The organism is Flavobacterium hauense, from assembly GCF_054457175.1.
In genome coordinates, this window is the sequence record NZ_JBTKVX010000022.1 from 1 (window position 1) to 57,671 (window position 57,671).

At 38.8% G+C, this 57,671-nt stretch carries 45 protein-coding genes (1 of these 45 running past the window's edge); 20 read left to right on the top strand and 25 right to left on the bottom strand.

Going from position 1 to position 57,671, the window contains the following annotated elements:
- On the top strand, positions 1-129 hold a 129-nt coding region (locus ACX0HA_RS14680), incomplete at its 5' end, for a T9SS type B sorting domain-containing protein (RefSeq protein WP_458846111.1).
- Positions 130-313: 184 nt separating this feature from the next.
- Here ACX0HA_RS14680 and ACX0HA_RS14685 read toward each other — a convergent pair.
- Both ACX0HA_RS14685 and ACX0HA_RS14690 read right to left on the bottom strand, forming a co-directional pair.
- Positions 314-1,021 carry a hypothetical protein gene (locus ACX0HA_RS14685; RefSeq protein WP_458846054.1) on the bottom strand — a complete coding sequence of 236 codons (708 nt, stop codon included), beginning with the start codon at positions 1,019-1,021 and terminating at the stop codon, positions 314-316.
- Between the two features lie 7 nt (positions 1,022-1,028).
- On the bottom strand, positions 1,029-1,493 hold the full coding sequence (locus ACX0HA_RS14690) for a T9SS type A sorting domain-containing protein (protein WP_458846055.1): 465 nt from the start codon (positions 1,491-1,493) through the stop codon (positions 1,029-1,031).
- 357 nt (positions 1,494-1,850) lie between these two features.
- Here ACX0HA_RS14690 and ACX0HA_RS14695 point away from each other — a divergent pair, with 357 nt between their 5' ends.
- From ACX0HA_RS14695 to ACX0HA_RS14715, 5 genes are all read left to right on the top strand, one after another.
- The gene (locus tag ACX0HA_RS14695; protein WP_458846056.1) at positions 1,851-2,807 is read left to right on the top strand and encodes an IS1595 family transposase; all 957 of its coding nucleotides are present in this window, start codon (positions 1,851-1,853) and stop codon (positions 2,805-2,807) included.
- A 476-nt stretch (positions 2,808-3,283) separates the two neighbouring features.
- Entirely contained in the window at positions 3,284-3,673 is a 390-nt protein-coding gene (locus ACX0HA_RS14700; protein WP_458846057.1) for a hypothetical protein, read from the top strand.
- 142 nt (positions 3,674-3,815) lie between these two features.
- Positions 3,816-5,081, top strand: coding sequence for a TolC family protein (locus ACX0HA_RS14705; protein WP_458846058.1), 1,266 nt, complete (start codon positions 3,816-3,818; stop codon positions 5,079-5,081).
- Positions 5,082-5,083: 2 nt separating this feature from the next.
- Positions 5,084-6,175 carry an efflux RND transporter periplasmic adaptor subunit gene (locus ACX0HA_RS14710; RefSeq protein ID WP_458846059.1) on the top strand — a complete coding sequence of 364 codons (1,092 nt, stop codon included), beginning with the start codon at positions 5,084-5,086 and terminating at the stop codon, positions 6,173-6,175.
- A gap of 10 nt (positions 6,176-6,185) precedes the next feature.
- The gene (locus ACX0HA_RS14715) at positions 6,186-9,287 is read left to right on the top strand and encodes an efflux RND transporter permease subunit (protein WP_458846060.1); all 3,102 of its coding nucleotides are present in this window, start codon (positions 6,186-6,188) and stop codon (positions 9,285-9,287) included.
- 61 nt (positions 9,288-9,348) lie between these two features.
- On the opposite strand, the gene ACX0HA_RS14720 is transcribed toward ACX0HA_RS14715, so the two are convergent.
- The 3 genes from ACX0HA_RS14720 to ACX0HA_RS14730 all read right to left on the bottom strand — a co-directional run bounded on the left by ACX0HA_RS14720 (position 9,349) and on the right by ACX0HA_RS14730 (position 14,404).
- A complete protein-coding gene (locus ACX0HA_RS14720; protein WP_458846061.1) occupies positions 9,349-9,852 on the bottom strand; it encodes a hypothetical protein in 504 nt (167 codons plus the stop codon).
- 71 nt (positions 9,853-9,923) lie between these two features.
- Positions 9,924-13,514, bottom strand: a complete 3,591-nt coding sequence (locus tag ACX0HA_RS14725) for an ABC transporter permease/M1 family aminopeptidase (RefSeq protein ID WP_458846062.1) — start codon at positions 13,512-13,514, stop codon at positions 9,924-9,926.
- Between the two features lie 17 nt (positions 13,515-13,531).
- Positions 13,532-14,404, bottom strand: coding sequence for an ABC transporter ATP-binding protein (locus ACX0HA_RS14730; protein WP_458846063.1), 873 nt, complete (start codon positions 14,402-14,404; stop codon positions 13,532-13,534).
- Between the two features lie 291 nt (positions 14,405-14,695).
- Here ACX0HA_RS14730 and ACX0HA_RS14735 point away from each other — a divergent pair, with 291 nt between their 5' ends.
- On the top strand, positions 14,696-15,109 hold the full coding sequence (locus ACX0HA_RS14735) for a DUF1842 domain-containing protein (protein ID WP_458846064.1): 414 nt from the start codon (positions 14,696-14,698) through the stop codon (positions 15,107-15,109).
- Between the two features lie 79 nt (positions 15,110-15,188).
- On the opposite strand, the gene ACX0HA_RS14740 is transcribed toward ACX0HA_RS14735, so the two are convergent.
- Positions 15,189-15,878 (bottom strand): Crp/Fnr family transcriptional regulator, encoded by a 690-nt coding sequence (locus tag ACX0HA_RS14740; protein WP_458846065.1) that lies wholly within the window; start codon positions 15,876-15,878, stop codon positions 15,189-15,191.
- A gap of 110 nt (positions 15,879-15,988) precedes the next feature.
- On the opposite strand from ACX0HA_RS14740, the gene ACX0HA_RS14745 reads away from it, so the two are divergent.
- The 8 genes from ACX0HA_RS14745 (at position 15,989) to ACX0HA_RS14780 (ending at position 24,531) form a co-directional block, all read left to right on the top strand.
- The gene (locus ACX0HA_RS14745) at positions 15,989-18,367 is read left to right on the top strand and encodes a heavy metal translocating P-type ATPase (RefSeq protein WP_458846066.1); all 2,379 of its coding nucleotides are present in this window, start codon (positions 15,989-15,991) and stop codon (positions 18,365-18,367) included.
- An 82-nt stretch (positions 18,368-18,449) separates the two neighbouring features.
- The gene (ccoS, locus tag ACX0HA_RS14750; protein ID WP_458846067.1) at positions 18,450-18,626 is read left to right on the top strand and encodes a cbb3-type cytochrome oxidase assembly protein CcoS; all 177 of its coding nucleotides are present in this window, start codon (positions 18,450-18,452) and stop codon (positions 18,624-18,626) included.
- Between the two features lie 3 nt (positions 18,627-18,629).
- Positions 18,630-20,828: a cytochrome-c oxidase, cbb3-type subunit I gene (ccoN, locus tag ACX0HA_RS14755; RefSeq protein ID WP_458846068.1), complete on the top strand. Its 2,199-nt coding sequence runs from the start codon at positions 18,630-18,632 to the stop codon at positions 20,826-20,828.
- Positions 20,829-20,833: 5 nt separating this feature from the next.
- On the top strand, positions 20,834-21,025 hold the full coding sequence (locus ACX0HA_RS14760) for a CcoQ/FixQ family Cbb3-type cytochrome c oxidase assembly chaperone (RefSeq protein ID WP_458846069.1): 192 nt from the start codon (positions 20,834-20,836) through the stop codon (positions 21,023-21,025).
- A gap of 5 nt (positions 21,026-21,030) precedes the next feature.
- Entirely contained in the window at positions 21,031-21,927 is an 897-nt protein-coding gene (locus ACX0HA_RS14765) for a cbb3-type cytochrome c oxidase N-terminal domain-containing protein (RefSeq protein ID WP_458846070.1), read from the top strand.
- 12 nt (positions 21,928-21,939) lie between these two features.
- On the top strand, positions 21,940-23,358 hold the full coding sequence (ccoG, locus tag ACX0HA_RS14770) for a cytochrome c oxidase accessory protein CcoG (RefSeq protein ID WP_458846071.1): 1,419 nt from the start codon (positions 21,940-21,942) through the stop codon (positions 23,356-23,358).
- Between the two features lie 12 nt (positions 23,359-23,370).
- Positions 23,371-23,820 (top strand): FixH family protein, encoded by a 450-nt coding sequence (locus ACX0HA_RS14775; protein ID WP_458846072.1) that lies wholly within the window; start codon positions 23,371-23,373, stop codon positions 23,818-23,820.
- Between the two features lie 9 nt (positions 23,821-23,829).
- A complete protein-coding gene (locus ACX0HA_RS14780) occupies positions 23,830-24,531 on the top strand; it encodes a sulfite exporter TauE/SafE family protein (RefSeq protein WP_458846073.1) in 702 nt (233 codons plus the stop codon).
- Between the two features lie 29 nt (positions 24,532-24,560).
- Here ACX0HA_RS14780 and hemN read toward each other — a convergent pair whose 3' ends face one another.
- From hemN to ACX0HA_RS14795, 3 genes are all read right to left on the bottom strand, one after another.
- Entirely contained in the window at positions 24,561-25,925 is a 1,365-nt protein-coding gene (gene hemN / locus ACX0HA_RS14785; RefSeq protein WP_458846074.1) for an oxygen-independent coproporphyrinogen III oxidase, read from the bottom strand.
- Positions 25,926-26,024: 99 nt separating this feature from the next.
- The gene (locus tag ACX0HA_RS14790; protein WP_458846075.1) at positions 26,025-27,350 is read right to left on the bottom strand and encodes a sensor histidine kinase; all 1,326 of its coding nucleotides are present in this window, start codon (positions 27,348-27,350) and stop codon (positions 26,025-26,027) included.
- Positions 27,351-27,353: 3 nt separating this feature from the next.
- Positions 27,354-28,700, bottom strand: a complete 1,347-nt coding sequence (locus ACX0HA_RS14795) for a sigma-54-dependent transcriptional regulator (protein WP_458846076.1) — start codon at positions 28,698-28,700, stop codon at positions 27,354-27,356.
- 143 nt (positions 28,701-28,843) lie between these two features.
- Between ACX0HA_RS14795 and ACX0HA_RS14800 the strand changes: the two genes are divergently transcribed.
- The 5 genes from ACX0HA_RS14800 to ACX0HA_RS14820 all read left to right on the top strand — a co-directional run bounded on the left by ACX0HA_RS14800 (position 28,844) and on the right by ACX0HA_RS14820 (position 37,170).
- Positions 28,844-30,085 (top strand): efflux RND transporter periplasmic adaptor subunit, encoded by a 1,242-nt coding sequence (locus tag ACX0HA_RS14800; RefSeq protein ID WP_458846077.1) that lies wholly within the window; start codon positions 28,844-28,846, stop codon positions 30,083-30,085.
- Between the two features lie 89 nt (positions 30,086-30,174).
- Positions 30,175-30,879: an ABC transporter ATP-binding protein gene (locus tag ACX0HA_RS14805; RefSeq protein ID WP_458846078.1), complete on the top strand. Its 705-nt coding sequence runs from the start codon at positions 30,175-30,177 to the stop codon at positions 30,877-30,879.
- Positions 30,880-30,930: 51 nt separating this feature from the next.
- On the top strand, positions 30,931-33,345 hold the full coding sequence (locus ACX0HA_RS14810; RefSeq protein WP_458846079.1) for an ABC transporter permease: 2,415 nt from the start codon (positions 30,931-30,933) through the stop codon (positions 33,343-33,345).
- 2 nt (positions 33,346-33,347) lie between these two features.
- Complete coding sequence (locus tag ACX0HA_RS14815; protein ID WP_458846080.1) at positions 33,348-35,774, top strand: ABC transporter permease; 2,427 nt, start codon at positions 33,348-33,350, stop codon at positions 35,772-35,774.
- A 73-nt stretch (positions 35,775-35,847) separates the two neighbouring features.
- Positions 35,848-37,170, top strand: a complete 1,323-nt coding sequence (locus ACX0HA_RS14820; RefSeq protein WP_458846081.1) for a TolC family protein — start codon at positions 35,848-35,850, stop codon at positions 37,168-37,170.
- Positions 37,171-37,222: 52 nt separating this feature from the next.
- Here ACX0HA_RS14820 and ACX0HA_RS14825 read toward each other — a convergent pair whose 3' ends face one another.
- The 16 genes from ACX0HA_RS14825 to ACX0HA_RS14900 all read right to left on the bottom strand — a co-directional run.
- A complete protein-coding gene (locus tag ACX0HA_RS14825) occupies positions 37,223-38,941 on the bottom strand; it encodes a HAMP domain-containing sensor histidine kinase (protein ID WP_458846082.1) in 1,719 nt (572 codons plus the stop codon).
- 2 nt (positions 38,942-38,943) lie between these two features.
- A complete protein-coding gene (locus ACX0HA_RS14830) occupies positions 38,944-40,071 on the bottom strand; it encodes a sensor protein KdpD (protein ID WP_458846083.1) in 1,128 nt (375 codons plus the stop codon).
- Positions 40,072-40,073: 2 nt separating this feature from the next.
- Positions 40,074-41,462 (bottom strand): outer membrane beta-barrel protein, encoded by a 1,389-nt coding sequence (locus ACX0HA_RS14835; RefSeq protein ID WP_458846084.1) that lies wholly within the window; start codon positions 41,460-41,462, stop codon positions 40,074-40,076.
- A 142-nt stretch (positions 41,463-41,604) separates the two neighbouring features.
- Positions 41,605-42,171, bottom strand: coding sequence for a K(+)-transporting ATPase subunit C (locus ACX0HA_RS14840; protein WP_458846085.1), 567 nt, complete (start codon positions 42,169-42,171; stop codon positions 41,605-41,607).
- Positions 42,172-42,183: 12 nt separating this feature from the next.
- Positions 42,184-44,220 (bottom strand): potassium-transporting ATPase subunit KdpB, encoded by a 2,037-nt coding sequence (gene kdpB / locus ACX0HA_RS14845; RefSeq protein WP_458846086.1) that lies wholly within the window; start codon positions 44,218-44,220, stop codon positions 42,184-42,186.
- Positions 44,221-44,232: 12 nt separating this feature from the next.
- A complete protein-coding gene (gene kdpA / locus ACX0HA_RS14850) occupies positions 44,233-45,918 on the bottom strand; it encodes a potassium-transporting ATPase subunit KdpA (protein ID WP_458846087.1) in 1,686 nt (561 codons plus the stop codon).
- 37 nt (positions 45,919-45,955) lie between these two features.
- The gene (locus tag ACX0HA_RS14855; RefSeq protein WP_458846112.1) at positions 45,956-46,033 is read right to left on the bottom strand and encodes a potassium-transporting ATPase subunit F; all 78 of its coding nucleotides are present in this window, start codon (positions 46,031-46,033) and stop codon (positions 45,956-45,958) included.
- A gap of 90 nt (positions 46,034-46,123) precedes the next feature.
- Positions 46,124-46,405 (bottom strand): DUF7674 family protein, encoded by a 282-nt coding sequence (locus tag ACX0HA_RS14860; RefSeq protein ID WP_458846088.1) that lies wholly within the window; start codon positions 46,403-46,405, stop codon positions 46,124-46,126.
- A 167-nt stretch (positions 46,406-46,572) separates the two neighbouring features.
- Positions 46,573-47,922 (bottom strand): sigma-54-dependent transcriptional regulator, encoded by a 1,350-nt coding sequence (locus ACX0HA_RS14865; protein WP_458846089.1) that lies wholly within the window; start codon positions 47,920-47,922, stop codon positions 46,573-46,575.
- 99 nt (positions 47,923-48,021) lie between these two features.
- Positions 48,022-49,785, bottom strand: a complete 1,764-nt coding sequence (locus tag ACX0HA_RS14870; RefSeq protein WP_458846090.1) for a hypothetical protein — start codon at positions 49,783-49,785, stop codon at positions 48,022-48,024.
- Between the two features lie 191 nt (positions 49,786-49,976).
- The gene (locus ACX0HA_RS14875) at positions 49,977-51,584 is read right to left on the bottom strand and encodes a class I SAM-dependent methyltransferase (protein ID WP_458846091.1); all 1,608 of its coding nucleotides are present in this window, start codon (positions 51,582-51,584) and stop codon (positions 49,977-49,979) included.
- A 191-nt stretch (positions 51,585-51,775) separates the two neighbouring features.
- Positions 51,776-52,195, bottom strand: coding sequence for a hypothetical protein (locus ACX0HA_RS14880; protein ID WP_458846092.1), 420 nt, complete (start codon positions 52,193-52,195; stop codon positions 51,776-51,778).
- Positions 52,196-52,206: 11 nt separating this feature from the next.
- Positions 52,207-52,971, bottom strand: coding sequence for a phosphatase PAP2 family protein (locus ACX0HA_RS14885; RefSeq protein ID WP_458846093.1), 765 nt, complete (start codon positions 52,969-52,971; stop codon positions 52,207-52,209).
- A 113-nt stretch (positions 52,972-53,084) separates the two neighbouring features.
- Complete coding sequence (locus ACX0HA_RS14890) at positions 53,085-53,963, bottom strand: diacylglycerol/lipid kinase family protein (RefSeq protein ID WP_458846094.1); 879 nt, start codon at positions 53,961-53,963, stop codon at positions 53,085-53,087.
- A complete protein-coding gene (locus ACX0HA_RS14895; RefSeq protein WP_458846095.1) occupies positions 53,963-55,921 on the bottom strand; it encodes an LTA synthase family protein in 1,959 nt (652 codons plus the stop codon). Before ACX0HA_RS14895 ends, ACX0HA_RS14890 begins: the two co-directional genes overlap by 1 nt.
- A gap of 74 nt (positions 55,922-55,995) precedes the next feature.
- Positions 55,996-57,671: the 3' portion of a TonB-dependent receptor domain-containing protein gene (locus ACX0HA_RS14900; RefSeq protein ID WP_458846096.1), read on the bottom strand. It continues 751 nt past the right edge of the window; 1,676 of the gene's 2,427 nt are visible here — the last part of the coding sequence; its start codon lies beyond the right edge, outside the window; it ends in the stop codon at positions 55,996-55,998.

Here is a 57,671-nt window from a genome sequence, read left to right on the forward strand (position 1 = left end):
TGGGACGGAACCTTCAATAGCCGTGCGGTACCTGCCGATGACTACTGGTTCACCGTTACCTACCCTGAATTCGACGGCACAACCACCGTAACACGTGAGTTTAAATCGCATTTTGCCATTAAGAGATAAGAGAGACCACACACACAAAGATAGTTTTTAGTTAAGGCCCTGTTAATTCTGAAAAGGATGACAGGGCTTTTCGTTTTATTAAGAAAAAATTATGGCACTCACGTATAATTCTACACCAAGTAATTTAAAAATAAAAACGCCACATTGTCTAACAATGTGGCGTTGGTAGTTAAGTTCGGTTTAGCTATTGTGTAACGACAGAGCGTTGTTGAGAGTAAACGTAAGTTCCATCAACTTTCCTGATCCAAGCTCTAACATACAACGCTGTTCCAGCAGGTAATTCCGTATCTATTTCAAAAAATAAATCAGATTGAAACTTAAATTCGTCTGGAGACTCAGAAGTATAGATAGCTGTTTGTTGTGTAGGATTTGCAGTCAAACCTACAAAGTAACCTGAAGCAGTATAATCCTCCTGATAAGAAGGGACCAAATAATCTGCAGTAATAGTTTGTCCAATATATATTAATTTTGAAAGTAATATCGTATTTGCAGAGGTACTTCCAGAAGTGGCGGCATATAGAGCATAAGGAACCGATAGCAATTGCGTAGTTCCCATAGTCACGAAGCCTTGACCGATGTTAACCTCTATTCCAAGAAAGTAATTACCAAGAGCCCAGTTAATTTGTTGGAAGGTTCCTGATGTAGATATTCCTTGACCAACAACCAGATTAACTGTCCCAAAGTCGTCAGTAGTAGCTGTGTGTTGTTCGATGTAAGTAGCCGTATTTGTTGCCTGCCCCTGTATGATGTTAAACTTCAAAGAGACCTCCTGATTGGCAACAACTGCTCCCGTGGAGTTCCTTATTACGGCTTGATAGTTGAACCCTTGTGGCGTCTGTGCCATTGCTACTGTCGCTATGAATAGTGATACTATTGTGAAGAAATTTTTCATGTTTGGTTTATTGTTTTACGAGTTTGTAATTGTTGGTTTTGTTTTCTGATGATACGCTAACAATGTATGTCCCAGTTGTGAGATCAGATACATTAATAAAGTTGTTTGAAGGAGTTAGCTGTTCGGTCTTAATTTCTCGACCGTTCAAGTCAGTTATCGTGACACTGACGTTTGTGGTGATAGTTAGCCTTAACTCGTTTTGTGCTGGGTTGGGGTACATTGTGATTCGTGAAACCATGTTTGGATGCTCGACCGATAATATTTCAAGTTCCTGTTGAACATAGTATCCGTTGCTCAGTTGGACACCATTTGATGTCATAATCCCGTTTATAAGGCTGCCCATGTTCCACTTGAGTTGTATGCCCTGTACTTGGACAATGTTGCCGGACGAGCCGATTGCTTCCCCAGATTGGGAGAATGCATGAATTGGTACCAGCGCCAGTGTTGACGCCAGAATAATAAGTTTTTTCATTGGTGGTTGTTACTTCTCAGACCCGAAGAAGCGTTACTTAGATAAAAGGAAGCGTGGGTACTGCTAACAGATTTTATCTGACGGGCTCTGGTAAGACCTTAGAGTAAAATAAGCAACAGCCCACGCTATAATATGATAGCGCAGGGCAGTTTACTTATCCTCCTCTTAAAATTTACCAGATTTCGTCAGAGAGAAATAAGTTAAACACTTTCCTGTGTTTAATTTTCGATATTGTTGGCAGGACATTATTATGCCCTGGCGTTGAGGACAAAATTAGTAAAGTTTTTCTCTCGTGGAAATAGAATTTTGCTAAAATTTTCGGGATCAGCCCCTTTCTTCTTATAATCTCGGGTTATTATGGATATAAGTCTTCTAATAAGAGAAGACATGGATATTTTTGATGATTTTAAGTTTGGCTCTATAAAGGAGCTTATATTGGCATTGCCTGACGAACAGGCGTGTATAAATTTCTTGGAGAGAATTTTTTGGAACGGAGAGCCTATCTCTCCCTTTGACCAGGGTTCAAAAGTTTACAAGTGCAAGAACAACAGATACAAGTGTCGCAACACTGGCAAGTACTTTAATGTGAGGAACATTGGCATCTTCAAGAACTCCAACGTAAAGCTCCAAGATTGGATCATATCGATATGGTTGTTCACGAGCCACAAGGGAGGCGTGTCTTCCATGCAGCTACAAAGAGAATTAAACTTGACACAGAAGACAACTTGGTTCATACTGAAGAGACTGAGGAAATGCTCAGGGTTCGAGAATAGACATTTCCTGTCAAATGAAGTAGAGATTGACGAAACATACATAGGAGGAAAGAACAGGAATCGTCACGCAAACAAGAAAGTCAGGAACGCACAAGGGAGAAGCTCCAAGGACAAAGTTCCAGTGCTTGGGATGATTGAGCGTAAGGGAAGAGTTGTCGCAAGGGTTGTTAAGTCTACAACCAAGGAAGATCTAATGCCGATAATAACGAGGACAATAAACTGTTTCGACACAGTGTATACTGACGAATGGAAGTCGTACAGCGGACTAAAACTCTATTATGACCATCACATTGTTAATCACGGAAAGAAGCAGTACGTCAATGGCAAGGCCCATACGAATACTATAGAAAATTTCTGGGGCAATTTGAAGCGTGGAATCATTGGTGTTTACAGGGTCGTGTCAAAGAAACATCTGCATTATTACATAGACGAGTTCGTTTTCAGACACAACACACGAAAGCTTACTCCAAGACAAAGGTTCATACACTTGATCACAAACGTAAAGGATCACAGTTTAAGCTATATTCAATTGACATCATAATTCAATCTATGGATGTATTTGATATTGGATATATAAATAGTCTTATAAATGCAAAACCGCCTGCTTCTACAGGCGGTTTAGTATTGTTATCTTTCGATAAACAACATGATGATATCCCAAATTGCTTTAGCAACGAATAACAACCATGCGTTATTGAACCCTGATTTCTTAGAAACTTTAGGTTCGGTTTTGTTATTTAACAACATATAATATAGTGTTGAGAAATGAATCAATATTATCTAAGGTATTTGGAGTATAGAGAGTTATCGATTGATAACAAGTATGATGCTCTTGTTTGGGAAGAGCTATAAAGATTATACAAATGTAAGACAATTGAAAAGACCGTCAAAATTTTGACGGTCTTTTCTAAATTTATATAGGTGTAGAATTATACGTGAGTGCCAAAATTATTATTAATATTTTTTTGGCAAGATTTGTGATAGGTAAAAATTTATGTAATATGTTTGCATACTGAAATGAGGTTAAATAAAGTACATATCGGTTACAGGGTATTGTGGGTGCTAATGGCATTACACATACTTAACTTTAGTATTGATAACCCTCACACACTTTTTGATAACAGTAAGGTAGATTCTGACTTTAACGAGGTTGATAGTGTTGTGGAGCTTGTACTTGAAGATGTTTTGAGTATTGATGATGCAATACCTGAACATCATACCAAAACGCCAATTTCAAATAAATTCAACGTAAAAAAAATGGTTTGGCTGTTTGAACAACAGCTTTCCTTGGAATTTGATGAGCCAATGGCCATAAATTTCAGGATTGTCCAGCCGGATATCCATTATGCAAACCCTATATATAATTCACCTTTGGTGAATATATTTTCCCCGCCTCCACAGGTTTAAATACTATTTATTTCCCGGCTTAGCATGCTATACGTATTTGCTAAGGTTTTTGCCTACTCTTTTTTGAGGCAATCCGGTATGTTATTGTTTTGCACAAGTTGCATAACTATTCCCATATAATAGTATTTAAATAAAATTTATCATGGAATTTAAAAATAAATTCTTTGTCTGGATAGCTGTATTGTTTATCCAGGCAACAGGCATGGCGCAAACTCCTGAGCCGGTCACGCTTACTATAAAGCAAGCAGAAGAATTATTCTTCAAAAACAACTTTATGCTGTTAGCTCAGCAATATGATATTGACAGGGCAGGTGCTGCCATTATTCAGTCTAAAGTATATCCAAATCCACAGATAACAGCAGATATGGTTGCTTATCAGGGACAGGAAAATTTATATTTTCCGAGCTGGAACCATGGCAATTTTGCAGCGGGTCTTGAGCAGGTTATACTTATGGGAGGTAAGCGTCGCAAGCAGATAGAGATTGCAAAAATGGATAAGAAGATAGCGGAAGCAGAGCTTACTGACCTTACGAGAAATCTTCAGCTTCAGATATGGCAATCTTTTTATACGCTCCATCATCAGCAGAAGCTTATTGAAAAATATAATAATCTGTTAAGCAGGCTTCAGTCACTAATTACAAGTTATGAAGCCCAGGTTGCAAAAAATAATATCGCCCTGAAGGATCTGGTAAGGCTAAAATCTGTCTATGTGAAAATAAACAATGATAAGTCTGAAGAGTCTGAAACACTTATTGAAGAACAATCTAAACTAAATATACTTTTAGGTACCAGTACCAGCATCCAAACGGTATATACTGTAGATGATGCAAAGTCATTTGCCGGTAAACCACTCCTGTATGATCAAATATTTAATGAGTCGTTAGAAAACAGACCCGACCTTAATCAGGCGAAGCTTGAAATAGAATCGGCAAAACTTAATGTTTCTCTTCAAAAAAAACAAAACATTCCTGATGTAACATTAAGGGCAGGTTATAACCAACAGGGAGATGCTTTTAACAATCAGTACAATGTTGGTATAGGAATCCCGCTGCCCATATTTGACAGAAATAGAGGGAATATACAAGCTGCCAGGATTAGGCAGGAACAACAAACGAAAAATGTTTCATATAAAGAGCTTGAGATACAAAATCAGGCACTTGCTGCTTATCAGAATTTTACCCGAAGCGTAGATGAATACAAGAATGTAAATGCTCTGGTTAATGATGATTTTGATGCCGTGTTTAATGGTATCAATACAAATTTTCAGAAAGGTAATGTTTCAATGATCGAGTTTACCGATTTTTTTGAAGCATACAATGAGGCCCAGACAGAAATTGAAAGAGTAAAGAAACAGCTGGCTATTGCAGCAGCACAGATTAATTATGTAACAGGTACTAATAACTTTTAAAAATGAAAACATTTAAATATATATTCCTTACGGCATTGTTTACCGTAGTATTAATAAGCTGCTCTAAAAAAGAAGAGGCGCATACTGACGAGAAGAAGAAATTCGTGATGAGTGATACCATGTTTGATACCAGCACTTTTGAGGATGTGAAAATGGAAGATGCTCAAAACGAAATAAGATTATTTGGTAAAGTGACCGCTGAAAACAACAACATGGCCCAGGTTTTTCCTGCCGTTGGTGGAAGTGTAATAAGCATTAAGGTTGAACTTGGAGACTATGTAAAACAGGGGCAATTGTTGGCAAGCATCCAGAGTAGTGAGGTAGCCGGGTTTCAGAGTCAGACCAGTGATGCCGATGCCGATGTTAGCATTGCTGAACGTAACCTGCAAAGCGTTAAAGACCTTTATGATGGAAAACTTGCTTCTGAAAAAGAACTTGTAATGGCTAAAAAGGAACTTGATAAGGCACGTGCCGAAAAAGAAAGAATGACGGAGGTAAACAAGATCTATCGTCTAAAAAGCGGATCGGTTTATAATATGTATGCACCTATAAACGGCTATGTTGTATCAAAAGATATCAGTCCTAATGAGATGCTTAGCAACAACAGAGATGAAGCAGTGTTCACTATTGCAAAGCTTGATAATGTATGGGTTTTGGCGAACGTTAATGAAAGCGACTTAGGCAGGATAAAACAAGGACAAGATGTAAGCATTCAGACCATCGCTTATCCGGATAGAAAGATAACAGGTAAAATAGATAAGATATTTAATGTTATAGATCCTCAGACAAGGGCTGCAAAAGCACTTATTAAGGTGCCTAACACGGATGGTTCCCTTAAGCCAGAAATGAATGCCACTGTAACAGTCCATTATTCCGATAATGAAAAATACCTCGCCGTACCATCTGCAGCTGTGGTTTTTGATAAGAACAAAAACTTTGTAATGGTCTATAAAGCCAAAGACGATGTAGAAACACGTGAGGTAACGGTATACAGGGCTCTTGATGATAAGACGTATGTAAAAGGCGGACTGAAAGAAGGAGAGAAGGTAATTGTAAAAGGCAATTTACTGATTTATGACGCTATAAACGATTAAATTAAACAGCATGAACAAGTTAATTAAAGGCATAATAGGGTTTTCCCTACGCAATAAGCTGTTTACCTTTTTCTGGATTGGTATAGTTGTTATTGCAGGTATTATAAGTTATAAGAATATTCCGGTAGAGGCATTTCCGGATGTTACAAACACCCAGATAATAATCGTAACACAGTGGCCGGGACGAAGTGCAGAAGAGGTTGAGCGTTTTGTTACATCTCCTGTTGAGATAGCGATGAACTCGGTGCAGAAAAAAGAAAATGTACGTAGTGTTACCATGTTTGGACTTTCGGTAATAAAGATAATTTTTGATGATGATGTAGATGACTTCTTTGCGCGCCAACAGGTAAATAACCAGCTTAAAAACGTACAGTTACCGGATGATGTGGATCCCGAAGTACAGCCACCTTATGGCCCAACGGGAGAGATTTTCAGGTATACACTAAACAGTGATGAGAAAGACACGAGAGAACTGCTTACTATTCAAAACTGGGTTATTGACAGACAGTTGAGAGCTGTACCGGGTATTGCCGATGTCGTGGCTTTTGGCGGACGCGAAAAAACATACGAAGTAGAGATCGACCCAATTTTATTGCAAAAATATGAATTGACCTCGCCCGAGGTTTATGAAGCGATAAGTAAAGCTAATGTAAATGTAGGTGGCGATATTATTGAAAAGAACGGTCAGGCCTATGTGGTGCGTGGCGTGGGTTTGCTGGATTCGCGTGCTGATATTGAAAATACTATCGTGGCGCAGTCTGATGGTAACCCGATACTTATAAAGAATATTGCCAGGGTTACAGAATCGAATATCCCAAGGGTAGGGCAGGCCGGACTTAACGGCAATGATGACGTGGTTGAGGGAATCGTAGTAATGCGTAAAAACGAGAACCCGTCTGAAGTGCTTGCACGACTGAAAGAGAAAATTGAGTATGTACAGGAAAATGTATTGCCTAAAGATGTAAAAATGGAAACATTTTATGATCGTGACAGGCTTATGGAATACTGTACGCATACTGTAACCCATAATCTTGTTGAAGGTATAATTCTGGTTACTGTCATAGTGTTCTTATTTATGGCCGACTGGCGTACTACGGTTATTGTTTCGATCATCATTCCGCTGGCATTATTATTTGCATTTCTTTGCCTTAAGCTGAAGGGGATGAGTGCTAACTTACTGTCGTTGGGAGCTGTGGACTTTGGTATTATCATTGATGGTGCCGTCGTCATGGTCGAGGGGCTCTTTGTGACCTTAGACCAACTTCAACATAAAATAGGACCCGAAAGGTATAATAAGCTTTCTAAATTGGGATTGATAAGAAAAGCAGGAACCAAATTAGGAATAGCCATATTTTTTAGTAAACTGATCATTATTTCGGCATTACTGCCCATATTCTCATTTGAGAAAGTTGAAGGAAAAATGTTCTCTCCATTGGCATGGACATTAGGTTTCGCATTGCTTGGAGCATTGTTATTTACACTGACTCTTGTTCCTGTACTATGTTCTATATTACTGAACAAAAATGTAAAAGAGAAGCACAATGTATTTGTTGAGTTCTTCAATAAAATAGTTGCTAAAGGGCTTAATGTTACTTTTAAGCACAAAAAAGTCTCTATAATCATTTCATTGGTAGTCTTGGGGCTAACTTTGTTTTCAACTCGTTTTTTAGGCTCGGAATTCCTGCCACCCCTTAATGAAGGTGCCCTTTGGGTTACGGCAGAGCTGCCTATAAGTAATTCACTTACCGAAAGTGTAAAGATGGCAAAGATTATACGGAAAGAACTAAAGGAATTCCCTGAAGTTGATGATGTACTATCACAGACAGGCCGTAGTAATGACGGTACTGATCCCAACGGATTTGGTTTCCTTCAATTTCAGGTTGACCTAAAACCAAAAGATGAATGGAAAAGAGGCATATCCCAGGATGAGCTTATAGAGGAGATGAATCATAAGTTAAGCCGTTACCAGGGTATTACATGGAATTATTCGCAGCCGGTTGTAGACAACGTAGCCGAAGCTGTTGCAGGTTTTAAGGCATCAAATGCTGTTAAGATCTATGGTGATGATCTCGAAGTGCTTGATAAACTTGCGAATGAGGTAATGGAGAAGATAAAACATGTAGACGGTGTAAAAGATGTAGGAGTACTTCGAAATCTTGGACAGCCGGGGATAAGCGTAAAGTTTGATGAAGAGAAAATGGCACTCTATGGTGTGCAGAAACAGGATGCACAGAGTATTATAGAAATGGCCATTGGCGGTAAAACGGCTACCCAGAAATATGAAGGAGAAAAGAAATTTGACATCAGGCTGCGTTACCAAAAAGACTACCGTAAAGATGAGCAGGATATCATGAACCTTATGGTGCCTACACTTCGTGGTACTAAAGTGCCGCTAAAAGAGATTGCACAACTTACCACAGAAACCGGCCCCGCACTTATTTACAGGGATAATACAAAACGTTTTATAGGTGTAAAATTCTCTGTTCGGGATCGTGATCTTGGCAGCACTATTGCCGATGCACAGGCAAAGGTAAAAGCCGTAAAAATTCCGGAAGGCTATTCTATAGGATGGACCGGTGAATATGAAAACCAGATAAGGGCAAGTGCTAAGCTGGCTCAGGTTGTGCCTATATCGTTAGTATTGATATTTGTGCTACTGTTCATTATGTTCGCTAATATTAAAGACTCATTACTCGTTTTGGTCAATGTGCCATTTGCTGTAATAGGTGGTATACTCGCGTTGCATATAACAGGTATTAATTTTGGTATATCGGCAGGTGTAGGGTTTATTGCTTTGCTCGGAATTTGTATTCAGAATGGGGTAATACTCGTCTCGGAATTTCATACAAACCTCAAACAAAAGATGTCCCTGACGGACTCTATTGTACAGGGTGTGAAGTCAAGAACGAGGCCGGTTGTAATGACTGCACTAATGGCAGCTATAGGACTAATGCCGGCTGCGCTATCTACAGGTATCGGTTCTGAATCACAAAAACCGCTGGCAGTATCCATCATTGGTGGATTGGTGACAGCTACAGTATTTACATTATTGGTATTCCCTAATTTCTTTTATTGGGCAATGCGTAAGAAACATCAGAACTTGATGGAATAATTTTGTTTAGGTTGATTAGTTGGTTGAATCGTCCGGGGCTTTTGCTTCGGGCGATTCTTTTTTAAGGGCGTATCCAGTTCTGCATGACAGGAAAAGCCGGCAATCCTTCTGATAGCTGGTCATCAGAGTGGCTCATGCCATACCACTGTAAAAGCGGAAGGCCTATAAAATTACCCTTAGTGAAAGTATCTATATACCAGGATGAATGATTTTTATATCCATCGGGATGAAAGACAAATTCAATGGGCAGTTCTAAATGTCTAAGAGCAGCATAGGACCAAAGTATCGCCGCAATCTCATCTCCTTGTGTAGGCCATGAGTCAGGCATTGCTGTTGTTCCTGTTAGTTCCCGTTCCTTTTGTGAAGAAACAGCAATATGTCCTGCTTCATGCAGTATGTCTCCCGGATATTTTAACTTATCATAATCAACATATATGGTATGGGCTCCAAGCATCAGCCCCGGAAGGAAAGTTGACTCATCAAGTGCTTTTTCTGTAACCTTAATGCCTATACTTTCAATGAAGTCAATGCATTTTTGCAGATATGGATGTTCTTCAGGTTTCATAATAGTTCAGTTGTGAATAGTAAAAATAACAAAAAAGCCCCGCTGGTTGCGGGGCTAAACTTTAAAATTTATTAATCTGCGATTTTCAGATTATCATCAGGTATTCTGTCTATAAGGTAGTTATATGGGTCTATGCCTGCCTGATAAGGTTTTTCCTTAGTGGTAAAAGTATAGGTATTATTCTTTTTATTCACTTTTACCCTTTTGTAGGCAAGTACCTTACCGGCTGTATAATCGTTTTCCGGTTCAGCAAATACACCAATATCTATATAATCGTCGATAGGTATTGCAGTTTCTCTTCCCAAGCCGTCTGATCTGAATTTCTCAGATGTTGTAGTGAGAGTCACTTCATAGCCATTGCCGGATTTCTTATAGGTAGTTTTCAGGGCACGATTAGAAAATATGGTAATCGTCTCAAACATGTCTTTAATAAGATACTGCATATCCGGAGGCGTAACCTTCTTAAACTCATTTACTGCCGCAATAGAGGTGGGGTAAGGAGGGTTTGTATAGGCGTACTCTTTCAGTAGATTTTGTAATGCTTCATTTACTTTAGCCTCGCCTATCATCTCTTTAAGATAATACATAACCACACTCGCTTTATTGTAATGAATATACTGCTGCCCCTGCGTTTTCATAAGTGGCTCTTCTTCTTCAGTTTCTCCGCTTCTGCCATTTAGGTATTCATCCATTTCATATTCAAGGAATTTTTTCATTTTATCCTTGCCATATTCTTTTTCCATAACCATAAGTGCTGAGTACTGGGCAAAGCCCTCACTCATCATTTCGCTACCCTGCATGTTAGCCCCCATTAACTGGTGCGCCCAGTATTGATGTGCCATTTCATGTGCTACAACATAGAATACCTGGTCAATATCATCTTTGGTTACTTTTCTTTGGTCAAGTATGAAGCCAATTCCCTCGCTAAAAGGCATAGTACCAGGGAAAGCCTGGGCAAAGCTCTGATATCTAGGGAATTCAATTATCCTACACTCTTTATGCATGTATGGCCCAAAGTTTTTAGTATAATACTCCAGCGATTTTTCCATGCTTTTTAGCATATTGGGTACGTTGTAGGCATGGTTCTTATCATAATACACTTCAAGGTCAATGCCATTCCATTTTTTTCTGGCTACTTCATATTTGGCAGAGATGAAGGAATAGAAGTTGACCGATTTATGATCCAACTTATAGTTGAAATATTTACGGCCGTCTTTTTCCCAGGTTTTGATCAAAGATCCCGGCGCTATGGCAATCTGGTCGGGAGAAGTACTTATTACAGTATTGACTTCTACCCAGTCAGCATCATTGCTCAGGTAATTGTTCATTCTTACCGGAATGTTATTTTCATCAAGCTTTGGCATGATGTCACGTTTTGGCAACTTATGTTTTTTACGGGTAGCCTTGTCTGATATCTCATGGTTTGGATTATATCCAAAAGTTGGCATAAGATCCATATTATTAAAGAAGGTACCGTTTTCTGTAAGTTCTGTAAAACTTACATTATTCTCAAATCCACGGGTTATCCTTGAAAGCTCAAAAGTGATCTTGATAGAATCATTCGGAGCCAGCGGCTTGTCAAGAGTATATATCCTGTAGTATAGTTTTTCATCATTCAGCGTAAGTTTGCTTCCTGGAATGTTTAGCTTAATACTGTCACTAAGCTGTGGCAAGCTGAAATGAAGTTGATTGATAGGCTTGCCTGATATGTTCTTAGCCCATGATACCACTTTAGCTTTGAGGCTGCGGTTTTCGGGCATGATGTCTATCGTGTAGTCAAGCTTATAAAATCTTGGTTGTGCAAGGGTTTCATATTTCTTGAATTTTTTCTCATAGTCAACCATCATATCTTCGACTTCATCACCGGATTCATAGGTATTAAGGACTTTAGTATTATAATATACAAAGCCACCACAAACTATAAATACTGCAATGCTTGCCATTATGGCGATCCTGTTTTTTCTAAACCTTCTCTTCGCTGAATTAAGCCTGTATTTAAAGCTGGTTTCTTTGCCCCTGACATAAAATGCAATACATACAAAACACAGTAGTATTGTAAAAAGCACCCAGTATATATTAAACCACACCATTCCCGGAATAAAAGGGCCAAAGCCATTCATGTCAGAGTAGATGACATAAGGTGTGCTGCCAAAAGAAACCATGTTTGTACTTATGTCAAACAAGCCCCAAATAAAACTGTTAACAAAAATAAAGGCTATAAAAGCAAAATAACCAATATACCTGTTGTTGATGAGATAGTGGAATAGTAATGAAAGCACTACCATGTAGGATAGGTGCAGTAATTGTAGAATAAGCAATGATTTTATATAAAGGTCGATTTCATAACGGGTATATCCATAGGCGGTTTGGGCTATAACCCCAACAATTATAGTACATAGCAGTACAATAGCCAGAGCAGCAATGACAGCAACAGCTTTTGAAGCGAATAGTACACCGGTTTTAATAGGGGTGGAATCTTCTATCTCATTTAGTTTTGCATCGCGTTCCTTCCAAACCAATACTCCGGTATAAAACGTAATGAATGCGAGTAAAAAGAAATCAAAAGAACCATTTATCGAATCTATGATCTGATAAGTAACTGGATACTGAGATGTGCCATACCTACCGGTAAAGCTACTCAAAGCTGTTACCAACAAAATCGTACCAATAGCTATTATAATTATAAATACCGGATTTTTAATAATGGCTTTAGTCTCAAACTTCACAAGATTAATGAAGGTGCTGAAAGAAAAAGCATTTGCTGAAGTTGGCCTGAAGATCTTATCAGAAACTACAGGGACTATTTCTGCTTTTTGTTTTTTTATCTTTTTTGCATTCTCTTTCTTAAGGTTAAATGAGAAATAATAATAAACAACAAACAGTGCGATAAGAGCCAGAGCTAGCCAGACCAGCCTGTTTATCAACAGGTCACCTTCGAGCCCTATACTCGTTGTATTTTTTTCTGCAACCGTAGTATATTTTGTCATATCTCCAAAAGGATTCCTTCCATAAGGATCCAGAAGGTTTGCCAGCCATTCTTTTTTAATATCGTCAGTAAAACCTCCGGCAATGCTGGACAATACTATCATTAAAGCGATGCTGATAAAAGACACTATATTACTTCTGAATATAAGTGCCAGAGCATATAGCAAGACACCGGCAATAATAATATTTGGTATGGCAAACATGATGATACCATTTAGGTGTCCTGACCACACTACTTCTCCAAAGCGTTCCGGTGGAGCCATTTCCCACGATTCAGGGAGAATAGGGGCAACCACGGGAGCAAGCAATGCACCTAATGATATGCCAAGCATTGGAATGATTGAGATAATAGAGGCCCCAATAAATTTCCCAAAGAAGTAATCCCGTTTTTTTATAGGTGAGGAGAATATGAACTGGTACATGTTATACTGAAAGTCCCGTATCGCTGTTGCATTTAAAAATGCTGTTGCCATTATGAGCATAAAAACAGAGAATACAGCATAAAATGCTTCTACAACGAAAGGCGCATTTTTATGAAGGCTGCCTACGGCCCCTCCAATGGTGACGCCCTGCAAGCCAAAAGCGAAGGTCATAAGAATTGTGGTTATGGCAAAAAATATCCACACCATGGGCCTTTTAAGCCAATATCTTAATTCGTATATTATGAATTTCCACATGATTTGTAAGGTATTGGTTAGGCTAATTCGTTTAGTTTGGCAAAGAATACGTCTTCAAGGTTCTCTTCGGCACGGCTAAAGCCATTTTGAGGGTCGGTATCCGAGAAGATATGGATAAGCGGCTGCCCACCCACAAGTTTACTTGACAATATCGTATAAGTATCATGATAATGTTGTAATGCCACTTTTTCGACTTTCTGTTCCCAAACCTTGCCTTTAACTTCAAGCAGGGCATCATCTGTTGAACCGCTAAACAGCAGCCTTCCTTTATTCATTACGGCCATGTGAGTACAAAGTTCGCGTACATCCTGAACGATGTGTGTTGAAAGTATAACGATGATATTTTCACCTATTTCGCTAAGGATATTATAAAAACGGTTACGTTCTCCGGGGTCGAGTCCCGCAGTTGGCTCATCAACAATAACGAGTTTTGGTTCACCAATAAGGGATTGTGCAATGCCAAAACGCTGGCGCATACCACCACTATAACTGCTTACTGCTTTTTTACGTTGTTCCCAAAGGTTAACTTTAAGCAATAATTGCTCTACCATCTGCTTTCTGTCTGCTTTTGATGAGAAGCCTTTCAATAACGCCAAATGATCCAAAAGCTCTTCGGCAGAAGTCCTGGGATACACTCCAAACTCTTGTGGCAGATAACCCAGCACTTTCCTTACACTGTCTTTATCGTTAAGGATATCAATGTCTCCTAAAAAAGCGGTTCCGCTGTCAGCGTCCTGTAATGTTGCAAGTGTCCTCATTAATGAAGACTTGCCGGCACCATTAGGACCAAGCAGCCCAAACATGCCTTTGCTTATTGTAAGAGAAACATCGTTTAAGGCATGGACACCATTGCCATATTTCTTATCTAAGTTTTTAATAACTAATTCCATAGAGTTTAATTTGGTTTGTTTAAATATAAGAAGAAATATTTCTGAAAATGTTACACTCCTTGTAGGTTTTTTTTTCTTTTTCCTGATTTTTAATTTAGAAGGGAGGTGTATGTAAGGGATAAAAAAGTTACCTCAAAAGGCCTAATGCTGTAAAAACAGGTGTTTTTACTCGGATTTTCGAATCCTCATTTATATAATTTAGCCTTAACAAAAGTGAACCTTACCACTTTAAAAAGGGGCGATATCCGAAAAGCCAACGAGTAGGAGCCAACTAATTAAAATTATTATATTATGAGTACAGCAACAGCAGAAAAAGCAACAAGCAAGTTAATTGGAGCTTATTTAGTAAACGGAACAATGGGTAATGTAGGTATGCCGGGAGCGCCTATTGTACATTTCTCACTAGTGGTAGTACCATCTGCCAATAGTGTTTCGGGAACAGTAGAAATCACACAGGCAATTGGCTCTTCAGGAAACATTGTGGTAAGAAATGTAAAAGGGAGCATCCGCTCTACAGGATATGGCAGCGTAACACAAGTTGTATCGCTTGAAGGCCAGTATGTACAATCTGTACCACCACCTGCAATCGGGTCTTACCTTGCAGACTTCTCGGCCCACATGGCTATAGACAACAACTGGAACGGTAAAGGAGGTTTTAGCTATGCTAACCACGATATCGAAAATGTTGATGTAAAAAAATCATAACACTCTAAGTGTTATTAAAATAAAATCCTCATCTTCATGAGGATTTTTTTGTTTTTTATGAGCACAGTTGGACCGATATTTATTTTGATGACAATGAATAATCTGATAATTTTTTGCGATTGCTGACGATAATTTTTTTACCTGAAAGCTCAATCACGCCAAGTTTATTAAGTTCAGAGAGCATGCGTATACAGCTTTCAGTAGCTGTTCCTACCATTCCGGCGATTTCCTCACGCGAAAGTTTTATTTTCAGGCTGTTATCTTCACTGATGCCAAAGCTATCATAAAGATACAGCAGCGTTTCTGCCAGTCTTTGCTTTACAGGCTTTTGCGCCATGGCAACAAGATGGTCATCGGCTTCTTTAAGGTCTCCGCAAATGGTTTTCAGCACATTCATCGAAAACTGGTTGTTTTGGTTAAAAAACCTCATAACCTCATTCTTTGGTATAAAGCAAACTTCCATATCTTCCAGTGCAACTGCAGTAAGGTTAACAGGCTCTTCGCTTATCATGGACCTTTGCCCCAACAGCTCACCTTTGGTAATCAGCTTTATTATCTGTTCATTTCCATTCGAGCTTAGTTTGGTCATTTTGCAGACACCGTCTTTAATACAAAAGATACCATTCACATTTTCACCTTCCGAAAATATGGCTTCACCTTTTTTAATAGTATACGATGTTTTGCAATCAGCTATTTTGAGTATTTCATCTTTATTCAGTGCTTTTAAAGAACTGAATTCCCTGACTATGCATTGTTCACATTTACTCATTTTTGTGGGCATTTTATGACTACAAAGATATTAAATTCAGCAGATGATAAATATCATATTTTATTATTTAACGGTAGTGCAATTTTGCTGTAGGTAAATGAGCAAAATATATGGAAACGCAAAATTGTTTTCATTGCGGATTAGACGTAGTAAAAAAAGACGAGATCATTTTTGATGAAAAATCGTTTTGCTGCAACGGCTGTAAGACCGTATATGAAATTTTCAGTCTTAACGGGCTGACTGACTATTACAAATTTGAAAGCACTCCGGGTGCCACACCACTTGATATCAATGGGCGGTATGATTTTCTTCATAATGCCGATATCGTAAAAAGGCTTCTTGAATTCGAAGAATCCGGTACGGCAATAGTGTCACTTTACATTCCGCACATCCATTGCAGTTCTTGTATCTGGATACTTGAAAATCTTAACAGGTTAAATCCTGAAATACGTAATTCGCAGGTTAATTTTCATGAAAAGAAAGTAAGGGTTGTTTATAATCCTGATAGTATAACACTAAAGAATATTGTTGAACTGCTTTGCAAAATTGGTTATGAACCCTATATAAGCCTTGAAAATTATGAGACGACCAAAAAAAAGGTAGACCGTGACCTTATTTACAAATTAGGAGTAGCTTTCTTTTGTTTTGGCAATGTCATGCTGCTTTCTTTTCCCGAATATTTTGAAGTAGAAGAATACTGGCTTGATAATTATCGTGGTTTTTTCAGGTGGCTGATCTTTGCATTGGCACTTCCTTCTTTTTTATATGCAGCTAGCGGTTACTACGTATCTGCATGGAAAAGCCTACGCACAAAAATGCTTAATATAGATGTGCCTATTGCCCTTGGCCTTGTGGTTATGTTTGTGCGCAGTACAGTTGACATACTTTTTGATTTCGGGCAGGGTTTTTTCGATTCCCTTACCGGGCTTGTTTTCTTTATGCTGTTAGGAAAGTTATTTCAACAGAAGACTTACAACTTCCTATCGTTTGAACGTGACTTTAAATCCTACTTTCCTATAGCGGTAACAAAAATTGTGTCGGAAGGCCTGGAGGTGTCAGTTCCGGTATATGATGTTGTTCCCGGCGACAGGCTGCTTATCCGAAACCAGGAGCTTATTCCTGTCGATGGTATACTAATGAGCAGAAGCACATCCATAGATTACAGCTTTGTTACCGGCGAAGAAGCCCTGATAGAAAAAAAATCAGGAGATAAGCTTTTTGCCGGAGGCAGGCAGATGAAAGAAGTTATCGAGATGGAGGTGTTAAGCTCAGTTTCTCAAAGCTATCTTACCCAACTGTGGAGTAATGATGTTTTTACCAAAAAAGATACTAAAAACTACAAGACACTTACCGATACCATAAGCCGCTATTTTACACCCTTACTGCTGCTTATTGCGATAGTCTCATTCTCTATCTGGATTTTTGTTGATGTTACTACAGCATTTAATGTATTTACAGCAGTGCTTATTGTGGCTTGTCCTTGTGCACTGGCATTGAGTGCGCCATTTACACTGGGTAATGTGCTACGGATTATGGGTAACCGAAAACTGTATCTTAAAAATGCTACGGTCATAGAGCAGATGGCAAAAGTAGATACCATAGTGTTCGACAAGACCGGTACCATAACGACCAATAAAAAATCGGAGATATATTTTGATGGCGATGAGCCCGATAGTAAACAACTTGTCTTTATAAAATCATTGCTGAGAGGTTCGAATCACCCCCTGAGCCGAAGATTATATGATTATTTGCCACAATCTAACATACTGCCTGTAGAAGATTTCAGGGAAGCTACAGGACAGGGAATAGAGGGGGTAGTAAATGGTTTTTTTATAAGGATAGGTTCGGCTGATTTTGTTGGCAGCACATCAGATGCTGCTTCGCAAACGCTCGTGTATATCTCAATAAACAGAAATTGTATCGGCAGATATGTGTTTACCAACAGTTATCGTGGCGGGTTATCGAATCTGTTTTATCAGCTTAAAGGCAAGTACAACCTCAAAGTACTCTCGGGTGATAACGAAGGGGAAAGAGAAGCCTTGTCAAAACTCCTTCCTCCCGATACGCAACTTATTTTTAACCAAAAACCCGAGCAAAAACTTCAGTTCATCGAAAATCTGCAACAACAAGGACATAACGTAATGATGGTAGGCGATGGGCTTAATGATGCCGGGGCATTGGCACAGAGCAATGTAGGTATATCAATATCCGAAAATGTAAATGTCTTTTCACCTGCCTGTGATGGTATACTGGATGCTTCGCAGTTCACTAAGATAAATTACTTCATGAAGTTGTCTAAAAATACCATTAGGACCATTAAGATGAGTTTCACGTTGTCATTACTCTACAATGTTGTAGGACTGTCATTTGCAGTTACCGGAAAACTTCTGCCGTTAACGGCTGCTATCATTATGCCGCTTAGTACTATAACCATTATCAGCTTTGTGACTGTAATGAGCAATTATTTTGCAAAAAAGCAGTCAAAATAGTAGAGAAAACAGGCTGATATGACAAATATCATGTTTTAAGAACGTGTCGGGCAATAGCTTTGTTAACATAAATTTAAGAGGTATGAGCGTAATCTATTTATTAATCTCCATCAGTATCGTAGTTGCTGTTTCCTTCTTCATAGCTTTTGTAAAAGCTGTGAAAAGCGGACAATATGACGACGATTATACACCATCCGTACGGATGCTTTTTGATGATGAACTGAAGAAAAACCAAAACAAAAACGATAACTCAAATTAAACTATGGAAGTGCAGCAATTTTACTATGACAATAAAATAGTCAAAAAGTTCCTCTACGCCTGTATTCTATTTGGTGTGGTAGGAATGCTCGTAGGGCTTTTGATAGCCTCTATGTATATGTTCCCTAATCTTACCGAAGGTGTTTCCTGGCTAAGTTATGGAAGATTAAGACCCCTTCATACCAATGCAGTAATCTTTGCCTTTGTGGGTAATGCCACATTTGCAGGTATTTACTATTCTATGCAAAGACTGCTTAAAACACGTATGTACAGCGATCTATTAAGCAACATTAACTTTTGGGGATGGCAGCTCATCATTGTTGCAGCCGCCATTTCACTTCCAATGGGTTATACCACATCAAAAGAATATGCCGAGCTGGAATGGCCTATTGATATCGCCATTGCAGTAGTTTGGGTAGTATTTGGTATTAATATGATAGGTACGATCCTGAGAAGGAGGGAGCGCCACCTGTATGTAGCCATCTGGTTCTATCTGGCAACATTTATTACTGTAGCGGTACTGCACATCTTCAACAGCCTTGCTCTTCCGGTAAGCGGAATGAAAAGCTACTCAGTATATGCAGGCGTACAGGATGCCCTTGTACAATGGTGGTATGGTCACAATGCTGTTGCATTTTTCCTTACTACACCGTTCCTCGGGCTTATGTATTACTTTCTGCCTAAGGCAGCAAACAGGCCGGTATATTCATACAGGCTGTCAATTATCCACTTTTGGTCCCTAATTTTTATTTATATATGGGCAGGCCCACACCATTTGCTATACTCAGCCCTGCCAGACTGGGCACAAAACTTAGGGGTAGTATTCTCAATCATGCTTATTGCTCCATCATGGGGTGGTATGATCAACGGACTGCTTACCCTAAGAGGTGCCTGGGATAAAGTACGCACTGAACCAGTCCTGAAATTCTTTGTGGTGGCTATTACAGGTTATGGTATGGCAACGTTTGAAGGGCCTATGCTTTCGCTTAAAAATGTAAATGCCATTGCCCACTTTACCGACTGGATTGTGGCTCACGTACACGTAGGTGCATTGGCATGGAATGGTTTCTTGACTTTTGCGCTTATCTACTGGCTCGTGCCAAGAATGGCCAAAACCACACTATATTCTGTTAAGCTGGCAAACTTCCACTTTTGGATAGGTACACTGGGTATTATCTTGTATGCACTGCCTCTATATGTAGCCGGATTTACACAGGCTTCTATGTGGAAACAATTCAATCCTGACGGTACACTTAAGTATGGTAATTTCCTTGAAACAGTAAAAGAGATTATGCCTATGTACTGGATGAGGGCTATAGGTGGTACACTGTTCGTAATAGGTATGTTGGTATTAGTTTACAATATCATCAAAACGATAAGACAAGGCCAGACTATTGAAGACGAAGCTGCTGAAGCCCCTGCACTGGAGAGAATCACTACTAAAAGGATGAAAGGCGAGAAATTCCACCCATGGCTGGAAAGAAGGCCTATTCAATTAGCATTGCTGGCAACTGTAGCTATCCTGATAGGTGGTATCATTCAGATCGTTCCTACTATCATGGTGAAATCTAATATCCCTACAATAAGTACTGTAAAACCATATACACCACTGGAACTTGAAGGCCGTGACCTGTATATCCGCGAAGGCTGCGTAAACTGCCACTCGCAGATGATACGTCCGTTCAGGTCTGAAGTAGAGCGCTATGGCGAATACTCAAAATCGGGTGAATATGTATATGACCACCCATTTCTTTGGGGATCAAAACGTACAGGTCCCGATCTGATGAGGATAGGAGGCAAGTACAGTGATAACTGGCACTTTAACCACATGTGGGATCCGCAAAGTACATCGGCAGGCTCTATAATGCCATCATACAAATGGTTGTTTGACAACAAGCCAATGGATTATAGCGATACCCAAAAGAAAATGGAGGTTATGGTAAAACTTGGAGTTCCTTATACCGAAGAAGAGATTGCTAATGCAACAAAATTAGTTAAGGATCAGGCTGCCAAAATAGAGAAAAGCCTGCATGCCGATCCTGATTTTGTGAAGAGTTATGAGGAAAGCAAAAAAGTTTCGGCTGCGAGAGGTGAACAGTTTACCGAAATGAAAGACAGGGAAATCATTGCCCTTATAGCTTATCTGCAGCGATTGGGAACTGACATAAAGATTAAAACAACGGCCGATAACACTCAAAAATAAATGCCATGCTAAAGTTTGTAAAATACAATCTGGAAAGTATTTCGGGAGTTGAGATCTTTCCAATAATATCACTGCTTATATTTTTTATTTTCTTTCTGGTACTATACACCTGGGTGTTTACCTACAAGAAAGAAAAAATAGCTGAAATGAGTAATCTTCCGCTTGATGGTGATGACCAAAATAACACTATAAACTAAACAGTATGAAAAAGTTTTTTCCGGTTTATGTAAGGTTTCCGTTAATGTTTGCCCTGGTGTTCATGACGCTTGAATATTTTATAGACAGTGGCGACAGGCCTGCATTTTTAAAGTATCCTGAAGTATCGATATTCCTGGCAACATTTCTCTTTTTTCAGATTGCTCTTGAGGTTATCTATAGTGCTCTCGAAAGAATAAATTACAACCTGCTGACAGAAGAACAGAAAGCCAGGCTGGCTGAACAGGAAGCTATTGAATTTAAGGATACTAAACTCTATAAAAAAATAAAAGCATGGTTTATTAAATCTAAGCCTATCGAAGAAGAAAGCTCGATCCTTTTGCACCATGACTATGATGGTATTAAAGAATTGGACAACGTACTTCCTCCATGGTGGGTAAACCTGTTCTATTTAACGGTATTCTTTGGAGTTGTTTACATGGTGCGTTACCATGTTTTTGAAGGAGAAGACCAAGATGCTGAATTTAAAACTGAAATGGCTGAAGCAAAGCTTGCCGTTGAAGAATACAAAAAGACAGCTAAAGATCTTATAGATGCTAATTCGGTAACGTTACTTACCGATGCAGGTGATATTGCTGCTGGTAAAAAGGTTTTCGAAACAAATTGTGTTGCCTGTCACAGGGCTGATGGCGGTGGAGCTATTGGGCCAAATCTTACTGACAAGTACTGGCTTCTTGGCGGAGGAATCAAGAATGTATTCCATACAATAACCGAAGGCGGACGTGACGGTAAAGGCATGGTGGCCTGGAAAGGTACACTGAAACCGTCTGAAATACAATTGGTAGCCAGTTATGTATTGTCACTTCAGGGGTCAAACCCTAAAGATCCAAAAGCTCCCGATGGAGATGTATGGGAAGATAAGGCTGAAGCTGCTACCAAATAAGAAACAATAACTATGAGTATAGCACAGAATGACGATTTTCGCGACAGGCTGGGCACAGTAAGTGACGAGGGTAAACGAGTGTGGGTTTATCCGAAAAAGCCTTCGGGGAAATTATTTAAATACAGGAAATGGGTTAGCTATTTTTTACTCGCCTTCCTTTTCCTGGCACCTTTTGTAAAAATTAACGGTAACCAGTTCTTATTATTTAATGTTATAGACAGGAGATTCAACATTTTTGGATTTCCTTTCTGGCCGCAGGATTTTCACCTGTTCGTTATCTCCATGATTATTGGGGTATTGTTTATTGCGCTATTTACGGTAGCATTTGGGAGAATTTTTTGCGGATGGATATGCCCACAGACCATTTTTATGGAAATGGTTTTCAGGCGTATAGAATATTGGATCGAAGGCGACAGGAATGCGCAGATCAAGCTGGATAAACAGGAGTGGAATGCAGAAAAAGTAAAGAAGAAAAGCCTAAAGTGGGTCATCTTTTTTATCATCTCCTTCCTGATTGCTAATGTGTTTCTGGCTTATCTTACCGGAAGGGACAAACTTATACAAATGGTAACCGAAGGCCCTGCCAATAATATGGGTACCTTAATAGCATTGCTCATTTTTACGGCCGTATTTTACTTTATTTATATATGGTTCAGGGAGCAGGTTTGTATTATTGCCTGTCCTTACGGTAGGCTTCAGGGAGTTTTGCTGGATAATAAATCAATTATCGTCGCCTATGACCATAAAAGGGGAGAGGGAGCGACGGGACGAGGTAAAATGGTTAAAAACGAAGACCGTTTTACTGTTGGAAAAGGCGATTGTATTGACTGCAAGCTTTGTGTGAATGTTTGCCCAACCGGGATAGATATCCGTAACGGTACCCAGCTGGAATGCATCAATTGTACTGCATGTATTGATGAATGTAATTCAGTTATGGATAAGGTTGGTTTTCCTAAAGGGCTTATCCGTTATGCCAGTGAAGATGAGATAACCAAAAAGGAGAAGTTTGTCTTTACTGCCAGAATGAAGGGTTATACCGCTGTACTGGCTATCCTTACCGGAATCTTTATAGGAATGCTTTTCCTTAGGAATGAGGTCGAAGCAACTGTGTTAAGGCTGCCGGGGCAATTATTCGAACATAAGGGAGATAACATCAGTAATGTGTATACCTATAAGATCGTAAACAAGACAGCAAAAGATTTTGACAATGTGAGCTTCAGGTTGAAATCACCAAAAGGAAACGTAAGATTGGTGGGGCAAAAGAGCTTTAAAATAACCCGCGAAAACATGGTGCAGGGAACACTGTTTGTAGAGATCAATCCGGCTTTGCTGGAAGGTGATAAAACAAAAATCCTGCTGGAGGTATATGACGGTGACAAACAGCTTGATACTGAAACGACCAACTTTCTAGGACCCAGAACCTTTAATTAAAAAACGAACATTATGAAAATAAATTGGGGAACAGGAATAATAATAGCATTTGCACTATTCATGAGCTTTATACTCTTTTTTGTATTCAGGGTACAAAGCGATTCTAAATATGATAACGAACTGGTAGTGGAAGATTACTATAAACAGGAAAGAGTACTGCAGGACGTGCTCAATAAAGAAGAAAATGCAGCAAAGCTTCCTCAAAAAGTAACAATTGAGGATACTAAAGATGGTGTCCTGATAGTATTTCCGTCAGGCTTTAACCCAAAAGATATAAAAGGAAAAGTGTCCCTTTACAGGCCGTCTAACCAAAAGTTAGATAATGATTTCCGGATATCATTATCTACGTCTAATCTGCTCATACCTAAAAGTGATTTGGCAGGCGGCCGTTGGGACATCATTGTCGACTGGCAATATGAAGGTAAAAACTATCTTAATAAAGAGATACTTACTTTAAAATAGAGAATAAAGATGCTTTTTTCAGCACTTATATTAGGTTTGTTATCAAGCCTGCACTGTATAGGCATGTGTGGCCCTATAGCTATGATGCTCCCGCTTGACAGGAGCAACGAGGCTAAAAGGGTAATACAATTATTGCTGTATCATACAGGCAGGCTTTTTTCTTATGGTACATTAGGATTGGTTTTTGGAATTGTGGGTAAAGGCCTTTATTTAGCCGGGCTTCAGCAGCAATTATCGATTATTGCAGGCATTGCTATAATTGCCATTGTGATGATTCCTGAACGAAAATTTGTGCAATACAATTTTTCTAAACCGGTTTATCGAATCATATCTAAAGTAAAAACCGGGCTGGGCAGAAGGTTGAGGCAAAAAAGCAACAAAGCCTTTTTTATGGTTGGATTGTTAAATGGCTTTTTACCCTGCGGACTTGTGTATGCTGCGTTATTTGGAGCTATAGCAATGCAGAGTGTAGGATATGGTTCATTATATATGATGTTTTATGGTATAGGTACTATCCCATTAATGAGCCTGGTTGTTTTAGCCGGTGGAATTTTTACGCCTTTACAGCGTAACACTTTAAACAAACTGGTACCTTATGCAATGGCATTTATGGGTATGCTTTTTATAGTCCGCGGACTCGGATTGGGAATTCCATTCCTCTCACCATCTGATATGAATTTATTTGTGCAGCAGGCACCTGTTTGCAAATAAAAAAGTCTCCTGATAAGGAGACTTTTTTATTAAATGACCATCGAGAATAGTTGGGTTTCCGGTACTTTTCTTCGCATCCTTAAATCAAATGCCATACATATGTTTCTTACAAAGGGCTTGCCTTTATCGGTAACTTTAATGCAGTTTTTGTTGTATTCTATCAAACCATCATTCTTCATTTCTTCGAGGCTTAAAATGATAGTAAGCAATTCAGGCAGATATTCATCTTCATTATGCCATGAGGTTTTAAAGCTGCACATAAGATTCAATATATGTTTGCGTATAATCAGATCTTCATTGGTAAGTATATGCCCTCTGTAAACAGGCAGTTCATTCTCTTCAATTCTCATGTAATAATCTTCAAGGCTTTTTTCGTTTTGGGCAAAACCATACCAGCTGTCGCTTATTGCCGATACACCCAGACCAATCATAAGTTGGGTTTTAGAAGAATTATATCCCATGAAATTCCGGTGCATTTTGCCCTGTTCATAAGCTTTGTAAAGGCTGTCGTTTTCGAGTGCAAAATGATCCATTCCCAGTTCATGATATCCTTCTTTATTGAGTATCATTTTTCCTATTTCATAAAGCCTTCTTTTTTCTTCATCTTTAGGTAGGTTATTTTCATCATAACCACGTTGCCCGTTACCTTTCATCCACGGTGTATGGGCGTAGCTGTAAAAAGCGATACGGTCCGGCTCAAGTGCTTTAGTTTTTTCAATGGTGTCTATCATGCTCTCCATGGTTTGAAAAGGTAACCCAAACACCAGATCATGGCTTACTGAGGTGTAACCTATCTCCCTGGCTAACAGCGTTACATTTGCCACATTACTGAAGGGTTGTATCCTGTTGATAGCTTTCTGTACTTTTTCATCATAATCCTGCACACCAAAGCTCACACGTCTGAAACCAAGATTATATAATACCTGTAAATGCTCTCTGGTAGTATTATTTGGATGTCCCTCAAAGCTAAACTCATACCCGGGAGCTGGAATGGCAAGTTCAAATATGCCTTCAATCAGTTTTTTAAGGTTTTCGGGGCTAAAGAAAGTAGGTGTACCTCCACCAAGATGCAGCTCTTTTATAAGCGGCCTTGCTTTAAATTGATTCCTGTATATGGCCCATTCTTTAAGAACGGCTTTTAAATAAGGAATTTCAGTGTCATGTCTTTTGGTGATACGCTTGTTGCATCCGCAAAAGGTACACATGCTTTCGCAAAAAGGCAGGTGTATGTAAACACTTATGCCTTCTTTGGTATTACTTTCATTAAAGGAGCGGATAAAATTTTCTTTCCATACTTCGCCGGAAAAACCACCGTTGTCCCAATAAGGAACGGTAGGGTAGCTAGTATATCTGGGGCCGGGGACGTTATATTTTTGCAGTATTGAATTACACATAACTTTGGTTTTAGTGTAACAAAGCTATGCTCATTGCGGAAGAAAAAGAATGACAATTATCAGTTTTGAATTGTCATTTCACTAACGGCTAAATCATTACTACAACAAAGACAGTAAGAAGGTTGTTCCCTCATTTTCATTTTTAAAGCTTAGATAACCTCCGTGAGCTTCAATAATATTTTTAGATAAAGTAAGGCCTATCCCGGCGCCGTTAGTACGCGTAGTAAAGAAAGGAAGGAATATCTTGTCTTCAATTTCCTTATCAATACCTGAACCGGTATCAGAAATGCTGATAAAGGTTCTGTCGTTCTTTACTTCGGTACTTATGCTTATTTCCTTTATTGGCTTCGTTTCAAGTGCATACATGCTGTTGGTTAGCAGATTGATAAGCGCCTGTTCCATCTGGTTAGCATCGGCCATGATCCAGCGATTAAGGCTGATGTTGCTGTTTATGGTAATGCCTTCATTTTTGAACAGTGGCATCATAACTGCAAGTGTGTCCTCTATTAGTTTACTGACCTCTATCCTTTCTTTTTTAGGAGATGGAAGCATTGCCAGTTTGCGGTAACTCTCGATAAAGTTTTGCAGATGGTCGCTGCGGTGTATCATGGTATTTACACTCTGCCTGATATCTTCAATATCTTCATGGGATAATGTCTCCTGCTGAATAAGTTCGTTGAGATTTTGGGTCAGCGAACGTATAGGTGTTATGGAGTTCATCAGCTCATGTGAAATTACTTTCATGAGGTTTATCCAGGCCTCTTTTTCCTTTTTAGCTACTATTTTTTGGATAGAGTCTAAAAGTATTATGTAATACTCCTGCCCAAAAGTGGTACTCTTTGAGGTTTGCAACATATAGGTTTGAGTTTCTTCACTATCAATGCGTATCTGCACTGAAGTACGAAAATCTTCAAAGCTTCTTTCTTCTATGATGGCGCAAAGTGCCGGGAGTTGGTTTTTAAGGTATTTCCATTTAGATACCTTCGGTGTTTGAAAATGGCCTGAGAAGTATTCGTTCATTAGAAAGATGCTCCATCCATCGCTTTCTTTATGCAAAATAACAACACCGGTCTCAATATTATTGAGGATAGAACGGTAAACAAGGTCTTTAGTTACCTGTTCATGTTGGCGGCTTTTAAGAGTATCATAGAGCCTGAAGAGATTTTTGTAATTATCAAAGTTACTGTGTCTTGAAAAATCGGCAGTAAAGTCGTTGTTGAGTATAGCTGTAATGGTTTTATCATAAAACAGGTAGGTACTCCTGATGAAAGAGAAGAGCTCAAAAAATAGCATTATACAAACTACGAGACAAAAGAAAGCAGTATAGTACAGGCTGTTTACTATTGCATAAAGGCCTATGCCTCCTGTTATCATTATGAGCAGCAGGCGGAGAAAGAATAATTGATATATCTTTAGTGATTTCATGCGCTATTTTTTACCCAGTTCATACTTATCCATTCTTCTATATAAAGCGGCGCGTGACAACCCTAACTCTTCCGCTGCTTTGCTGATATTATGGCCATGCTTTTGAAGGGCTTTTTCAATCGCTGACTTTTCCATATCTGATAATTGTGCATCTTGTGGAGCATCCTGTTCTGTAATTTCATCCAGGTCAAGATCAGAAGAGGTAATACTATCATTATCGCACAAGATCACAGCACGTTCTATGCGGTTTTCCATCTCACGGATATTACCATTCCAAATGTGCCTCTCTATTTGTTTCATGGCTTCGGCTGCCAGATTGATATCGTTACGATCATATTTTGCAGCCATCTTGTTTAACAGAAATTGAGCTAATGCTGTCAAATCTTCCTTGCGTTCCCTAAGCGGAGGCAGTGTAATTTCCATGGTATTAATACGATAATACAAATCTTCCCTGAAGTTTTTTTGAGAGGCCAGTTCTTTAAGGTCAGCATTGGTTGCAGTAATAATTCGCACATTGAGCGGGCGTGCTTTGGATTCACCCAATCTTGTAACCTGTTTATTTTGTATAACCTGTAATAACTTGGATTGCAGGTGTAGTGGTACATTTCCAATTTCATCGAGGAAAATAGTGCCATTATTGGCAGATTCAAAACGTCCGGCAGTATCGGTCTTTGCGTCGGTAAAAGCTCCTTTAGCATAGCCAAAGAGTTCACTCTCAAAAATATTATCATTAAGCGAACCAAGATCTACGTGAACGAAAGGCTGCGATGCTCTTTGGGAAGTTTGATGTATATGGTTGGCCATTACATACTTTCCGGTTCCGTTTTCACCGAGTATAAGCACGTTAGCATCGGTTTTTGCAACTTTTTCTGCCAATGCATAAGCACGTTTAATGGCAGCTGACTCACCAATAAAAAAACTGTCTTTTTCGGTTTTTTTTGCTTCCTGTTTTCTTTCACGGCGGCTTTCATTTACTGCTGATTTTACGGTCTCTATTAGTTTGTCGTTTTCCCACGGTTTCAGCAGGTAATCGAATGCCCCAAGTTTCAGTCCTTCGACAGCTGTTTCTAGTTTACCAAAAGCTGTCATAAGTATCACGACAGTTTGTGGCGAGAAGGTTTTTATCTCTTTCAGAAGGTAAATTCCTTCGCGTCCGTCTTCGAAGCCAATGCGGTAGTTCATGTCCAGAAGTACCACGCCTATTTGGTTTTCGGATAGTGTATTGATGGCTTTTTTAGGTTCGTTGAGGGTAAAAATTTGCTCGAAATGTTTTTTCAAGACCATTTTAGCAGCAAAAAGTATGTCTTCCTGATCATCAATGATTAAAATGCTGGCCTGTGTTTTTTTCATCAATTGTACGGTTTCGGACAAACACTGTCCGATATCGGACAGTAAGGTGTTTTATTGGTTAATGTAATTGGTTGTTTTTTAAGTGTTTGTATTGTTTAAATGTGTGGCACAAAATTGTTATTGTGTATGCCAAACAAACATATATGGACACCGTCATTAATCGTAAAAGTAAAAAAAATAAGTATCTGCTGTTGGGCATTCCTGCATTTTTGCTACTGGGGTTTGGAGTTTATTCAGTTGCGACCAAAAAAAGCAGCCTTAGCGTTAAGAAGGGAGAAATTACTGTTAAGACAGTAGAAAAAACTTACTTTGAAGACTTCATTGTTTTTCAGGCAAAAGTAGAACCGCTTAACTCCATGCTGTTAAACGTGATTGAAGGTGGATCGATACAGGAGATATTTGTTGGCAACGGTGATTTTGTACAAAAAGGACAGCCTCTTGCAAGGCTTTATAATCCTAATACCGAGTTAAGCTATGTAACACAGGAAACTTCAATAATAGAGCAGATAAACAATCTTAATAAAGCCAAACTGGATTTAAGGAATCAGGAATTGAGCATGGCAAAAGACCTCATAGCTATCGACCACGATTATCAAGACGCTAAAAACCTGTATGATGTACAGCAGAAACTTTATAAGGAAGAGATCATCTCTAAGAATGAATGGGAGAAAACCCAGGAAAACTTCCGCTTTCAGAAAGAGAGAAAAAATATTATTCAGCAAAGTATACAGAAAGAAAAGCAGGCAAACCTTATTCAGATTAACCAAATATCGCAATCACAAGCCATCATGTATAAGAGCCTTGATATACTACGGACCAATAAGAAGAATTTTTTGGTAACTGCCCCACTTACAGGAAGGCTTACTTCTTTTGAGCCTGTGCTTGGTAAAAATTACCAGGCAGGTGAAAGTATTGGAAAGATAGATGTAATGAAAGGCTATAAGCTGGTTGCCGAAGTGGATGAGTTTTATTTGGCTAGGGTATCTGAAAATCAAAAAGGGAAAATAGATTATAAAGGCACAATGATCGATGTTGTTGTAACCAAAGTAATCCCTGAGATAAGAAGCGGCCGCTTTACCGTTGAGCTAAACTTTATGACCGATAAAGAACTCAGCCTTCAACAGGGACTTAGTTTCAGCATCAGGCTCATGCTGTCGCAAAAGGAGAAAACCCTTGTGTTGCCAAAAGGCAGGTTTAATGAGGAAACCGCAGGAAAATGGATATTTGTAGTAAATGGCAATAAGGCCGAAAGAAGAGAGATAAAGTTGGGAAGGGAAAATCCTATTTACCATGAGGTACTTGGCGGGCTCAAAGAAGGAGATAGGGTAGTAACATCGGCTTACACCGATTATAAAGAAGTAGAAGTGCTTAATTTTAGCGAATAAACTGGAGTTCAATATCAATCAAAAAAGTAGATTATTAACCAACACTTGCCGGAGGAACTAATCAATCGGAAGGCATAAAAACACTAATTATGATAAAAATAGAAAACCTTTCAAAAGTATTCAGGACAGAAGAAGTTGAAACAAACGCGTTAAGCGGCATATCTATGGAAGTAAAACAGGGCGAGTTTGTAACTATAATGGGAGCTTCGGGCTGTGGTAAATCGACTCTGCTTAATATCGTTGGATTACTTGATAACGCGTCGGGTGGAAGCTATAAGCTGACGGGGAAAGAAATAAACGGCCTTAGCGAAAGCGAAAAATCTAAAATCAGAAAAGAGAACATTGGTTTTGTATTTCAGAATTTTAATCTTATCGATGAGCTGTCGGTATATGATAATATCGAACTTCCGCTTATTTATAATAATGTGCCTTCTGCCGAAAGGAAGAAAAAGGTTGAAGCTATTGCCGAAAGGCTGAGCATTTCACACAGACTGAAACATTATCCGCAACAGCTTTCGGGCGGTCAGCAACAAAGGGCTGCGGTGGCAAGAGCACTGGTAAACGATCCTAAGATCATCCTTGCTGATGAGCCTACCGGAAACCTGGATAGCAAGAACGGTAATGAAGTAATGGAACTATTAACCGACCTGCACGCTCAGGGTGCTACCATACTTATGGTAACCCACTCTGATTATGATGCTTCTTTTTCTCAAAGGACTATCCTTATGAAAGACGGCCTGATATTAAGCGAGAAACTGAACAACAGGAATGTAGATGTTTTGGTCTCTAACTAATAAGGCCTACATAATCAATCATCAATCAAATCATTATAAAACCTACTGACCATGTTAAAGAACTGGCTTAAGATATTTTTATACAATGCAAAGAACAATAAATTCTTTACTGTTCTTAATACCTTTGGACTGAGTATTGGCATTGCCGGACTTGTATTTGCAATTTTGTACTGGAACGACGAGCAAAGCTATAACCAATGGAATCCTGAAAAGGATACAGTATTTACCGTATCTACCGATTTAGGTGAAGGCATGATTTGGCCTTTCAGTGTTTATCCGTTGGCTAAATACATGAAGGATATCCCTGAGATTGAAAAGTTTTGCTATTACAATACATGGTACTTTTCTGAAAACCTGAAATACGGGCAAAAAAAACAGCAAATAAAGATACTGGATACACAAAAAAACTTTTTTGAGTTTATTCCTTTTGAATTTGTAAAAGGCAGCATCAGTAATGCCCTTCCTGACAACAGAAGTATAGCAATTGAAGAGAAAGTGGCAGAAAACCTTTTTGGAAAAGAAGAACCTATTGGAAAAGAAATTCAATATTCTGGCCGCAAGCTGATTGTACGCGGCGTTTACAGAATACCGGGTAAGTCATCTTTTGAACCGCAAGCTGTAACCAACCTTATGGAAGATACAAGGCTTAAAGGAAACGAGGATCAATGGGGTAATTTTAATTTTGGGCTTATGCTTAAGCTTAAGTCTCCTAATCAACGTGATGCTGTTGCAAAGAAATTAGATGATCTATACCTTGAATACAGAACGAAAGTGTTTGCTAAGGAAGCCGGACTTTCTCTTGAGGAGTTCATAAAAAAACATGATGTATTAAAGAATATACCGGAACCCCTAACCGATGCAAGACTGCACTCGGTATCAGAAACGACGCCGGAGAACAGAGGTAACTATCAATTGCTGCTTATAATGGCGGGGCTATCGACACTAATCCTAATTCTTTCCATAGTAAATTATGTCAATTTGGCTACAGCTAATGCAATTAAGAGGGCTAAGGAAGTTGGTGTACGCAAGATACTTGGCGCAACAAAAAGCAATATTGTAAAGCAGTTTATTTTTGAGACCGTAATAGTAACGGTGCTTGCTATCATTCTGGCTCTGGTTATTGTTGAACTTGCATTACCTTATTACAATGAATTCCTTGATAAGTCTTTGGAAATTAACAGCGGTCAGTTTTATCTTCAGCTTATCCTGATATTCGTTATTGTGGTTATTGTAGCTGGTATCTTTCCGGCAGTATATGTATCCAATTTTGAAACGCTTAAAGTGCTTAAAGGCAACTTTGGCAGGAGCAAAAATGGTGTATGGTTACGCAACGGAATGCTTGTATTGCAGTTTGCGATTGCTTCTTTCTTTATCATAGGCTCTTATATAGTGTACCAGCAGGTTGAGTATTTAAGTAATAAAGACCTTGGTTTAAAAGGAGACCAGATTATAGAGGTTTATTACAGAAGAGAGAATTATGAGGACCCAAACATGATCTATAATCAATATAGAACAGTCAGACAGGAACTTCAAAAGATAAAAGGAGTAGAAGCAGTATCAGGAGCAGCATTTGCACTTGGAGGTAATGACGGATCTTCTTCGGGTTTTACTTATCATGACATTAATATTCAGGGAAAAAATATAGCCTATGACTTTGATATGCTGGATATGCTGGAGGTAAAGATGGTACAGGGCAGAGGGCTTTCTGAAAACATATCATCAGATACGATTGATAATATGCTTATCAATGAAACTGCCATGAAACTAATGAAAGAAAAAGATCCTTTGGGTAAAACTATCGACTGGAATGATAAAAAGCTAAAAATAGTAGGTGTAGTAAAGGATTTTCATCTTTTTGGCCCTCAAAACGAAATACCTCCAATGTCTTTCTTCCATTTAAAGACTATTGACTGGATGTCTTACAATCTGGAGAGGATATATATAAAAGTATCTAAAGATAATATGGCACAAACTATTGGGGATATTGAAAAATACTGGAGCACTAAGGTAGACGTAGAATATCCGTTCGCATATGAATTTGTAGATAAGAATTATCAGAAAACCTACCAACAGTACGTCAATCAAAAGAATTTATTCTCTCTGCTTAACGCAATTGTAATTGCTATTGCCCTTTTCGGATTGTTTGCACTGGCATCTTACAGCATACAGCGAAAAATGAAGGATATTGCTATTCGTAAGACACTGGGCGCAGAAACGAAAGTACTGCTAAAAGAGCTTTCAAAGCAGTATATTATATTCTGTATTGTTGGCTTTGCCATAGCACTGTTTCCGGTATGGATATTACTAAACAAATGGCTGGAGAATTTTGCCTACAGAGTAGGTATTACAATTGCACCATTTGTAATAGGGTTTACGGTGTTGATGGTACTTACACTGATAGTAGTACTGTCAAGAGCTTATATGGCTACCAGGGTGAATGTGCTTAAATACCTTAAATACGAATAGTTATGCTAAAGAATTGGCTAAAAGTATACTTATACCAGATAAGACACAATAAGTTCTTTACTGTACTTAACGTGTTCGGATTAAGCCTGGGTATTGCAGGATTGGTTTTTGCTATTTTGTATTGGAACGACGAACACAGCTATAATACCTGGAATCCGGGGAAAGAGCATATTTTCTTTTCGGTTTCGGATCTTGGAGAAGATAAAGTGTGGGGTTCAAGCTCTGATGCATTAGGAAATGCTTTGCCTTCGATACCGGAGGTTAAGAGTCACTGCTATATGTCGGGCTGGTACAACAGTAATATATTGAAAAGCGGTGACAAGAAGGTAATGGCAGAAAAGGTTATTGATGCGCAGGCAACATTTTTTGATTTTTTTCCTTTTCCATTTGTTGTAGGCAATCCCAAAACGGCTCTTACGCCCTCAAGTATTGCAATTAGCGAAAGTCTGGCGGTAAAATTGTTTGGCAAGACTGATGTTTTAGGCGAGGAGGTAGTATACGAAGAAAAGCCATTTACTGTAAAAGGTGTTTTTAAATTGGAAGGAAAATCATCGTATATGCCTGACATGGTAACCAACATGATTGACTGGAAACTCAATGAGAATGCCGGTAACTGGGGGAACTTCAGGTTTGCGCTGTTCATGAAGCTTAGCAATCCGCTTGATGCCGTTTTGGTTGAGAAAAAAATTGAAGGCTTATATTTTGAGAATGATACCAAAAAGAATGCTGCTAACGCAGGTATGCCTGTAGAGGATTTCGTAAAGCGATTTGGCAAGATCAAGGTATATCTTGAACAACTGAAGGAGATAAGGCTACATACCCATGCAGGTGATGTCCCTGAAGGCAAAGGCAACTATGAATTGCTGATTATTATGGTGGGACTGTCGGTAATGATACTTCTCATGTCTATAGCAAACTATGTAAACCTGGCTACTGCCAATGCCTTAAAAAGAGCAAAGGAAGTAGGCGTGCGAAAGGTTCTGGGCGCTGCCAAACGGAATATTGTAGCACAGTTTGTATTCGAATCGATGCTGACTACATTTTTTGCCATATTTCTGGCGCTTGTTATTGTGGAAGTGTCATTACCTTATTACAATAAATTTCTGGGCAAGGAATTGGTTATGAGCAGCAGTCACTTTTTTCTTCAGTTGATAGGGATCTTTATCCTGGTGATCCTATTGGCAGGCGTGTTTCCGGCAACTTATGTATCACGTTTTAAAGAGACACAGGTGCTAAAGGGTAATCTGGATAATAGCCGAAAAGGTATTTTGCTAAAGAATATTATGCTGGTGGGACAATTTGCTATTGCATCGTTTTTTATCATAGGATCTTATGTGGTATACAGTCAGGTGAATTACCTTATAACAAAAGACCCTGGTTTTAAGGCTGATCAGGTAATATCTATATACTACCGAAATCCTTATGATTTCAGGGTTCCGGGTTTCAAAAAGATGATTGCAAATCGCTATCTGCATATTAAGGAAGAATTACTTTCGATAAAAGGCGTAGAGATGGTTTCGGCCAACACTGCGGGAGTAGGCGAGGGCACTAGCTTTTATACAAGCTACGGCTACGGCGGTCATTTTTATTCGATGCAAAATATGGTAACCGACTATAACCTCCTCGAAATGCTTGAGATCAAAATGAAGGAAGGTCGAACTTTGTCGCCACAATTTGCTCAGGATACTATAAATTCGGTCATACTTAATGAAGCTGCTGTAAAGTTCATGGGAATTAAAGATCCAATGAACGCCTATGTAGACTGGCAGGATGGCATAAAGTTCAAAATTATTGGAGTTACAAAGGATTTTCATATCAACGGTCCGCAGGAAAAAATCATGCCTGTAATTATGTATCATTACAAGACTGTAGACTGGATGCTGCAAAACGCTCATAACATTTATGTGAAAATCAATCCGCAGCATGTAGAAAGTGCCACTGCCGCCATAGAAAAGCTTTGGCTTGAAGAGGTAGATTCCGACTTCCCTTTCCGTTATGATTTCATCAATAAGAATTTTCAACGCACCTATGAAAATTATATCAGGCAGCGCAACCTGTTTTCCCTACTCAATATCCTGGTAATTGTAATAGCGCTATTTGGGCTTTTCGCATTGGCCTCGTTTAACATACAGAGAAGAATGAAGGAGATAGCGATACGTAAAACGTTGGGAGCAGAAACAAAAACATTACTTAAAGAGTTATCCTGGCAGTACGTTGTATTTTGTACTATAGGTTTTACCATTGCTGTATTACCTGCATGGTTACTGTTAGATAAATGGCTTGAAAACTTTGCTTACAGGATTGATGTTTCCTGGCTGCCTTTTGCTCTTGGGTTTATTATTTTACTGACCCTGACCCTGGCTGTAGTTCTTACAAAAGCGTATGCAGCTACACGTGTTGAGGTGCTGAAATACCTTAAATACGAATAAAATTTAAAGTTAGTATTAATCAATAGTCTGGCAGGGGAGTAGTATCCCCTGCGGGCTATAACTATGGCTTATTATGAATGCTAAATCTTATATCTATATCTTCTTTTTACTGGTTACTCAACTGTCATTTTCACAGGAGATACTAACATTACAGCAATGTGTAGAAACCGGAAAGAAAAATAACCTTGACTTTCAGATCAGGCAACTGGAAATATTGAGTGCTGAAACAACTCATCGTAGTCCTGTTATGGAATACCTGCCAAAAGTTGATTTTGCAGGTACGCACAGTTACAGCATCGGTTCTACAATTGATCCGGCTACTAATACAAGGGTTAGCTCTAATATCCAGTCTGATAATTTTGCGATTAACGCCAGCATGAATCTTCTTGATTTTAATGTATTCACTGCCGCCCGCCGTAATAAGATAGCTGTGCTTAAATCCAGGGCCGATAAAGAAGCTACGGCAGCGGAATATTCATTATCAATACTGGAAAATTATTTCTCGGCATTATACACACAGGAATTGCTTAAGATACGTCTCAATCAGTTCGAGAATGCTAAATTTAATATGAAAAGAATAGAAAAGGAAGTTGAAATTGGCAGCAAACCAAAGAGTGACCTGTATGACATGCAAGTGAGCTATGCTCTCGAAGAAAATGGCATCACCGAAACACGGCAGACATTATATAATCAAAAACTGATTCTTATACAATTAATGAATGTACAGGGTATGATGCCTGATGGTATTATACTCGAAAACCCGGGTGAATCAGGAAGTTTGGCACCGATTGAGAGTACTGCCTATGAAAATGCCCTGAAGAATTATCCAAAAATACAATCGGTACTATTTGCTGAAGAGATTGCAAAAAAACAAATAACCATAGAAAAGAATGGATTTCTGCCGATTTTGAGTGCTTATTACAGCTATTCATCATTTTATTACCTGCCCTTAGATCAGCCAGGTAACCAAAGAGTCAATCCTTTCTGGACTCAGCTTAATGACAATAAGAACCATTATATAGGTTTCCAGCTTAACGTACCTGTTTTTAATGGATTTCGTACGAGCCGTAATGTGCAATTGGCTAAAATTGAGCATAAAAAGAAAACAGTTGAAACCGAGCAGGAAAAAATTAAACTGCGTCAAACCATAGAACAGGAAACGGCCAAACAACAGCAAAATACCGAAATGGCTCTTAAGCTTGAAGATACCCGTAATTATACCGAAAAATCTTTTACGACTACCCAGTCTAAATTCACCGGTGGACTTGTGGATGCCATTGTATTTACAGCAGCAAAAAATCAATTGCTTACAGCTGAATATAATTTACTGAAGGCAAAATATACAGCGCAGTACCTTACATTAAAGCTAAACTTCCTTCAATTCAATACTTTTTAATATCAGATAGTGTATATTATAAATTCGCATATCGTGATAATTAGAAGTACGTTTAATAAGCCCTTTTAAAATTTACCATAAACCTGCTGCCTTCACCCGGATTACTTTCTACGCTTATACTGCCACCCTGGGCAGCCATAAACTCCCTGCTAATTGCAAGGCCAAGTCCTGTGCCTTCTTTTTGGTTACCGGGAACTCTGAAATACTTGTCGAATACTTTATCTAAATATTTTTCCGGAATTCCTATGCCTGTGTCCTTAACGATTATTTCTATTCTTTTGGGTAGGATAACAGCAGATATTTCCACTTTAGAATTTTCGTAAGAATATCTGATAGCATTCGAGATCAGGTTTGAAATTACCCATGTGGTTTTTTCAGCATCGGCAAGTATTTCGGGCAATGCATCAGGAATAACCGTTTCAACCAGGATATTTTTGGCCGCTGCGGCGATCTTATTGCTTTCTACAGCTTCGTTTATAAGTAAAAATGCATCGCAGGAAGCCATGTTTAAACCGGTTTTCCCGGTTTCTACCTGTGTGATATTCAACAATTCTCCTGTAGTACGAAGAAGGCGGTTGGTATCGTCTTTAATGCTGTCAACAAGGTTTTTCTGTTCCTCATTCAGCATACCCATTTTTTCATTCTCCAAAAGCTGAAGGCTCATTTTCATTGCGGCTATAGGCGTTTTGAATTCATGAGAAACGGTAGCGATAAAATTGGTTTTGGCAAAATCAAGCTCTTTATAGGCTGTTACATTGCGCAGGATGATAAATGATCCTGCCTGCCTGGTTTCTGTTTCTCCGGTTGGCGTAATGAAAATTGGTACTGCAAGTTTTTCAAAATAGCTTTCCTTATTATCGGCATATATTTTCAGCGTATCCTCGTTTTGAGAAGATTTAGAAGCCCGTTGCAATAATTTTCTAACAAGATCATTATGAAGTGCTATTTCGTTAGCATCTTTACCAATAACTTCTTCTTTTTTAAGCCCCGATATTTTTAAAGCTTCTTCGTTAATGAAAAGTATCCTGTTGTTCTCATCAAGCCCAAGTATAGGGTCGTTAAGATTGTTGATAAGCGTTTCTACACGCTTTTTCTCCATCATCAGCTTTTCGATGTTGGTTGCGCTGTATTCCTGTAGTTTCTCAGCCATGGTGTTGAATGATTTAGCCAAATCAGTAAATTCTGTATGGCCTTTAAAATAAATGCGCTGTGAATAGTTTTTGGCAGCAATCTGGCGGATGCTTTCTGTGAGGTCGCGTATAGGGTTTGCAATATATCCGGGAAGGTTTACAATAAGGGTGAACCCTATAATAAAACAAAAAGAACTCACTAGTGACATCCACATAATAGAGCTATCTGCTGTTTTTGCTGCACCATCACTCTTGCGCTGAATAGAATCCATATTCAGCTTCATAATACTGTTAAGGTCTGTCCTTACTTTTTGTTGCAGTACTGTGTTTTTTGGGTCTTTTTCTAATGCAGTAAAATCTTGTAAAAGGTCATCAGTCAATTCTTTTTCGCCAACTTCGGTTACATTTTGCTGCTGTTTTTCAAGATATTCTTTAAATCTTGCCAGGTTTGGTTCTGCTTGTTCACCATCCAGTATCTTATACATATTGCGGGAATAATCCAGCGAATGATAATTATCTGTCAGGATGTTCTTGGTCTCGCCGGCAAGCACATTTACCTGACGTATCCCGATAGCAGAGAGCACAGTTATCATCAGGAAAAGCAGGCTTACCGCTATGATGAGTTTGGTTTTTATTTTCATGATCAGGATAGGATAATCAAATCAATATCACTCGAAGATAGCTTATTTAAGAGTGCCTTAAAAATGTTAGTAGACAAAATTACTTTAAATAGTGTAATGTGGGGTTTGCCAATGCAGATGGTAGTTACTTTGCGCTGTTCTGCCTGCTGAAGTATACCGGTAGTTATGCTGTGGCTTTCTAATTTTATGACTTCTGCGCCAAGTTCGGCAGCGAGCTTAAAATTGTTGATGAGGTGACGTTGTTTGTCAAGGGCAATACGGTCTCCGCTTTCGTGCGGTGTCTGTACATAGAGTACATACCATTTGCTGTGGTAATAGTTAGCAAGCCGGGCTGTTTTACGTATTACTGTTTTTGCTGTTTTATGGTTACTGCCTATGCAGGCCATAAAACGCTCATGCTTAAATACCGATGTACCTACTACTTCGGCCTCTACTTTACGCTCTACCTGGCTTGCGACTTCTTTCAGGGCAAGTTCCCTTAACTGAAGTATATGCTCTGCTTTAAAGAAATTCTTTAATGCCGATTGTACTTTGTCTTCTGTATAAATTTTACCTTCTTTCAGGCGGGCAATGAGCTCATCGGCAGTAAGGTCGATGTTCACAACCTCATCGGCAGCTTTAAGCACGCTGTCTGGTATTCTTTCTCTTACTTCTATACCGGTTATTTGCTTTACATCATCATTAAGGCTTTCAATATGCTGAATGTTTACCGCACTAATCACATTTATGCCGGCATCTATAATATCCATTACATCCTGCCAGCGCTTTTCATTCTTACTGCCTTCAATGTTGGTATGAGCCAGCTCATCTACAATGACTACCTCAGGGCGAAGATTAATAATAGCCTGAAGATCCATTTCTTCCATATATTTTCCTTTATAGAAAATCGATCTTTTTGGGATTATGGGCAGTCCGTCCAGCAGGTCATGGGTTTCTTTTCTGTTATGCGTTTCTATAAAGCCTATCTTTACATCAATGCCATTGCGTAATAGCGTGTGCGCTTCCTGAAGCATACGAAAAGTTTTGCCTACACCGGCACTCATGCCGATGTAGACTTTAAACTTGCCTTTTCTCGATTTCTGGATCAGGTCGAGAAAGTGCTTTACATTATTTTCTTTTTCGTTATCCACAATTATAACCTGAAGTTAACTGCAAGTGTTATTCTATTTTCGCTTTTCTTTAAATCAGCTGCCCACGGTGTATCTCCTGTAGGGCCATTTGTCCATCCGCTAGGTGATGTTGTTCCGCCCGGACCTGCAAAGTAAGGTATGCTTGCATTTCTGTAACCATACTCTAAACGAAAGGTTACAAAGTCACTTGGCATAATATCAAAGGTAGTGGTAAACTGGAATATCTTCAGTTTCTCACCATTGGCAATTGCCTGATCATAATTGTTAGGCACATCGCCGGTAGCGGCAGGAGTAAAGGCCAGGTAAGGGGCAACATTCACACCATTGACAACCGACTGATTTGTCATATAATCTCCTCTTAGCGTAACTGCCATTTTGTTTTTATTGAACCACACCCTGTTGGCTAATGATGCCCCAACCATAAAGTTGTCTTTTGCTTTTACGATATCACCTTCTTCGTTATTGCTCTGAAAACCGTAATGTGAGTTAAGACTGAATGCTGCCTGAGAGATACCTTTAGATTCTTTTCGGGTAAAGTATCTTGCTACGATACTATTATCGTGGTGAAAACGTATCCTCTCGCTCTGATGGCCTTGGGCATCAGGATTTTGTGTGTCTCTTCCAAGATAGAAGTTAGCAACCAACTGAAGGTTTTCACTTGGGCGGTAGTATGTTGAACTTCCAAGTCCCGGACTTTTACTAAAGCTGTTATAACTCTGCCATCCGTTCAATAGCCATATTTCCTGTTTCAAAGTTTTAGAAGGATACATCTGTACTCTTGCTCCTGTAAAGTAGAATGGTGTAAAATCACACAGCATACTACGCTGATAGCTCCAGTTTTCCTGAGTTACGTAGCTCTCAAGACCTATATAACTCATAAAGATACCCATCTCTACGTTAAGGCCGTGCCATACGTCAAAATGATAACCCGCCGCAGCCTCACGGATGTATTTCAGGTTGTTAATATTTGTATTGCGTCCTCTGTTAACCGAACCGTCAGGATCATTAACTATAGAACCCATCTGTCCATACTGAAGCCAAAGACGACCCACAATATTTTTGTAATTGGTTTCAAGTCCAATACTTGCCAGATTCAATGTAAACTCATTATGACGCCCTATAGATGCCGAAATAGTTTGTGTATTGTCTGTTGGGTTGGCAAAGTTATAATTGTAATAAGCGTCAAGATACGCTACTCCGGTAAGTATGGTTTCACCATTTTTGTCTTTTAGTTGCAGAGGGAAATCAGTCTGGCGGTTTTGCCCGTTTACCCAGCTCAGATCATAGCCTTCAAATGGGATTTTTGAGATTAATGTATCTTTTTCTTTTTCCTGTGCCTGCAGACCGATTGCTGCAAAAAGAAGCATTGCTAATGTGCTTGCTGTTTTCATGAGAAATATTTAGTTGTTTTTAAAGTGTTCGTGTTTTATTGTGGTTGCAGTTAGCCTCTCCGTCCGGCAGGCAGTTGGCACCTGCCGGAGTTTTGAAGCCGCCCTAACAACAAAAAATAAGTTTGACTGGTTGTGAAAGAATCTATTTTTTTACCAGCGCATCTAATGCGATATTCAGTTTCAATACGTTTATCTTTTCCGGACCAAACAGTCCAATTAATGGCTTATCGGTATAATTTTCAATAAGTGTTTCCAGTTCAGAAGTTTTAAGATTTCTGGCTTTGGCGATACGTTTTATCTGTAATCTGGCAGAGCGTACTGAAATATTGGGATCAAGTCCGCTGGCACTTGCCGTAACCATCTCTACCGGGATATCTTCTTTTTTTATATCCGGATTCTCTTTGAGAATAAGGTCAATTCGTTTTTGTACGTCGGTAAGATATTCAGGATTCGAAGGGCCTTTGTTCGATCCACCGGAACCGGCAGCATTATATGCCACCGCCGATGGCCTTGCATTAAAATAACCTTTGCTGCTAAACTGCTGCCCTATATTGGCATAGTATGTTTTTCCATTGGCAGTTATAAGGTCGCCTCTTCCTCGGTTTGGCATAGCCTGTGCCACACCATATATAACTGCTGTATATACCCCCGAAAAGCAAATGATGCATAATAGCGTAAGTTTCAGGGTTTGTAAAAAAGTTGTTTTCATTTGATTTTAGTTTTATAAGAATAGGGTAACCACCATATCGATAAGCTTGATACCGATGAAAGGAACAATGATACCACCAAGGCCATAGATAAATAAGTTTCTTCTCAGCAGGGCAGAGGCTCCTATCGGTTTATAGGCTACACCTTTAAGTGCAAGCGGAATAAGGAACGGAATAATGATCGCGTTGAATATCACTGCCGATAGTATGGCGCTTTCAGGGCTATGAAGGTTCATGATGTTGATGCCCTGCAAAGCAGGTATTGATGCTATAAATAATGCGGGTATGATTGCAAAGTACTTGGCTATGTCATTGGCAATACTAAAAGTTGTCAATGTACCTCTGGTCATAAGAAGCTGTTTTCCAATCTCAACGATTTCAATAAGTTTGGTCGGGTCATTATCAAGGTCTACCATATTACCTGCTTCTTTGGCTGCCTGAGTACCGCTGTTCATGGCTACACCTACATCAGCTTGGGCAAGGGCAGGGGCGTCGTTAGTACCATCGCCCATCATGGCAACCAATTTGCCCTTCATCTGCTCATTTTTGATGTAGTTCATTTTGTCTTCAGGCCTTGCTTCGGCTATAAAGTCATCTACACCTGCCTTTTCAGCAATAAATTTAGCTGTAAGCGGATTATCTCCTGTAACCATTACGGTTTTAACACCCATTTTATGAAGCCTTTCAAAACGCTCGCGAATGCCGGTCTTGATAATATCCTGAAGTTCTATTACACCCAGTACTTTTTCATCTTCGCAAACAACAAGTGGAGTACCGCCTTTACCTGATATTTTATCTACTTTTCGGGTTACCATTTCAGGAAAATGATTTCCGCTTTTTTCAACTAGCACACGAATTGCATCTGCTGCTCCTTTACGTATGCGTTTGCCGTCTACATCTACTCCCGAGCTTCGTGTTTCAGCAGTGAATTTTATGAATACTGAGCCTTTGGCTTTGAAGTTAGGGTCAACACCCGATAGTTCAATAATACTTTTACCTTCAGGGGTTTCATCTGCAAGCGAACCAAGTACGGCAGCTTCTATAAAATGTTTTTCGGTTACGCCATCAGCAGCATAAAAGTGGGTTGCCTTACGGTTACCAATGGTTATTGTGCCCGTTTTGTCAAGCAGCAATACATCTATATCTCCTGCGGTCTCTACTGCTTTACCTGACTTTGTAATAACATTAGCCCTTAAGGCTCTGTCCATGCCTGCTATCCCAATGGCTGAAAGCAATCCACCTATAGTAGTAGGTATAAGACATACAAACAATGAAATGAAAGCTGCAATGGTAATTGGGGCATTGGCAAAATCTGCAAAAGGTTTTAAGGTAACACATACAATGATGAATACAAGTGTAAAGCCTGCAAGCAAGATTGTCAGGGCAATTTCATTAGGTGTTTTTTGGCGCGAAGCCCCTTCTACAAGTGCAATCATCTTATCCAAAAAGCTTTCACCGGGTTCGGTTGTTACACGTACAGTTATCTTGTCAGACAGTACCTTTGTACCTCCTGTAACCGAGCTTTTATCACCACCCGCTTCACGGATAACAGGAGCACTCTCTCCGGTAATGGCACTCTCGTCTATGGTAGCAAGCCCATCTATGATCTCACCATCTGTGGGGATGATATCGCCTGTTTCACAAACAAACAAGTCTCCTTTTCTTAGTGAAGATGACGGAACGATCTGTAATTCGTTTAGGTAAATTTCACCTACCTGCTCAACTTTTTTGGCAGGGGTTTCTTCACGGGTTTTCCTGAGACTGTCGGCCTGAGCTTTACCACGGGCTTCGGCAATAGCCTCGGCAAAATTGGCAAACAAAACGGTGAACAAAAGGATAAGGAATACAACGAAATTATATGCAAAACTGCCCTGTGACTGTTCGCCTGTAAATATCCAGATACATACGCATAGCATTACTACAGTACCCATCTCTACCGTAAACATAATAGGATTACGGAACAGTGTTACGGGATTTAGTTTTACAAACGACTGTTTCAGCGCCTCAATTACGAGTTCTTTTTGAAACAGTGATTTATTATTAGTTTTCATTTGAATCAGGGATTAAAGGGAAAAATATTCAGCAATAGGGCCAAGCGTAAGAGCCGGAAAGAAAGACAGCGCTGCAATTATGGCTATCACGGCAAATACCATCAGGCCAAATGTTGAGGTATCAGTTTTCAGGGTACCTGCACTTTCAGGTATGTGCTTTTTAGAGGCCAGCAGTCCGGCTATTGCAATCGGGCCAATGATGGGCAGGTAACGCGATAAGAGCAGTACGATGCCGGTAGTGATATTCCACCACGGATTGTTGTCACCCAGTCCTTCAAAGCCACTACCGTTATTAGCTGCCGATGAGGTAAATTCATATAATATCTCACTAAATCCATGATAACCGGGATTATTAAGTGTACTTGCGCCAAGCCCGGGGAAAGCCGTAGATAATGCAACTCCTGTTAGGATAAGGAAAGGGTGGAGCAGGGCAATCATCATAGCGATCTTCATTTCGCGGGCTTCTATCTTCTTGCCCAAAAACTCAGGTGTCCTACCCACCATAAGACCGCTGATGAAGACTGCAAGAATTATGAAAATGTAAAAGTTAAGAAGTCCTACGCCACAGCCGCCATAAAAACAGTTAACCATCATGGCTAACATTTGGTTCATACCCGATAATGGCATAGCGCTATCATGCATTGAGTTTACAGATCCTGTAGATATTACTGTTGTGGCAATGCTCCAATAGCCGGAAGCCGTTGCGCCAAACCTTGTTTCTTTTCCTTCGGTAGCTCCTGCCGAAGTATCAATGCCCATATGGCTTAGCGCGGGATTTCCATTCATTTCTGTCATAACAGTTGGCACTGTAAGCAGTAGAAAACCTACTGTCATTACGCCAAATATCATGAGAGCCAGTTTTTTTCTGTTGAGGTAAAAGCCCAGGGCAAATATCATTGCAAACGGTACGATCATCTGGGCAATCATCTCTACCATATTGGTAAAGTAATTGGGGTTTTCTAATGGATGTGCTGAGTTAGTACCGAAGAAACCTCCACCATTGGTGCCTATATGCTTTATAGCTGTAAAAGCCGCAACCGGACCTGTAGAAACCTGTACGTTTTGACCTTCGAGCGTTACCATATCCTGTTTGCTTTCAAAAGTCATTGGTGTGCCGTTAAGCAATAGTATTACTGCTACAACTGCTGATAATGGTAATAGAATGCGGGTACATGATTTTATAAAGTACACATAAAAATTACCCAGTTTCTCGGTAGTCTTTTCACGCAGGGCATTAAAAAGGATTGCTCCCGCTGCAAGGCCGGTACCGGCAGAAACAAACTGTAGGAACATCAAAAAGAGCTGACTAAGGTAGCTTACACCTGTTTCACCCGAATAGTGCTGCAGGTTACAGTTTACTATAAAAGATATCGAGGTATTAAAAGCCAGATCCGGCGACATGTTCGAATTCTGATCCGGATTGAGGGGAAGCCATCCCTGGCACATCAGAACAATAATTCCTAAAATAAACCAGATGAAGTTCATGGTAAGCATTACTTTTAAATGCCTTTTCCAGTCCATCTCTTCTTCATGACTGATTGCGCTCAGGCGGTAAAATAACTTTTCTACTGGGTTTAGAACCGGGTCAAGAAAAGTTTTGGATCCCGTATATACACGGGCTATATATTTGCCCAGCGGTACGGCCAGCACTACCGTGAGAACAAACATTGCTATAATTCCTAAGATTTCAGTATTCATTACTTAGTATTGAGGGGTGATGCACAAAGTGCTTAGTCTAAAATTTTTCAGGTTTTATGAGTACATAGCAGATGTACCCAAAAACACAAGCCGAGAGTATAAATAGTGCTATCATGATTATATTTTATCAAAGAAGTTTATTGATCTGAAGCATACTATAAACAGTGCTATTCCGGTAACGATTAAAATAATTGTTGTCATGGTTTTATACTCCTGAGGTGTTTACCTGTTTTAGATATTCTTCACGAAGCGATTTCGGAAATAGGTTTGCGATGCTGCAATTGTGAATTTCCATAAAGGTGGAAACGGAGTAGATGTAAATATTCGAGATTACATTTTTTGTTTCGGTGTTTCCGGATATCATCAATTGCTCTGCCACATTAAGGCAATGTTTAGCTCTGGCAATATTACCTTTACGGATTAGAGATTTTGTTATTTCAGCAAACTGGACTGCTTTTGAACAAGCTGTTTTTACCCTGTTTTTCATTTTGATAATTGTTATACGTTTTGCACGTATATGCCAAAATGAATGCCTTTAATGGCGTAAAAGCCCTAATGTGTTGATATACTTGCAAATACTTGTGTTTGGCTATGTTGTGCCAAAGAAAAACCCTATCGTTTTGATAGGGTTGGCACTTTTAAAATGATAGTATTTTAATAGATTTTGTATTCCTCGAGTTTTCTGTAAAGGGTGGTAAGGGCAATATTCAGCAATTTTGCTGTCTCAGTCTTATTGCCATTGGTATAATTAAGCACTTTTTGTATATGTATCTTTTCAGCAGATGCTAATGAGAAAGCCGATAATATTTTATTTTCTTTTTGAGAAACATCAGCTAACTGCTGTATATCGAAAGGAAGGCTGTCTTCTGAAAGTGTATTACTGTTTTCAAGGATAACACTGCGTTCCAGTACATTTTTTAATTCACGGATATTACCCGGCCAGTTGTGCAGTTTTAACAGATGGATAAAGCCATCGGTAAAGCCAGTCATTTTTTTATTGGTCTTTAAAGCAAAAGATCTTAAAAAATAGGTAGCAAGTAATTCAATATCGGTAACACGGTTACGAAGTGATGGCAACATGATCTGAAACACAGATAGGCGGTAGTATAAATCAGATCTGAAATGTCCTGCCTCGATCTCTTTTTGAAGGTCACGGTTGGTTGCAGTAATTATGCGCACATCAACTTTAGTGATTTTGCTTTCACCAACTTTTATGTATTCGCCATTTTCGATAACGCGAAGCAATTTTGCCTGCAGGTCAAGCGGCATTTCACCAACTTCATCTAAGAATATAGTTCCCTGATTAGCTTCTTCAAAAAGGCCTTTTTTATCTTTGGTAGCTCCGGTAAACGCTCCGGCCGTGTGGCCAAACATCTCGCTTTCCAGCAGATCGTGACTGAAAGCAGAACAGTTGATCGCTACAAAGTTTTTATTCTTTCTCTGACTCGATTGATGTATAGAATTAGCAAATACTTCTTTACCTGTTCCAGTTTCACCTGTAAGCAAAACAGTGGTATCGGTTATGGCAACTTTTTTAGCAAGCTCAATAGCATCTTTAATGGCTTTTGAGGTACCTATTATGCCTTCGAAAGAATATTTTTTATCAAGTTTGGCTTCGAGAAGGTCTACACGTTGCTGCAGGCTGCTTTTTTCTAAAGCGCGATGTATGAGAGGAATGATTTTATTATTGTCATCGCCTTTCACGATATAATCAAAAGCACCGTTTTTTATTGCCTGAACGCCATCGGGGATGTTTCCGTAAGCTGTCAGCAAGATAACTTCAATGTGAGGAAATCTCTGTTTGATGACGGCAGTAAGGTCTACACCGTTACCGTCAGGCAGCTTTACATCGCACAATACAATATCAATAGTATTCTGTTCCAGTTTTTTGAGTCCGATTTTACAGTCTCCGGCCTGTACAACCTCAAAGCCCTCCAGGGTAATTATCCTGGCGATTAAGCCTCTCAGTTTTTCTTCATCATCTATAATGAGGATCTTTTTCATAGCTGCAAAGTTACTATGAATTGATGTTATTTTTAATTGTAGTTATAAAGATTCAATGAACAAGGCAAGGTGCTCTTACATCGGTGTCATAGAGATGATTTATAAACAGAGTGAGTTTAACTGATCTTCAGCATTATTCAGGATTAAAATATCAAAAGAACTGGCCTTGAAATCAGTGCGTTCCAAGAAAAGTTTTTTGTAATATAAAACGCCCTCCAGCAAATTGTTTTTGGTTTTAGCCAGTTGCTTATCGTTTACTTCGGTTTCAAATGATTTTGTTTTCAGTATATCCACATTAAGCTGTAATTCCTTTAGAAACAGATTTGGCCTGTTAATTTCATCTATTATAGACGTGCCGCCGTAAATATGCTGTACCATTTCTTGAAGGCTGTATTCCCTGTCAAAATAGGCAATGTTAGGTCCGGGACAAACAATTACTCCACGATCTCCTTTTATGAGAATGTCATTCTCCAAAAGGGCAGCATTGGACAACCCTACACATAGGCACGATTTTTCGGTTATCTTTTCGTACTCCTGTTCAAGATCAATATCTGTCGTGCATTGGTTACCCATTATATTTGAAACCTTCTTCTTTTGATATTTAGCAGACGCTGTGCACATACCCTGCAGATCGTATTCTTTGTCTAAAGCAAGATATTTTTTTGGGCACGAACTTCCCGGCCTTCCGATTTTTATCCTCTTAAGCCTTAGGTTTTCATTGGTCATACCTCTGACAGCATTAAATGGCACTCCAAGCGGAGACATATTGCTGGTATATAAATCTTCCTCTTTAGCTTTTGCCAGTAGTTCCCGGGTGTCGTTATCCACAGCTGTGGCTTCGGGTACCAAAAGAAAAGGCGATCCCCAACCCACAGAGTCAGTTTGGTAATATTCTAATAAAAATTCATGTTCGATATGTGTGCCGACACCTCCCTGTACCGTTATTTGCAGCGCAGGAGGGAAGGGAGGAACCGGATATCCTTTCTGTAGTAATCCTTTGCAAAGCAGCTCATAAGTAGCTTTAATAAGTTCTCCTTTTTTTTGTTTGAATTCTTCAAGGACCGGGCCCAACAAAGTTCCGTCTGAAGCAAAGGCATGTCCGCCACAGTTAAGCCCTGATTCAATTCTGAATTCAGAAACCCATATCCCTTTTTTAGCAAAATAACTGCCTTGTATGAGTGCCGACCTGTAATCGCTTACTTTTATAATGACTTTCTTTTTTAGCCGGAAATCTTTGTCGGGATAGAAGTCTGTAAAATCCTCGAAGTAAGCATATAGCTTAGGATTAAGCCCTGCGGAAAGAATTACAGATGAGTTTAGCCTACTGTTTGCAAATCCGCGAAGTGCTGCATGTGCATCATTAAATTGATCAGGCAGGAGCGTGTTGTTTTCGCTATTTTGCCTGTCTACTTTGGTCATTATATTAACATCAATGCTTCCGGGAGACAGATGTTCGTCTAAATAGTTTCTTAAACTGTCTTTTATACCGGTACCGTTTACAAAAGTTTCAAGCTTTCTTTTCAATTCGGATTTTCCGGGTAGCATAGTGATAAAATTCTCTAATACAGTGCAGCTTTGGGTTAGTTCATCCTTAAAAGCATTAAATTTTTCAGTAACGATTTGATCAACAAGATCTAAGTAGGCCGTTATTCTTCGAGCCCTGTAATCATTTATCTTCTTTGTGATTTCCTGATATGGAATACTGAATTTTTCGCTGTAAAAAGCATTCATTCTTTCTATGAGGTCGTCATCCATAATGGATATTACAGATGAAATGCCGTAATGTGCAACTCTTATGGGGCTGTCAATAGTATAAGCCAATCCCATTACAGGTATATGAAAAGTATGTGTATTGTTATTCATTATATCTTTTTAAAGACGCAAATATTGTTACGTAAATTCTTTAAAAAGATGATATTAATCATGTCTTATTTATGGGAATAATGTAAATGGCCGCTGTAAACAAAACAGAGACGGCCTTAAGCATGCCTCTGTTTTGTTATAAATATAAAGGAGTATCTTTAAAATATTTTTTATGAAAGGAAATGATTGGATTAATTCCCTTTCAGTAAGTTAATGCTCACTGTAGCAGTGTCATTGTCAGGGAATCTTTTAAAAACAGATGTATCCGGATACAATCCTGCTTCAGCAGCAACCTTGTTGAAGACATCTATTTCAACAATATATTGATCAGAGAAGCCATGTGTGGCATCATAGGCCGTCGCAGCAGTTTTTCCTAAATTGGCTGCAGCAAGTTTTGGGTCTATGGTATGTAATTCTATCAGAAGTAAGCCAAATTTTCGGACATAAGGAGACCATTTTTGTAAATGTTCCAAAAGATTATCTTCTACGAAATTATTACTGATCCTTCTTCCTCTATAGGCAAATGCACCGGTAGAAGTACTAACCCTGTCTTTATTGATGTGTTTCGGTTCTTCCCAAATTCGGTTATGATCCAGGAAAGTCCTTACGTTAAGCAAGTCTTTCAGGTCGATATTGTAATTTTCTTTCAGGTCATCCGAAAGCAGGTCCGGACGCCCGATGTCGCCCCAGATTACCTTCGCCCAAATATCGGCTTTTATAAGATTAGCCCTTGTTACTTTCAGGGCAGCCTGATTATAATCTGCTCCAACCAGGAATAAGGGATACTCATCTAGCATTTTTCCTCTTAAGGTTTGTCTGTCAATTACTTCAAAAATATGCTGAAGGAAAGCACCATTGCCACACCCCATATCAAGAATACCTTTTGGCTGCTCTTCAATGGGCAGGTTAAAAAGTTTAATAATAATCTCATCTACAACCTTAAAATAAGTGTCGTGGGCACCGCCGCTTCCCCACACATTCATTTCACGGTCAACGTGAATTTCATTTTCACCATCGGCTACCATCCTTAAAACGGCCGGATCGCCAAAAATCAATTCTTCAATCCTGGCAAATGTTGGCAAATAGGAAACTGTTACCCCATACGCAGTGGCTCTCTTTGCATAGAAGAGTCCGGTTTCGGTAAATTGATAATTTCCGTTTTTTTCAACAAACCAACCAAGGTGGACAAAAAAGTCGAGTATTTTTTTAAAGTTTTCAGGCGATTTATGAAATTCTTCCGGCCTGAAGGAAGTTTCCATGAAATATTTATGAAACATTCCGTTCATTGCCAGGCGCACTATTGTTGGCCCGATCAGGTAGCCTTCAATATGTTTTAAGATCTGATTTTGAATGCTGTTTGTAAGTACATCCTCAGAAGGGACAATCCCGTAATTGTTTTTATATTTATCAAAAATAATGTTGAGTTTTTCAAACGGTGAATCTTCAAAAAGCCGTGGATGAAACTGGGTGGAAAATTGCAGTAAATCAACAACATCTTCGTATAAATGAAACAATGAAAAAGCTATTTCAGTTTTTTCATTTATAGAGATACTGATTTTCTGAGTACTGTTATCTACAATATAATCTAAAAAACCCTGAGAAGCCAGAATTCTTAAACCAACATTCAGATAGCCTTCATTTGCATTAAATGCTGTTGTGAACTCTGCTAATTGAACATGTTTATGATTCAGGATATATTCTAAAACTGAATGCTTCTGTAATGCTATAGCTACAGGAGCAATAGCTAAGCCATCAAGATGTCTGAAAATTGAACTTCTAAGCTGTGATTTATCGGTCATGGTAATGAATCTATGTTAGTTAAAAATAGTGATTTTTTTAACTTAAGGTCCTCATCCAACTGCCATAAAATGAAAAAACCTTTAAATCCAAGGATCTAAAGGTTTTTGACTTTTGGCGTCTGATTTTTCTTTTGCTTAAATCCTGCATCATGGCGTTTCCCAATATGACATAAAATCTGTCCTGTTGGGGTTTAGATAGATTTCTCTAATATCAAACAATTTTTACCTTCATTTTTAACTTGATATAAGCTTATATAATCGTTAGTTTTCTTTTCAATCTTCCAGTCACCATTAAGTTCAGATAAATCGCGTTCATTAAATATGATTTTGAAATAAATATCCTTTACCGGAGCATCATCAGTAACATCACTTTTAAAGATGGACCATTCTCCGTAGTAGATGTGATTATCATTTTTAACTGTCATATAGTTGTCTTTTGAAAAAGTAAAGTAAAAAGCAGGGTATAAATTCTGTTTTTCTTTGCCGTCTTTGTGATAATCGGCAATATACCATTTGCCTGAAGTAAATGACTGTGGAACATACTCTTTATCTCTGTGATTGCAAGAAAGAGCACATATTGTAACGATTAATAAGATGATGAGCTTTTTCATGTCTGGTGTTGTTAGAATGTTTTTACAAAACTTAATCCTACAGTTTTTCCGTCATAGCTTGGCATAATGAAAGATGTGGTTTTCTTTTCTTTTGCATCTCCACCAAATATTGTTTTGGTTATAACAGGATTTAGCCAGTAGGCTATTTTAGTACTCAATATACCAATGCCGGCTCCGGCAGCTACATCGGTAAGCCAGTGCCTGTTGTTGTATATTCTGAATAAGCCGGTTCCGGTTGCTACGGCATATCCGGCAATACCATACCAAATGGATTTATCTTTATACTCCTGCCATAAAAATTCGGCTCCGGCAAAGGCTGTAGCCGTATGTCCAGATGGGAAAGAGTTATTAGAGCTGCCATCCGGACGTTCTATCTTCGTGATTGATTTAAGGCTAAGGACAGTTGTCGCCATAATTGCATAAGAAGTTGCAAAGATCACGGTGCGATCTCTTAAATTATGTTTTGCTTTTACACCAAAAGCATCAAGGGCATAAACAGAAGCTGCTGGCGCCCATTGGCTAAAGTCATCAATTGAAGTTTTCTGGTCGATGTCTTCTGTTACTTCCTCACGAATGTGACTGTTCCAACTTTTTAGCTGGTCACTTTCAATTCCGACCACTCCATATCCGATAAGAACTGACGGAATGATAAGTTGTTTGTAATTGAATTTTAAAGAGGCAACGCTATCAGTGGTGATACTGTCGGTTTCTTTTACCTGCTGTGCAGAAAGACTGAAAGCAGAAAATAACAGGCATAAAAAAACAGCTTTTTTCATAGTAGGGGATTTTGAATAAGCGTAGTTTTATTGCATAGTTTTTCTTTGATTATAAAGCGAAGGTCTTACGTGATTCTGAATTTTTTCTGAATTGATTTGAAAAGCTCATTTATTTAAGTAATTACAGTTAAGTTTTTTGGGAGAAGATAAATATCAATATGTACAGTTTTTAAATTATGGTATTCACCATCTATCTGTACATCAGGAAATATCTTTTCGGGCAGTTCTAAATGAAGCTTGTCAATTAAAAAATGCTGTGCTTTTTTAAAATCTCCAGTTTTGTTACGCAGGACATAATAACCTAATCGCAACTTCTCCATAAACGAAAGAGGAGGGATTATAACCAGATCGAGCAATCCATCACTAAGGCTTGCTTTTGGTGTAAGACTCATACCATATCCCATTTCATTAGAATTAGAGATAAACAGCATAAAAGGAGTTTCGATGATTAATCGGTTGGGGAGTGATATCAGTGTTTTTGTCGGCTTGAACTTTGAGCTTGCAGAGAGGGCTGATTTGATATATGAAATAAGCGTGCGTTTCCCTGAATGCTCATAATTCTTTATTATCATAGCATCAATGCCAATACCCATATTGCTGAAAAAGTAATGATCATTAACCTTTCCTACATCAATAGAAGTGGTATTTCCTGTTTTAATGACCTGTAATGCTTCATTAAATTTTTTCGGAATCTTTAAATTAGCAGCCAGTCCATTTCCTGAACCAACAGGTAGTATCCCTAATTTAATATCAGTGCCTATAAGGCAAGATGCCACTTCATTTATAGTTCCGTCGCCACCACATGCAACAATGATGTCCGGGTTGGCTTCTATTGCCATTTTAGTAAGCTCTGTTGCGTGATTTTTATATTCGGTATAATCTACCTGAATTATGTAACTATCATTAGGAAAAAAGCTTTTTAAGTAAGCAGCAGTGATTTCATGATCACCCTTACCCGAAATTGGATTTACTATAAAGTGGATGTAGGACATTATTTTAAAAGTTTGTTGGTAAAGAGATAGTCAGCAGTTTGATACCATGCAATGGTTTCGTCTAAAAAAGACTGTTCCATTGGTAATGGTTTAAGGCTATTATCTTTTTTGTTCCATGTATAGAAAGCCTGTTTTTTCTGGTCAGACAATATCATTGCCTTATTTTGCTTCATGAGTACCAGTTTTCTGTATGTACCCATTAAAGCCCTTTCTTCAAACTGATTTCCCAGGACATCTTTACCAAAGAAATCTGAATCATAGTTCCAATGCATTAATGAGAACAGGGTAGGGAACAGGTCTATTTGCGAACATTGCTTTGCAATCTTTTGATTTGAACTTTCCGGTAGGTTAACAATAAATGCAGGTATATGATAATTAGCTACATCAATTTCGTCTTTACCTGCACTGCTTGCACAATGATCGGCGATTATTACAAAGACTGTATTTTTAAACCACGGTTTTGTCTTTGCTTTTTTAAACAGATCTCTCAGTGCAAAGTCGGTATACTTAACGGCTCCCTGACGATTCTTACCGGAAGGAATATCAATTTTACCTGAAGGATAAGTGTATGGCCTGTGGTTAGACGTAGTCATAATGAAATTGAAGAACGGTTGCCCACTTTGATATTGGGTATCGGCAACTTTAAGCATCTTATTAAAGATGTCTTCATCACAAATTCCCCATGCGTTTTCGAAAGTTACTTCGTTATCATCAATATTGTTTCGGGTGGTTTTGATCTTATCGCTTAATACGCTCCCTCTGCCACGGTCATATATAGAAAACCCATTTCCCCCAAAATAGGAGTTCATATTGTCAAAATAACCGTCGCCGCCGTAAAAGAAATTACAATCGTAGCCTCTCTGTTTAAATACAGTGTTTACTGTATATAAATTAGAGTTTTCCGGTCTTTTTACAATACTCTGACCGGGCGTGGGAGGTATGCATAATGTAACGGCTTCCATTCCTCTCACTGTTCTGGTGCCTGTTGCATATAGATTTTCAAAAAAAACGCTTTTTTGTGCAAGGCTGTCAAGGAATGGAGTAATGTTTTCGTCGTTTCCAAACTCTTTCATAAAGCTGCCGCTAAGGCTTTCAACAAGTATAAAAACTACATTTTTCTTTTCATTAGTGGCAATGCTGTCAGTAATGTTTCGGTGTATTGAAAAACCTTTGCCTGTAAATTTTGAATTGGCACTACTTAATTTTTCCTTTACAATACCAAAGGCTTTATTGTTGTCTATTGAAGTATAAAACTCAGTGTATTTCATCTGGTTGTTCCTGAATGCTGCAAAAAAGGAATACACACCGTTTTTTGAGATTTCAGAATTATAACGGTTTGATGACCACTCAGCTTGGTTGTTGGTTATGAATGTGGTGTAAAGAGAGGCAATTAAAATAGCGATGGCTAAAAAGGATATCCTTTCTTTAAGTGGGGAATTGTTTGTAAATGTATTGAAGAATGCTTTTCTTTTATGAAACAGAAACAAGACTGCTGCGGTAAAAATAAGTACTCCGCTTACCAATACTGGCAGTGGGTAGGATTGATTGATGTTGGCTACAACTTCATGTGTGTAGATAAGATAATCAACAGCAATAAAATTGAAACGGGTTTTAAATTCATCCCAAAAGGTAAGTTCTGCAAAAAAGGTAAATACTAATATGAAAATTGTCAGACTTGTGAAAAACCATACTAACGTTTTATCTGCAAATGATCCAATCCATTTATTGGGAAATACAGCATAATAATTTATTGCAGGCAGGCTGATGAATGTTACAGCACCAATGTCAAAAAACAACCCTGTTATCAATGTTCGGATGAGGTTTATTATATTCCATGAAGCTTCATCATATTGCCAGATAAAAAATGCGATGCGCAATACCTGAGATAAGATTAAAAACCAAAATATAAAATGTAATAATAGGCTAAACCTTCCTGAAAGCTGAAACTTCTTAAACATACTGACTAATTTTAGTCAGCAAGTTTCAAATCCAATTTTGAATTAATTTTGAATTAATTTTGAATTGCTCTTACCTAAAATTTATAACTGTAGCCAAATCGTATCACCTGTGTTTCATAATAGTCTTTACTGGTGTAACTGAAACCGTCTCCGTTGATTTCTTTTTTTATTACAAGAGTATTTAAAAGGTCAGTTGCGTTAAGAAACAATTCACCTTTTCCTTTCTGGATTGTCTTCTTGATTCCAGCATCTATAGAAAAGCGTGCATCTATCTTTCCCTGCGGGATAATATCTGGCGCAAGATAGGTAGCCATCAACTGGCCTGTAAAAGTCTTTGTGAAATTAAAAGTATTATTCCATTTTATGTTCCCAGAGGTTATATCATGCCTGGTGTCTGAGAAAGTTGTAGGCACGGGATATAAGATGTCCACAGTAAACGATTCTATTATATTATGGTACACAGTCGCATTCAAGTTAAAAGAATACCATGAAACAGGTTTCTGAGAGAAAATCATTTCCATTCCTGTCATGGAAGTTTTACCTGCATTTTCAAAAACATTATAGATAAGATTGCTGCCCGGGGCTGTAGTTGCTATTCGGGTAATTGTACCATCTACAAATTTTTGATATAGTGATGCAAACAAATATCCTTTGTTAATTGTCGCCTTATAGCCAAGCTCTATTGAGTTGGTAAATTGCGGGCGTAATCCCGGATTACCGACTTTAATAATTTCGGCATCGTCATATTTAGGAAATATGCGAATATCGACTTCATTTGGCCTGTCGACCCTTCGGTTATAAAATAACGATAATTTATGACTGTCATTGATTTTGTAAGCGAATCGCATGGTTGGAAAAGGCTGAAAATAGCTGTAACCATCACTTTTATACGTTGGATGATTGGGATTTACTTCATATTCAAGATCCATGTATTCTACCCTTAGGCCAATTTCTGCTTCTATTTTGTTGCTTTCAAATACATAGTTGCCATATACTGCAGGAATTGCCTCTTCGTAAGTGGCTTTTCCTCCGGCATTAACATCTATTGGTGAATTGAGCCCGGGGTAAAATTGCATATTCGTTGGAATGAGCCTGTTCCTGAATTTGAATCCTGTTTCAAAGCGCCCGTATTTTAAAGGCTTTATATAATCAATATTAAGGTCGAAAACACTTTCGTCAGAAAGCAGCTTAAAGGCATCCTTTCCGGTAAATGTTGGCATTATGTTATCAAAGAAGTATTTTTCGTTTTCCCTGTGAAAAGTATAGTTCAATCCTGCATTCAGTACATGGCCTGCTTCTTTAAATTTATGCTGATACGATGCCGATGTCATTATAGTGGTTTTTAACTCATCTTCTAAAAACTGCCATAAACGTAAACGCTGTGAATAGTCAGCATTAAAAAAAGGTTCGTCACCATGGTCAATTATCTTTTCACTACCATATAGAGCTGAAAATGCAAATGTATTACGGTCATTATAATTCCAGTCAACACCTGTTTTAAGCGTAGTAAAATGTGTATTCCTGTTACGTTTTGTCTGCTGGTTTATTACTGTGCCATCATCATAGGTACGGGTAACAAATTCATTTTTATTTAGGGTTTCAGTATATAAATAATCCCCCTGAAAATAAACATTAATCTTTTCTTTTCTATAATTAAGTGATAATGATGGATTGATCTTCGGCGTTAGCTGATACTGAGGCCTTATGGCAGGGAGGTTTTCTTTTCGTTCCCACAACGCTCCATACCCCG

Bases quoted from the DNA above. Each gene is read 5' to 3' on its own strand.
- ACX0HA_RS14765 (WP_458846070.1), top strand. From the start codon at position 21,031: ATGAAAAAGTTTTTTCCGGTTTATGTAAGGTTTCCGTTAATGTTTGCC.
- ACX0HA_RS14775 (WP_458846072.1), top strand. From the start codon at position 23,371: ATGAAAATAAATTGGGGAACAGGAATAATAATAGCATTTGCACTATTC.
- ACX0HA_RS14790 (WP_458846075.1), bottom strand. From the start codon at position 27,350: ATGAAATCACTAAAGATATATCAATTATTCTTTCTCCGCCTGCTGCTC.
- kdpB (WP_458846086.1), bottom strand. From the start codon at position 44,220: ATGAAAACTAATAATAAATCACTGTTTCAAAAAGAACTCGTAATTGAG.
- ACX0HA_RS14810 (WP_458846079.1), top strand. From the start codon at position 30,931: ATGTTAAAGAACTGGCTTAAGATATTTTTATACAATGCAAAGAACAAT.
- ACX0HA_RS14800 (WP_458846077.1), top strand. From the start codon at position 28,844: ATGGACACCGTCATTAATCGTAAAAGTAAAAAAAATAAGTATCTGCTG.
- ACX0HA_RS14805 (WP_458846078.1), top strand. From the start codon at position 30,175: ATGATAAAAATAGAAAACCTTTCAAAAGTATTCAGGACAGAAGAAGTT.
- ACX0HA_RS14725 (WP_458846062.1), bottom strand. From the start codon at position 13,514: ATGTGGAAATTCATAATATACGAATTAAGATATTGGCTTAAAAGGCCC.
- ACX0HA_RS14710 (WP_458846059.1), top strand. From the start codon at position 5,084: ATGAAAACATTTAAATATATATTCCTTACGGCATTGTTTACCGTAGTA.
- kdpA (WP_458846087.1), bottom strand. From the start codon at position 45,918: ATGAATACTGAAATCTTAGGAATTATAGCAATGTTTGTTCTCACGGTA.
- ACX0HA_RS14795 (WP_458846076.1), bottom strand. From the start codon at position 28,700: ATGAAAAAAACACAGGCCAGCATTTTAATCATTGATGATCAGGAAGAC.
- ACX0HA_RS14685 (WP_458846054.1), bottom strand. From the start codon at position 1,021: ATGAAAAATTTCTTCACAATAGTATCACTATTCATAGCGACAGTAGCA.
- ACX0HA_RS14840 (WP_458846085.1), bottom strand. From the start codon at position 42,171: ATGAAAACAACTTTTTTACAAACCCTGAAACTTACGCTATTATGCATC.
- ACX0HA_RS14705 (WP_458846058.1), top strand. From the start codon at position 3,816: ATGGAATTTAAAAATAAATTCTTTGTCTGGATAGCTGTATTGTTTATC.
- ACX0HA_RS14745 (WP_458846066.1), top strand. From the start codon at position 15,989: ATGGAAACGCAAAATTGTTTTCATTGCGGATTAGACGTAGTAAAAAAA.
- hemN (WP_458846074.1), bottom strand. From the start codon at position 25,925: ATGTGTAATTCAATACTGCAAAAATATAACGTCCCCGGCCCCAGATAT.
- ccoN (WP_458846068.1), top strand. From the start codon at position 18,630: ATGGAAGTGCAGCAATTTTACTATGACAATAAAATAGTCAAAAAGTTC.
- ACX0HA_RS14700 (WP_458846057.1), top strand. From the start codon at position 3,284: ATGAGGTTAAATAAAGTACATATCGGTTACAGGGTATTGTGGGTGCTA.
- ACX0HA_RS14875 (WP_458846091.1), bottom strand. From the start codon at position 51,584: ATGACCGATAAATCACAGCTTAGAAGTTCAATTTTCAGACATCTTGAT.
- ACX0HA_RS14735 (WP_458846064.1), top strand. From the start codon at position 14,696: ATGAGTACAGCAACAGCAGAAAAAGCAACAAGCAAGTTAATTGGAGCT.
- ccoS (WP_458846067.1), top strand. From the start codon at position 18,450: ATGAGCGTAATCTATTTATTAATCTCCATCAGTATCGTAGTTGCTGTT.
- ACX0HA_RS14760 (WP_458846069.1), top strand. From the start codon at position 20,834: ATGCTAAAGTTTGTAAAATACAATCTGGAAAGTATTTCGGGAGTTGAG.
- ACX0HA_RS14730 (WP_458846063.1), bottom strand. From the start codon at position 14,404: ATGGAATTAGTTATTAAAAACTTAGATAAGAAATATGGCAATGGTGTC.
- ACX0HA_RS14885 (WP_458846093.1), bottom strand. From the start codon at position 52,971: ATGAAAAAAGCTGTTTTTTTATGCCTGTTATTTTCTGCTTTCAGTCTT.
- ACX0HA_RS14865 (WP_458846089.1), bottom strand. From the start codon at position 47,922: ATGAAAAAGATCCTCATTATAGATGATGAAGAAAAACTGAGAGGCTTA.
- ACX0HA_RS14880 (WP_458846092.1), bottom strand. From the start codon at position 52,195: ATGAAAAAGCTCATCATCTTATTAATCGTTACAATATGTGCTCTTTCT.
- ACX0HA_RS14695 (WP_458846056.1), top strand. From the start codon at position 1,851: ATGGATATAAGTCTTCTAATAAGAGAAGACATGGATATTTTTGATGAT.
- ccoG (WP_458846071.1), top strand. From the start codon at position 21,940: ATGAGTATAGCACAGAATGACGATTTTCGCGACAGGCTGGGCACAGTA.
- ACX0HA_RS14835 (WP_458846084.1), bottom strand. From the start codon at position 41,462: ATGAAAACAGCAAGCACATTAGCAATGCTTCTTTTTGCAGCAATCGGT.
- ACX0HA_RS14895 (WP_458846095.1), bottom strand. From the start codon at position 55,921: ATGTTTAAGAAGTTTCAGCTTTCAGGAAGGTTTAGCCTATTATTACAT.
- ACX0HA_RS14815 (WP_458846080.1), top strand. From the start codon at position 33,348: ATGCTAAAGAATTGGCTAAAAGTATACTTATACCAGATAAGACACAAT.
- ACX0HA_RS14780 (WP_458846073.1), top strand. From the start codon at position 23,830: ATGCTTTTTTCAGCACTTATATTAGGTTTGTTATCAAGCCTGCACTGT.
- ACX0HA_RS14740 (WP_458846065.1), bottom strand. From the start codon at position 15,878: ATGAGTAAATGTGAACAATGCATAGTCAGGGAATTCAGTTCTTTAAAA.
- ACX0HA_RS14720 (WP_458846061.1), bottom strand. From the start codon at position 9,852: ATGAAACCTGAAGAACATCCATATCTGCAAAAATGCATTGACTTCATT.
- ACX0HA_RS14715 (WP_458846060.1), top strand. From the start codon at position 6,186: ATGAACAAGTTAATTAAAGGCATAATAGGGTTTTCCCTACGCAATAAG.
- ACX0HA_RS14860 (WP_458846088.1), bottom strand. From the start codon at position 46,405: ATGAAAAACAGGGTAAAAACAGCTTGTTCAAAAGCAGTCCAGTTTGCT.
- ACX0HA_RS14890 (WP_458846094.1), bottom strand. From the start codon at position 53,963: ATGTCCTACATCCACTTTATAGTAAATCCAATTTCGGGTAAGGGTGAT.
- ACX0HA_RS14855 (WP_458846112.1), bottom strand. From the start codon at position 46,033: ATGATAGCACTATTTATACTCTCGGCTTGTGTTTTTGGGTACATCTGC.
- ACX0HA_RS14820 (WP_458846081.1), top strand. From the start codon at position 35,848: ATGAATGCTAAATCTTATATCTATATCTTCTTTTTACTGGTTACTCAA.
- ACX0HA_RS14870 (WP_458846090.1), bottom strand. From the start codon at position 49,785: ATGAATAACAATACACATACTTTTCATATACCTGTAATGGGATTGGCT.
- ACX0HA_RS14690 (WP_458846055.1), bottom strand. From the start codon at position 1,493: ATGAAAAAACTTATTATTCTGGCGTCAACACTGGCGCTGGTACCAATT.
- ACX0HA_RS14825 (WP_458846082.1), bottom strand. From the start codon at position 38,941: ATGAAAATAAAAACCAAACTCATCATAGCGGTAAGCCTGCTTTTCCTG.